44 protein-coding genes (2 of these 44 cut by a window edge) are annotated in these 57,671 nt (G+C 38.3%); 31 read left to right on the top strand and 13 right to left on the bottom strand.

The features are described from left to right. From JM81_RS09850 to pckA, 3 genes are all read left to right on the top strand, one after another. Nucleotides 1–362, top strand: partial view of an SLC13 family permease gene (locus JM81_RS09850; RefSeq protein WP_144802877.1) — the 3' portion only. It extends 1,111 nt beyond the left edge of the window; only the last 362 of its 1,473 coding nucleotides appear in the window; its start codon lies beyond the left edge, outside the window; its stop codon occupies nucleotides 360–362. Further along, the gene (locus tag JM81_RS09845; protein ID WP_144802874.1) at nucleotides 359–1,510 is read left to right on the top strand and encodes a glycerate kinase; all 1,152 of its coding nucleotides are present in this window, start codon (nucleotides 359–361) and stop codon (nucleotides 1,508–1,510) included. Before JM81_RS09850 ends, JM81_RS09845 begins: the two co-directional genes overlap by 4 nt. A gap of 233 nt (nucleotides 1,511–1,743) precedes the next feature. After that, complete coding sequence (pckA, locus tag JM81_RS09840) at nucleotides 1,744–3,360, top strand: phosphoenolpyruvate carboxykinase (ATP) (protein ID WP_144802871.1); 1,617 nt, start codon at nucleotides 1,744–1,746, stop codon at nucleotides 3,358–3,360. A gap of 51 nt (nucleotides 3,361–3,411) precedes the next feature. Here pckA and JM81_RS09835 read toward each other — a convergent pair whose 3' ends face one another. The 3 genes from JM81_RS09835 to JM81_RS09825 are packed head-to-tail and all read right to left on the bottom strand — an operon-like array spanning nucleotide 3,412 to nucleotide 6,364. Continuing rightward, nucleotides 3,412–4,155, bottom strand: a complete 744-nt coding sequence (locus JM81_RS09835) for a uroporphyrinogen-III synthase (protein WP_089260858.1) — start codon at nucleotides 4,153–4,155, stop codon at nucleotides 3,412–3,414. Nucleotides 4,156–4,163: 8 nt separating this feature from the next. Then, nucleotides 4,164–4,817 (bottom strand): DUF4271 domain-containing protein, encoded by a 654-nt coding sequence (locus tag JM81_RS09830; protein ID WP_144802868.1) that lies wholly within the window; start codon nucleotides 4,815–4,817, stop codon nucleotides 4,164–4,166. Continuing rightward, on the bottom strand, nucleotides 4,817–6,364 hold the full coding sequence (locus JM81_RS09825) for an ArnT family glycosyltransferase (protein WP_261375013.1): 1,548 nt from the start codon (nucleotides 6,362–6,364) through the stop codon (nucleotides 4,817–4,819). The genes JM81_RS09830 and JM81_RS09825 overlap by 1 nt, the downstream gene beginning before the upstream one ends. A gap of 260 nt (nucleotides 6,365–6,624) precedes the next feature. Here JM81_RS09825 and JM81_RS09820 point away from each other — a divergent pair, with 260 nt between their 5' ends. Genes JM81_RS09820 through JM81_RS09810 form a run of 3 tightly spaced genes read left to right on the top strand, consistent with a single transcriptional unit; the run spans nucleotide 6,625 to nucleotide 9,093 of the window. Beyond that, a complete protein-coding gene (locus JM81_RS09820; RefSeq protein ID WP_144802865.1) occupies nucleotides 6,625–7,353 on the top strand; it encodes a polyprenol monophosphomannose synthase in 729 nt (242 codons plus the stop codon). A gap of 1 nt (nucleotide 7,354) precedes the next feature. Then, nucleotides 7,355–8,692 carry a dihydroorotase gene (locus JM81_RS09815; RefSeq protein WP_144802862.1) on the top strand — a complete coding sequence of 446 codons (1,338 nt, stop codon included), beginning with the start codon at nucleotides 7,355–7,357 and terminating at the stop codon, nucleotides 8,690–8,692. After that, entirely contained in the window at nucleotides 8,689–9,093 is a 405-nt protein-coding gene (locus JM81_RS09810; RefSeq protein WP_089260853.1) for a DUF4296 domain-containing protein, read from the top strand. The genes JM81_RS09815 and JM81_RS09810 overlap by 4 nt, the downstream gene beginning before the upstream one ends. Before the next feature lie 3 nt (nucleotides 9,094–9,096). On the opposite strand, the gene JM81_RS09805 is transcribed toward JM81_RS09810, so the two are convergent. After that, entirely contained in the window at nucleotides 9,097–10,107 is a 1,011-nt protein-coding gene (locus JM81_RS09805; protein WP_144802859.1) for an NAD-dependent epimerase/dehydratase family protein, read from the bottom strand. Nucleotides 10,108–10,211: 104 nt separating this feature from the next. Here JM81_RS09805 and tyrS point away from each other — a divergent pair, with 104 nt between their 5' ends. From tyrS to JM81_RS09790, 3 genes are all read left to right on the top strand, one after another. Further along, entirely contained in the window at nucleotides 10,212–11,510 is a 1,299-nt protein-coding gene (gene tyrS, locus JM81_RS09800) for a tyrosine--tRNA ligase (RefSeq protein ID WP_144802856.1), read from the top strand. Between the two features lie 176 nt (nucleotides 11,511–11,686). Beyond that, nucleotides 11,687–12,136, top strand: a complete 450-nt coding sequence (locus tag JM81_RS09795) for a hypothetical protein (protein WP_261375012.1) — start codon at nucleotides 11,687–11,689, stop codon at nucleotides 12,134–12,136. A 69-nt stretch (nucleotides 12,137–12,205) separates the two neighbouring features. Beyond that, the gene (locus JM81_RS09790) at nucleotides 12,206–12,655 is read left to right on the top strand and encodes a hypothetical protein (RefSeq protein WP_144802849.1); all 450 of its coding nucleotides are present in this window, start codon (nucleotides 12,206–12,208) and stop codon (nucleotides 12,653–12,655) included. Here the strand turns inward: JM81_RS09790 and JM81_RS09785 are convergent. From JM81_RS09785 to JM81_RS09765, 5 genes are all read right to left on the bottom strand, one after another. Next, on the bottom strand, nucleotides 12,652–13,629 hold the full coding sequence (locus tag JM81_RS09785; protein ID WP_144802846.1) for an acyl transferase: 978 nt from the start codon (nucleotides 13,627–13,629) through the stop codon (nucleotides 12,652–12,654). The two genes, JM81_RS09790 and JM81_RS09785, sit on opposite strands and share 4 nt — an antisense overlap. Nucleotides 13,630–13,705: 76 nt before the next feature. Then, nucleotides 13,706–14,029 carry a T9SS type A sorting domain-containing protein gene (locus tag JM81_RS09780; RefSeq protein WP_089260847.1) on the bottom strand — a complete coding sequence of 108 codons (324 nt, stop codon included), beginning with the start codon at nucleotides 14,027–14,029 and terminating at the stop codon, nucleotides 13,706–13,708. 183 nt (nucleotides 14,030–14,212) lie between these two features. Beyond that, entirely contained in the window at nucleotides 14,213–14,521 is a 309-nt protein-coding gene (locus tag JM81_RS09775; protein WP_089261254.1) for a T9SS type A sorting domain-containing protein, read from the bottom strand. Between the two features lie 146 nt (nucleotides 14,522–14,667). Further along, a complete protein-coding gene (locus JM81_RS09770) occupies nucleotides 14,668–16,722 on the bottom strand; it encodes a hypothetical protein (RefSeq protein ID WP_261375011.1) in 2,055 nt (684 codons plus the stop codon). Between the two features lie 41 nt (nucleotides 16,723–16,763). Next, nucleotides 16,764–19,589: a TonB-dependent receptor gene (locus JM81_RS09765; protein ID WP_144802844.1), complete on the bottom strand. Its 2,826-nt coding sequence runs from the start codon at nucleotides 19,587–19,589 to the stop codon at nucleotides 16,764–16,766. A gap of 184 nt (nucleotides 19,590–19,773) precedes the next feature. Here JM81_RS09765 and JM81_RS09760 point away from each other — a divergent pair, with 184 nt between their 5' ends. The 5 genes from JM81_RS09760 to JM81_RS09740 are packed head-to-tail and all read left to right on the top strand — an operon-like array spanning nucleotide 19,774 to nucleotide 23,242. Next, complete coding sequence (locus JM81_RS09760) at nucleotides 19,774–20,460, top strand: response regulator transcription factor (protein ID WP_089260845.1); 687 nt, start codon at nucleotides 19,774–19,776, stop codon at nucleotides 20,458–20,460. Further along, a complete protein-coding gene (locus JM81_RS09755) occupies nucleotides 20,461–21,531 on the top strand; it encodes a sensor histidine kinase (RefSeq protein ID WP_261375010.1) in 1,071 nt (356 codons plus the stop codon). A gap of 52 nt (nucleotides 21,532–21,583) precedes the next feature. Continuing rightward, on the top strand, nucleotides 21,584–22,252 hold the full coding sequence (gene trmB, locus JM81_RS09750) for a tRNA (guanosine(46)-N7)-methyltransferase TrmB (protein WP_089260844.1): 669 nt from the start codon (nucleotides 21,584–21,586) through the stop codon (nucleotides 22,250–22,252). A gap of 4 nt (nucleotides 22,253–22,256) precedes the next feature. Continuing rightward, the gene (locus JM81_RS09745; RefSeq protein WP_089260843.1) at nucleotides 22,257–22,883 is read left to right on the top strand and encodes a LysE family transporter; all 627 of its coding nucleotides are present in this window, start codon (nucleotides 22,257–22,259) and stop codon (nucleotides 22,881–22,883) included. A 14-nt stretch (nucleotides 22,884–22,897) separates the two neighbouring features. After that, nucleotides 22,898–23,242 carry an MGMT family protein gene (locus JM81_RS09740; protein ID WP_144802841.1) on the top strand — a complete coding sequence of 115 codons (345 nt, stop codon included), beginning with the start codon at nucleotides 22,898–22,900 and terminating at the stop codon, nucleotides 23,240–23,242. A gap of 2 nt (nucleotides 23,243–23,244) precedes the next feature. Here JM81_RS09740 and JM81_RS09735 read toward each other — a convergent pair whose 3' ends face one another. Both JM81_RS09735 and JM81_RS09730 read right to left on the bottom strand, forming a co-directional pair. After that, nucleotides 23,245–24,591 carry a sensor histidine kinase gene (locus JM81_RS09735; protein ID WP_144802838.1) on the bottom strand — a complete coding sequence of 449 codons (1,347 nt, stop codon included), beginning with the start codon at nucleotides 24,589–24,591 and terminating at the stop codon, nucleotides 23,245–23,247. Further along, nucleotides 24,591–25,955, bottom strand: a complete 1,365-nt coding sequence (locus JM81_RS09730) for a sigma-54-dependent transcriptional regulator (RefSeq protein ID WP_144802835.1) — start codon at nucleotides 25,953–25,955, stop codon at nucleotides 24,591–24,593. Before JM81_RS09730 ends, JM81_RS09735 begins: the two co-directional genes overlap by 1 nt. 202 nt (nucleotides 25,956–26,157) lie before the next feature. On the opposite strand from JM81_RS09730, the gene JM81_RS09725 reads away from it, so the two are divergent. The 12 genes from JM81_RS09725 to JM81_RS09670 all read left to right on the top strand — a co-directional run bounded on the left by JM81_RS09725 (nucleotide 26,158) and on the right by JM81_RS09670 (nucleotide 50,423). Beyond that, a complete protein-coding gene (locus JM81_RS09725; RefSeq protein ID WP_144802832.1) occupies nucleotides 26,158–27,510 on the top strand; it encodes a TolC family protein in 1,353 nt (450 codons plus the stop codon). A 59-nt stretch (nucleotides 27,511–27,569) separates the two neighbouring features. Beyond that, nucleotides 27,570–28,820, top strand: a complete 1,251-nt coding sequence (locus JM81_RS09720; RefSeq protein ID WP_144802829.1) for an efflux RND transporter periplasmic adaptor subunit — start codon at nucleotides 27,570–27,572, stop codon at nucleotides 28,818–28,820. 56 nt (nucleotides 28,821–28,876) lie between these two features. Further along, nucleotides 28,877–29,572, top strand: a complete 696-nt coding sequence (locus JM81_RS09715; protein ID WP_089260837.1) for an ABC transporter ATP-binding protein — start codon at nucleotides 28,877–28,879, stop codon at nucleotides 29,570–29,572. A 150-nt stretch (nucleotides 29,573–29,722) separates the two neighbouring features. Further along, nucleotides 29,723–32,140: an ABC transporter permease gene (locus JM81_RS09710; RefSeq protein ID WP_144802827.1), complete on the top strand. Its 2,418-nt coding sequence runs from the start codon at nucleotides 29,723–29,725 to the stop codon at nucleotides 32,138–32,140. 104 nt (nucleotides 32,141–32,244) lie between these two features. Beyond that, on the top strand, nucleotides 32,245–34,644 hold the full coding sequence (locus JM81_RS09705) for an ABC transporter permease (protein ID WP_144802824.1): 2,400 nt from the start codon (nucleotides 32,245–32,247) through the stop codon (nucleotides 34,642–34,644). 153 nt (nucleotides 34,645–34,797) lie between these two features. Further along, nucleotides 34,798–37,230 (top strand): ABC transporter permease, encoded by a 2,433-nt coding sequence (locus tag JM81_RS09700; RefSeq protein WP_144802821.1) that lies wholly within the window; start codon nucleotides 34,798–34,800, stop codon nucleotides 37,228–37,230. 36 nt (nucleotides 37,231–37,266) lie between these two features. Then, nucleotides 37,267–39,696 (top strand): ABC transporter permease, encoded by a 2,430-nt coding sequence (locus JM81_RS09695; RefSeq protein WP_144802818.1) that lies wholly within the window; start codon nucleotides 37,267–37,269, stop codon nucleotides 39,694–39,696. Between the two features lie 254 nt (nucleotides 39,697–39,950). Continuing rightward, nucleotides 39,951–42,350 carry an ABC transporter permease gene (locus JM81_RS09690; protein ID WP_144802815.1) on the top strand — a complete coding sequence of 800 codons (2,400 nt, stop codon included), beginning with the start codon at nucleotides 39,951–39,953 and terminating at the stop codon, nucleotides 42,348–42,350. A 42-nt stretch (nucleotides 42,351–42,392) separates the two neighbouring features. Next, complete coding sequence (locus tag JM81_RS09685; protein WP_144802812.1) at nucleotides 42,393–44,783, top strand: ABC transporter permease; 2,391 nt, start codon at nucleotides 42,393–42,395, stop codon at nucleotides 44,781–44,783. A 34-nt stretch (nucleotides 44,784–44,817) separates the two neighbouring features. After that, nucleotides 44,818–47,226, top strand: a complete 2,409-nt coding sequence (locus JM81_RS09680) for an ABC transporter permease (RefSeq protein ID WP_144802809.1) — start codon at nucleotides 44,818–44,820, stop codon at nucleotides 47,224–47,226. Nucleotides 47,227–47,289: 63 nt separating this feature from the next. Further along, entirely contained in the window at nucleotides 47,290–49,689 is a 2,400-nt protein-coding gene (locus JM81_RS09675) for an ABC transporter permease (RefSeq protein ID WP_261375161.1), read from the top strand. 68 nt (nucleotides 49,690–49,757) lie between these two features. Beyond that, nucleotides 49,758–50,423, top strand: coding sequence for an ABC transporter ATP-binding protein (locus JM81_RS09670; protein ID WP_144802803.1), 666 nt, complete (start codon nucleotides 49,758–49,760; stop codon nucleotides 50,421–50,423). 210 nt (nucleotides 50,424–50,633) lie between these two features. Here JM81_RS09670 and JM81_RS09665 read toward each other — a convergent pair whose 3' ends face one another. Next, nucleotides 50,634–52,292, bottom strand: a complete 1,659-nt coding sequence (locus JM81_RS09665; RefSeq protein WP_144802800.1) for an amidase — start codon at nucleotides 52,290–52,292, stop codon at nucleotides 50,634–50,636. Between the two features lie 228 nt (nucleotides 52,293–52,520). Here JM81_RS09665 and JM81_RS09660 point away from each other — a divergent pair, with 228 nt between their 5' ends. From JM81_RS09660 to JM81_RS09640, 5 genes are all read left to right on the top strand, one after another. Then, the gene (locus JM81_RS09660) at nucleotides 52,521–53,663 is read left to right on the top strand and encodes an Mrp/NBP35 family ATP-binding protein (RefSeq protein WP_144802797.1); all 1,143 of its coding nucleotides are present in this window, start codon (nucleotides 52,521–52,523) and stop codon (nucleotides 53,661–53,663) included. A 5-nt stretch (nucleotides 53,664–53,668) separates the two neighbouring features. Beyond that, on the top strand, nucleotides 53,669–53,908 hold the full coding sequence (locus JM81_RS09655; protein ID WP_089260826.1) for a NifU family protein: 240 nt from the start codon (nucleotides 53,669–53,671) through the stop codon (nucleotides 53,906–53,908). A gap of 69 nt (nucleotides 53,909–53,977) precedes the next feature. Then, a complete protein-coding gene (locus tag JM81_RS09650; protein WP_144802795.1) occupies nucleotides 53,978–55,036 on the top strand; it encodes an NAD(P)/FAD-dependent oxidoreductase in 1,059 nt (352 codons plus the stop codon). A 42-nt stretch (nucleotides 55,037–55,078) separates the two neighbouring features. Beyond that, nucleotides 55,079–55,426: a four helix bundle protein gene (locus JM81_RS09645; protein WP_058104968.1), complete on the top strand. Its 348-nt coding sequence runs from the start codon at nucleotides 55,079–55,081 to the stop codon at nucleotides 55,424–55,426. A 64-nt stretch (nucleotides 55,427–55,490) separates the two neighbouring features. Further along, complete coding sequence (locus tag JM81_RS09640) at nucleotides 55,491–55,823, top strand: 2Fe-2S iron-sulfur cluster-binding protein (RefSeq protein ID WP_144802792.1); 333 nt, start codon at nucleotides 55,491–55,493, stop codon at nucleotides 55,821–55,823. A 240-nt stretch (nucleotides 55,824–56,063) separates the two neighbouring features. Here the strand turns inward: JM81_RS09640 and JM81_RS09635 are convergent, their stop codons facing one another. Next, on the bottom strand, nucleotides 56,064–57,671 hold the 3' portion of the coding sequence (locus JM81_RS09635) for an ABC transporter ATP-binding protein (protein ID WP_089260823.1). The gene runs 132 nt beyond the window's last position; 1,608 of the gene's 1,740 nt are visible here — the last part of the coding sequence; its start codon lies beyond the right edge, outside the window — the gene reads right to left on this strand; the stop codon is at nucleotides 56,064–56,066.

Raw genomic sequence — 57,671 nt, 5'->3', positions numbered from 1 at the left:
TATTGATTGTGGTGCTCATTACCGCGGTAAATTTTTTAACCGAAATCACATCAAATTTGGCAACTACCGCTATGCTCTTACCTGTTTTGGCACCAATGGCCTTATCAATAGATGTGCATCCATTTATCCTTATGGTAGGTGCTGCGGTAGCCGCTTCCTGTGCCTTTATGTTACCGGTAGCCACGCCACCAAATGCTGTAGTTTTTGGATCGGGATATTTAAGAATTCCTGATATGGTCAGCAAAGGATTTTTTATGAATATCATATCAATCATTATATTAACCTTTTTCGTATATTTTATACTCCCAGAATTATGGGACATTTCCATAGATAGTTTCCCCCTAAAAAATATTACTAAATGAAACTACTACTCATACCAGATAAGTTTAAAGGCTCCTTAACCAGTGAAGAAGTTTCAAAAGCCTTTATAGATGGAGTGCAAAAAGCAGGGGTGGATTTTACCTATAAATTCATAAAGGCATCTGATGGTGGCGATGGTTTTATGGATGCCGTAGCCAGTTATAAGCCCTGTATTTCCGTTGAGGTTGTCACTGAAAATCCCTTAGGAAAACCATTACGCTCCCATTACCTGTACAATAAAAAGGATAATGCTGCATATATTGAGCTGGCCAATGCTTCTGGGATGGAACTATTAAAGCCCGAAGAAAGAAATCCTATGTTGACCAGTACGTACGGTACCGGGCTACAGATAAAGGATGCCGTACAAAAAGGAATTAAGAATATATACATAGGCCTAGGGGGCAGTGCTACCAATGATGGGGGTATGGGAATTGCCCGTGCATTGGGTTATGTGTTCCTGGATGCCAAAGGGAAAAAATTGCCGGCCATTGGCAATAGTTTAGAGCAGATTAGAAGTATAGATGACAGTTGGGTGGGTAATGATTTAAAAGAGGTATCCTTTTATGCTGTCAATGATGTTAGCAATCCGTTATTTGGCATTAAGGGTGCAGCTTATGTATATGCAGGCCAAAAGGGGGCTACTTATGAAATTATAAAAGTACTTGACCAAGGATTGGAAAATTTAGATCGGGTAGTGGCGGAAACGTACGGCCTTTTAAATGCCCATTTGCCAGGATCAGGTGCAGCAGGTGGAGCTGCATATGGTCTAAAAACCTTTCTTGGCGCAAATTTCTTAAGTGGTATTGATTTTATCCTTGGTCTGTCTGGAGTAGAAAAGTTGTTGGCGGCCAAGGCCTTTGATTTTATTGTTACTGGCGAGGGTAAAATAGATGATCAGACAATGAACGGTAAATTACTTCAGGGTGTAATGAGGATTGGTGAAAAATACAATACTAGGGTAATAGCAATTTGTGGTAAGTTGGATATTTCCAAAAACCAATTAATGGACCATGGTATTTATGATGTATTTGAAATTCAAAACCCATCTAAGGATCTTGCGTATAATTTGCAAAATGCAAAGGAATTATTATCACAAAAAGCGAAAGAATTCTTTCTGTTAAGACAGGAAAATAGCCCTTTAAAAAAGTGATAAAAATTGCTTATTTCTTAAAATTTTTAATCAAAATCACTAATTATTTATTCAAAATCAATATTTGATTCATATAATGCAATATTTTGAATAAATGATCTGTGAATATTTTTCCTTTTCTTCCAATCTTTCATAGAATTCGTATTTCGACGAGTATAAAGGCTAATTAAGCTCTGAATTTCAAGGGTTCATGTTTAAATTTTTTAGTTTTACGTGAACTAATTCTTTAAAACATGAAAAGCTCAGCAACAAATGCGAATACCATTTCTTTAAAACAATATGGGATTTTACACGCCAATTTTCATTATCAAGAAGAGCCGGAACAACTTCAAAAGGCAACCATAGATAAAAATATGGGTGTTGAAACCAGTAATGGAACATTAGCGGTAAATACTGGAGAGTTTACGGGCAGGTCTCCCATGGACCGGTTCATCGTAAAAGATAATATTACGAAAGATAAGGTATGGTGGGGACCGGTTAATATTCCGTTTGAGAGTGAAAAATTTGATGCTTTATATGCTAAAGTCATTGATTACTTAAACGAAAAAGAGCTTTTTGTGCGTGACAGTTATGCGTGTGCAGATCAAGATTACAGGCTAAATATTAGGGTAATCAATGAATACCCTTGGTCCAATATGTTTGCATATAATATGTTTTTGAGACCAACTGCCTCTGAACTAGATGATTTTACACCGGAATGGACGGTTATAAATGCTCCGGGGTTTATGGCAGATGAAGCAGCAGATGGAACTAGACAACATAACTTCGCTATTTTAAATTTTACTAGAAAAATCGCCTTGATAGGTGGGACAGGTTATACGGGTGAAATTAAGAAAGGAATTTTCTCGGCATTGAATTTTATTCTTCCCGTTTATAAGGAAACGTTGCCCATGCACTGTTCAGCGAATGTGGGCAAGGAGGGTGATACCGCTATATTTTTTGGATTATCGGGTACTGGAAAAACAACTTTGTCAACCGATCCAAACAGAAAATTAATTGGTGATGATGAACATGGATGGACCAGCAGAAATACCGTATTCAATTTTGAAGGAGGGTGTTATGCAAAGGTCATCAACCTTTCCCAAGAACAGGAGCCTGAAATTTTTGGGGCAATTAAACCAGGTGCTATACTTGAGAACGTGGTTTTGGATGAAAAGGGCAATGTAGATTTTACCGATACATCCATAACCCAGAACACCAGGGTCAGTTATCCTATTCACCATATTGATAATATACAGTTGCCTTCTATTGGTAAAAACGTCAAAAATATATTCTTTTTAACAGCGGATGCTTTTGGGGTATTGCCTCCTATATCAAAACTTACCCCCAGCCAAGCTGCATACCATTTTATTTCTGGTTATACGGCCAAGGTTGCAGGTACTGAGGCCGGTGTGGTAGAGCCGGTACCTTCTTTTTCTGCCTGTTTTGGTGCACCTTTTATGCCGTTGCACCCCACTAAGTATGCAGAAATGTTAAGTAAGAAAATGAAAGAATCAGGTGTGGACGTTTGGTTGGTCAATACGGGGTGGACAGGAGGCCCTTACGGGGTTGGTACCCGAATGAAGTTAAAATATACGCGAGCAATGATTACGGCGGCGCTAAATGGTGAGCTTGGTCTTTACTCGTATGATAAATATCACATACACTCCGTGTTTGGTGTTGCGCAACCTAGGGAATGTCCTGGTGTGCCTACTTCAGTTTTAAGTCCTAGGGCAACTTGGAACAATGATGAAAAATATTACACTACAGCATTTAAGCTTACCAATGCTTTTAGGGAAAACTTTAAAAAATATGAAAGTTATGCCAGTGAGGAGATACGGCGTGGAGGTCCACAACGATATGCTTTCTAAAATAAAAAGCCTTGCTAATGCAAGGCTTTTTTTCTGAATTCGATGGGAATTTTATTTATTTACGCTGGTAATATATTTCTGTAATGCCATTGTCATGGACGGTGTCTCAGGCGTTGGTGCCTTTATATCAATACGTAAACCTGCACCTGTAGCGGCCTCTACTGTAGAATTACCAAATACGGCGATTCTAGTATCCTTTTGGTCAAAATCAGGGAAGTTTTGAAGTAAGGATTCTATACCGGACGGACTAAAGAAAACCAGAATATCATAATAAACGTTTCTTAGATCAGAAAGGTCGCTTATGACCGTTTTATAAAAAATAGCTCTTTTCCAATGTATACCTAATGATTCTAGAGTTTCCGGTACTTCTGGCTTTAGGGCATCAGAAGAGGGCAGAAGGAATTTTTCATCCTTATACTTTTTGATCAAGGGTACAAGATCTGTAAATAAACGCTTGCCTACGTAAATCTTTCGCTTTCTGTAAACTACATATTTCTGTAAATAATAGGCGACAGCTTCGGACTGGCAGAAATACTTCATGGAATCCGGAACCTTAAAACGCATTTCATCGGCAATTCTAAAAAAATGATCTACCGCATTTCTGCTGGTCAGTATCATTGCGGTAAAATCGTTTAAATCTATCTTTTGTTGACGCACATTTTTTGCATCTACCGCTTCTACATGGATGAATGGCCTAAAATCTACCTTTACTTTCTCCTTTTCAATAAGTTTGGAATAGGGAGAATTATCCATTTTCGGCTCTGGTTGAGAGACTAAAATCGTTTTTACTTTCATACGGTGCACTATTTAAGAAAGCTTCCCATTATAACTAAGGGTGCAATTTCGAGTGCGCAAAGGTACAAAATAAAATAGAAGAAATAGGAGCTAATAAAATTTTGATAATTCCTGAGTACTGTCAACCAGCCTATTATATTGATTGCTATAAATAAAACTGAGCCAATTATAATGATGATTTTATGATCTATTGCAACGTAGGTCAAAAATATATTGGCGATACATAGCACAATGCCGGAATAATTTAAGTATGTCAATTTCTTGAATATCAATTCATTGAATGTTTTGTAGGAATTGAACACAAAGCCATTGGCCAATTGTACTACAGTCTTTAAGGTGATGAACAAAAAAACAACGACCAACAGAATGGGAAATAAGAATGGGTTTTTTACGACCCCGGTATTTAAAAATTCGCGCCAAATAAAATAAATAAAAAGCGTAGTATTAATAATTTGAAAGAGACTTATTAGGATATGAAACCAATTGAACAGTTTTTCTTTCTTGGTGTATATGGTAATATACTTGTTGTTGAACGGCAGGATAATAAAATTGACAAAGCGTGTATAATCAAAACTTTTTGCGATCAGAACGCAGATAAAACTAGTGAACAACGTAATTGTAATCCAATCTGTCTGTAAAATTGTTCTGTTGATCGGTTCCATTAGTTTATGGGGATAGGTTTTCCGTTCAATCCAAATAGTAGATTGTTTTCTGAAATGACGACCCTAAAATAACCAATGTTTTCATTTTTGGTTGTAGGCAGGCTAAATTTAAATTTTGTAGTGTCCTTTGCTTGCAATTGTGTGGTATTTGGGGTATTGGCAGTGGGTGTAATACCCAATGTCTGTATAGGGGTTTTATACGCATCCATATAAGTTATGCCAAACTTTAAATCTTGCAATGAAATGTTTTGTTCATAGGGATTGTAAACAGATAGTTCAATTGATTTTTCTGTAGTAAGTGTTAACTCTTGTTCTTCAACAATACACTCCACTTTTCTAAAAGACTGAAAATTAGGAATAAATATTCCTTTATAAAGTCTGCCATCTTCTCTTTGGTAGGAAAATGAAAAGTCATTTAGGTATTTGGATATATAGGCCACATCTTTTCCCCGTACGTTTTCTTCAGAATTGTCTATACTAAACTGATTTTTTCGGTACATATAGTTATTTAGTGAAAATGTGGGGCTACCATTGGTATAGAAGGAATACATGGGGGCATTTCGATAAGAATTTTCAAAGACCACGGGCCTGTTGCCTGCTTCCTTCTTAATGGCGGCAGCCCATTCGATGTTGCCATGACTTTCGTAATAAAAGTTAAATAAAAGAGGTTGATGTACAAGTCCTATTCTTAAATAGGCAATTAAGATAACATTGATTAATCCCAATCGAAATATCCATGTCAATGCCTGTTTGTTGTTCAACATATAATTAAACGCTATAACAACCATGGGAATGCAGATAATTATAATCCATTGGGTCTGTATTCTTCTGTTGAAGCTAGAGATAAAAAAGAACAGAATAACCCCATAAGTAAGATATATCAATGCCTTGTTGAACAAATTGGTGTTTTTGGTCTTTAAAAGGGCCTTATAGATAAAGGGAAAGGTAAGGCCGAAAATGGCCACCAGGTTTACAAAAAAGCCCAATGTGTATTTCTCAAAGCTATACGCTCCGTTGGGCCTTTCGTACAAATGATATTTTATGGAAACAAAATCATTGTCGTACAACCAATAAAAATGGGGTGCATAACAACATAAAGCAATAAGGACCGCCAGCCAAGCATAGGGTTTGGCAACTAGTTTTATATTGGAAAGCAATACAAAAAAAATGACCAGTACGGCGTGGTACTTACTGTACATCAGTGCTGCCATAAATATGCCCAATAGTATGGCTAAGGGTAAGCTCTCATTTTTAATAAAATGCTTGTACGTCAATAAAAAACAACTGGTAAAAAAAAGTAGCGGAGTATCCGGCAAGGTAAAAAATCCGTAGGCGTTGAGCAGTGTCATGGAAAAGACCAAAACAAAGAAATGAACAATGTATTGGTTTTTTTTTGGGTTGTCTATCATTAACCATAGCAAAATAATGTTCAGTGCCGATAATAGGCAACTAACCAGCCTAACACCCAGTTCCCCATCAAAGAAATAACTACTTATTTTAATCATTAATGCCACCATTGGTGGGTGGTCAAAATATCCCCAAGCCATATTTTGGCTATAATACCAATAGTAGGCTTCGTCAAATATAAGCTGCGTAAAATTGGATTGTATAAGATTGAGTACAAATAGGACAGCGAGAAAAAAATAGAAATGCTTTGGAATTTTTGTTAACATTCGCATAGGATACTTGTGCGTAAAATTACAAATTTAAGGTCATGTGCCCGGTCTAAAAAAATCATAAAGGTAGTATTGCCCGTTTTAATACGACTATTAAAACCTTACTTTTGTGAAAATATATTGCGCAACATATGGCTAAAAGTCTTGTAATTATACCCACCTATAATGAAATTGAAAATGTTGAGGCCATCATTAGGGCGGTATTTGATTTGCAAAAAGATTTTCATGTGTTGATCGTTGATGATAATTCTCCCGATCAGACGGGAAAACGCGTTAAAGAGCTACAAGCAGAATTCTTGGGCAATCTATTTCTGGAAACTAGGTTAGAAAAATCAGGGTTGGGTACGGCATATATCCACGGTTTTAAATGGGCAATAAACAAGGGATATGATTACATATTTGAAATGGATGCCGATTTTTCCCATACCCCTTCAGATTTGATCAGGTTGCAAAGGGCATGTATGAACGGGGCGGATGTTGCTGTGGGTTCAAGGTATAAAAAAGGGGTCAACGTTGTAGATTGGCCACTGTATAGGGTGCTGCTCTCTTACGGGGCGTCCTTTTACGTTAAATTGATCACCGGTATGCGGGTGCATGATCCCACGGCCGGTTTTGTATGTTATAAACGAGAGGTCTTGGAGGCTATAGATTTGGATTCTGTCCGTTTTGTTGGGTATGCCTTTCAAATAGAAATGAAATTCAGGGCCTACTTAAAAAAATTCAAGATAGAAGAAGTTTCCATAATTTTTAGAGATCGAGTTTTGGGCAAGTCCAAAATGAGCTCATCGATAATTAGTGAAGCTATTTGGGGGGTGTTTGTGATGAAAATGAGAAGTCTTTTTCTTAAAAATAAATTTTAATATGGGTAAAATACTTTTAAAAAATGGCATTACGGTAAATGAGGGTATCATTGCCGAAAATGACATTCTGATCGAAAATGACATTATCATAAAAATTGCAAAAGATATTACCGATGCCAACGCAGAGGTGGTCAATGTACAGGGGTTGCATATTTTACCTGGTGTCATAGATGATCAGGTGCATTTTAGGGAGCCGGGTTTAACCCATAAGGGAACAATTGCTACAGAGAGTAGAGCGGCACTGGCAGGTGGTATCACTACTTATATGGAGCAGCCCAACACTACGCCACAGACCACCACCATAGAAAAGCTTGAGGAAAAATTTCAAATTGCGGCGAACTCATCTTTTGCCAATTATTCATTTTTATTTGGTGGTACAAATGATAATCTAGAGGAGTTAAAACGATTGGATAAAAATGCCTGTTCCGGAATTAAATTGTTTTTGGGGTCCTCTACAGGTAATATGTTGGTAGATGATGAAAAGGTAATAGAAAATATTTTCCGTAATACGGAAATGGTTATTTCTGCACATTGTGAGGATGAAACTACTATTAAAGAAAATCTGGCCAAGTACAACGCAGAATTTGGGGATGATATCCCAATGAAATACCATCCTATTATTAGAAGTGAGGAAGCCTGTTACCTATCATCGTCCAGGGCCATTGCCTTGGCAAAGAAAACTGGAGCACGCTTACATGTTTTCCACTTATCCACCGGTAAGGAAACTGAGTTGTTCCGAAATGATATTCCGTTAGAGGAAAAGAAGATTACTGCAGAGGTATGCATTCATCATTTGTGGTTTTCTAATGAAGATTATCATGAAAAAGGGTCATTGATCAAATGGAACCCGGCAGTGAAAACGGCCAATGATCGTAATTTGTTATGGAAAGCACTTTTAGACGATAGATTGGATGTCATTGCTACCGATCATGCACCTCATTTATTGGAGGAAAAGGACAATGTGTATACCAAGGCACCTTCTGGCGGTCCTTTGGTACAACATGCCTTGCCCGCAATGCTGGAGAAGGTTTCGCAAGGTGTTATTTCATTAGAAAAAGTTGTACAGAAAATGTGCCATAATCCAGCAATATTGTTCCAGATAAAAAAGCGTGGTTATATCCGTGAAGGGTATTACGCAGATTTGGTGGTTGCAAATTTAAATGACACCTGGAAGGTGACCAAGGATAATATAGCCTACAAATGTCAATGGTCTCCGTTTGAAGGGGTTGAGTTTTCATCAAAAGTGGTCCATACTTTTATTAACGGCCATTTAGGATATAGCAACGGAAAGTTTTCAGAAATGAGGAATGCCAAAAGATTAACCTATAATAGGCCATGAAAAAATACCTAGGAATAGTTTTATTGATGCTGGTTTTTGTATCCTGTGCCGAAAGTTTAATAGAAAAGCCAGATAATTTAATACCTAAGGAAAAAATGGTATTGATCCTTAAGGACATGGCTATAGTAAATGCGGCAAAGGGAACCAATTTAGGTAAGTTAAAGGATAATGGAATTGAACCTACGGAGTTTATTTTTGAAAAGTATGAAATAGATAGCGCACAATTTGTGGATAGTGACCGTTATTACGCTTCGTTACCGTTGGTTTATGAATCGCTCTATAAACAGGTAGAGACTAGTTTGGAACAACAACGAGAACAGGTGGAAACCGCAAAAAAAGTAAAGGACAGTTTAAATTTGTTGAAAAACGCACCTAAAAAGAAGGAAGCTGTTGATAAGTAGAACTTATTCTGCATGTTCCTTCATGAAAATTCTGGAGGAAAATGTAATTGAATTTTCCAAGGGTTCAAATGTATAATCCAACGTTTTAATAATTTTAGAACTATCAAAAGTGGTAGGGTGCAAAAGTCCGTGTATAGTGCTGTGGGTTATGGTTCTAGGCTTTCCTGTTAGTAAATGTCTTAAACGGTCCAGATATTTACCTATTTGAAGTTGCCAAGGCTGCAATTTCTTATAAGGAGCCTTTTTGTTCATTGCTCTTGAAATCATTTCCAATACTTCCTTATAAGTGTTATTGGAAGCTACTACAATATATCGCTCGCCGTGAATATCTGTATTCATTAGCTGCACCATAATAGCGGTCACATCTGCAACCGCAACAAATCCTGAACCACCTGGTGGATAATATGAATAATTTTTATGGGCGGTTTTAAAAAACGAACCACTACCATTTTCCCAATAGCCAGGTCCAAGGATAACACCGGGATTTATGATTACAACTTGTATTTGTTCCTGAGCACCGCGCCACACTTCCATTTCCGCCAAATGTTTGGTAATGGCGTAAGGGTTGGCAAATTGTCGGTTAAATTCCGTTTCTTCATCTGCTGCCAAGCTGGTGGGGGTCCTTCCTATAGTTCCAATAGTACTTACATAACAAAGTTTTTGTACGTTTTTGGCAATGCACATGTTAACGATATTGGCAGTACCTTCTCTATTGACACGGTCCAATATGTTAAAATCGGAAGGACTAAAGGAAATTAATGCCGCACAGTGATATACATGGGAAACGTTTTGGAACGCGTCATCTAGGGAAGGTATATCCAAAATATCCCCTTGTACCCAATCTATTTTGTCATACAGGGCCGTAACGTTGGTGGTGTAGTAAGAAAAGGTCTTTTTGACCTGTTCCAGTTTTTCCACTGATCTATAAATTGCACGTACAGGTACATTTTGCATAGCCAATTTCAATAGCAAATGCGATCCAACAAGACCTGTGCCTCCCGTTACTAAAACCATATTTCAAAGTTAGGGAATACAAGCCGATAAATTCATGCTTTGTTCTACTGTGTACTGGCAAGAATTCCATTTATATTTGCATTTCAATTAAAATTTAGAATACGATGACAACAAATTTTGTCAAGGAGTTACAATGGCGTGGAATGTTGCATGATGCAATGCCGGGAACAGAAGAACATCTTATGGAAGGAATGCAGGCTGCATACGTTGGTATTGATCCAACCGCAGATTCGTTGCATATTGGTCATTTGGTCGGTGTCATGATGTTGCGCCACTTTCAATTGGCGGGCCACAAGCCCTATGCATTGATAGGAGGTGCCACAGGAATGATCGGTGATCCATCGGGAAAATCTGCCGAGCGTAATTTGCTTGATGAAAAAACTTTGCGTCATAACGAAAATGCGCTTAAGGAACAATTGTCCCGCTTTTTGGATTTTTCGGTAGATGGAGATAATGCGGCGGTCTTGGTCAACAATTACGACTGGATGAAGAATTTTTCTTTTTTAGAGTTCATAAGGGATGTAGGCAAGCATATTACCGTTAACTACATGATGTCCAAGGATTCGGTTAAAAAAAGGTTGTCCGCGGAAGCCAAGGAGGGCATGTCCTTTACGGAATTTACCTACCAATTGGTACAAGGTTATGATTTTCTTCACCTATATCGTGAGCATAACTGTAGCCTTCAAATGGGTGGTAGTGATCAATGGGGCAATATAACCACGGGAACGGAACTGATTAGAAGAATAGCCGGTGGAAAGGGCTATGCGCTTACATGTCCGCTGATCACCAAAGCAGATGGCACAAAATTCGGTAAGACAGAAGGGGGAAATATTTGGTTGGATGCAGAGCGTACTTCACCGTATAAATTTTATCAATATTGGTTGAATACCTCAGATACCGATGCGGAAAAATATATAAAGATTTTTACCTTCCTGGGCCAACAGGAAATTGAAACATTGATAGAGAAACATCAAGAATCCCCCCATTTACGATTACTGCAGAAACGTTTGGCAGATGAGGTCACCGTTATGGTTCATTCACAGGACGATTTGGACAATGCCGTTCGCGCCAGTGAAATATTGTTTGGAAAATCTACTGGGTCCGATTTAAAAGGCTTGAACGAAAAAACGTTTTTGGAAATTTTTGAAGGGGTCCCCCAAGCGGAACTTTCAAAATCCGAGCTGACTGATGGTTTGGATATGATCGGTGCCTTGTCCGCAAAAACCAGTTTCTTGGGATCCAACGGGGAAGCAAGGAGAGAACTGAAACAAAATTCCATTTCGGTAAATAAAGAGAAAGTAAAGGAAGATTATCTCATTACGCCCAATGACTTGATCAATAATAAGTTTGTACTCTTGCAAAGAGGTAAAAAAAATTATTTTGTACTGGTATTCAATGATTAGCAAATAGTTCTTTTTTATATCGTATATGTATCCCCTTAATTTTTAAAATAATTAAGGGGATACTTCGTTATAAAGGATAAAACCCCTGAACTATGATCAAAAAATATATCTCAATTATATGTCTACTCGCTCTTTTTTCTTCTTGTGATAAACTAGACGAATTAACAAAATTTGATATGGAATATAGCCAACGTGCTACCATACCATCTTCTGCGGGTATAGATTTACCTTTTGATGTATTTACTCCGGAGACCGAAACAAACTCAGAATCTAAATTTGCGGTAAACGATACCAGAAAAGACCTTATTGAGGAAATCGTATTGACAGAATTGGAAATGGTCATTCTTTCTCCCGATGATTCTGATTTTAGTTTTTTAAATTCCATTGAGGTATTCATTTCTGCAGAAGGCTTGGAAGAAATACAAATTGCTTATTTGAACGAAGTTCCGGAAAACGCAGGTAATACCATTAGCTTATTGACTTCTGATGCCGATTTAAAGGAATACATAAAAAAAGACGAGTTTTCCTTACGTCTTAATACGGTTACAGATGAATTAATGAGTTCCGATCACGAGCTGGAAATCAATTCTACCTTTTTTGTGGATGCTAAGATTTTAGGATTATAATTTATTGGCGAATTTTACGCAACGTTTTTGTTTTAAGGCATCTACTTAATAGGTTGAAACTGTCATCATATGGGAAAATTTGCTGCTTTTACATTAGTATTATTACTATTGATTTCATGTTCCAGTGAGGATGACTTTGGGTTGGAATCAACACAATTTGTTTTCTCTGAGCAAAAATGGGAGCTGGTCAAAATGACGGAAAGTTGGGCAAATACTGAAACTACTGGTAGTGATATGGCTTGGCAAGAGTACTATATATTTACCCCAGAAGGTACTTTTTTGAAATCGCGTACGGTTGATGAAGTCAATACTATAGCCGAGGGAACTTTTGAGGTTATGGAGTTTGAAGATGATGATGCACATTATTTGGAACTTACCTTTACTACAGGAAATGTTCTTGCGGCAAATTGTACAGGTGATGATAAGGAACTGTTAATGTATAGAACTTCTAGCATGATTTCCAGTTTATGGATGGCTTGTGATGGTCCAGGTCTGGATTATGTGCTGAGTAAGAATTAAAGCACCATTAAGTTGCAGCCTCTTATATCAGAGTTGTCAAATCTGCCAATTACTTCAAAAGAGCCATCATTGTTGACTTTTCCAAGGTCTTGGGTAGCAATAAAGGAACAAGAATTTATGTTGGCCAGGTCAATAATATTGATGCCTCCGTTTTTTCCTATTTTTTGATAGCTTAACGGATCTTCAGTATCACGAATCAGTACCTGCATCCAAGGAGGGCAATGGAATATACCTTCACCTTTGGAATACGCCTGTGACAATAACTCCGTCATGCCATATTCGGAATGAATTTCAGATACTCCAAAACCACCTTTTAATAGATGATGCAACTCTTGGCGAACAAGCTCCTTACGTCTGCCTTTCATACCACCGGTTTCCATAATAATGGTATTTTGGAGGGATAACTGATATTTTTCGGTAAACTCCAAAAGAGCAAAAGAAACACCAATGATAAGTAGCTTGGTATTGGTTCTTTGCAGTTCTAAAATCAACTGGTGCAAACGATCATATTCATTTAGGAAAAAACCACTTTTTGAGTGTTGGGATTTTGTGATCAGGTCCTCAACCATATAAATTAGCGAAGAGCCTGTGCGCTCTAAATACGATGGCAAGAGAGCCAGTACACAATAGTCCTCAATAGCGCCGTAAAAATGCGTAAAAGCCCTTAAATAACTATGTTCATATACTTGTAGGTCGGTAACAAAATGTTTGCTTGTTTGGCTGCCCGTTGTACCGCTACTGGTAAAAATAATTTCTTCGTGGCCGGTAGAACTTACTACTTTTTTAGAATTGAAAAATTCTATGGGTAAAAACGGAATCTGTTCCAATTTCGTCACGGTACCTGTATCAACGCCCAAATGATTGCAAAAGGAACGGTATATAACGTTATTGTGGTATTGAAATGAAAATATGCGCAGGGCGTGGGCTAAAAAATCCTCGCGGTTGCGTATAGTAAATATAGAATTTTGCTCCATGGAATATATCCGCTTAAAGCAAAGGTACTGAACCAATTTATTTTATTGGTTCGTTGGGGGCATATTGTAAGGGGCGTTATTTAACGATCAACTTTCGGGTAATGGTTTTTTCGTCCTCGGTAACCTGAACAACATAGACACCGGCAGAAAGTCTGGAAATGTTCAAGGCCTTGGTGTGCAATCTATCCGTAAGCACCAATTCACCGAAAACGTCATAGATTTTCACTTCCTTTAAATTGTTTTTTTCTGTAGTTACGTAGACCACATCTGCTATTACAGGATTTGGATAGAGTTTAAATCCAGCAATTTCGTCATTGTGTAATTGATTTATATCAATGGTTTCTTGGGCGTAAACACCAAAGGAAAGTACCATAAGTAGCAAAAAGTAGATTTTCTTCATTTTAATTGATTTGGGATCAACAATATAAAGGTACTTATATGCTAAACTATGGGTTTGAAAATGTTGTGAAAGCTAAGATTATGTAGGTCAATTAGATACGGAATGTTCTTTATCGGAATTTTATGTATTTAATCGATTGTAGTAATTGGGGTATGGCTTAATAAATAGAGATAGATTACCTATTTATTTTACGATCAGTTTTCTAGTGGCCATTTTATCTTTTTCAAAAACACGCAACACATATACACCGGCATCAAGGTCGGAAAGATTAAGTTCTTTTCCCAATATGGTTGTTTTTAACAATACCGTTCCAAAAACATCGTAGATAAAAATTTCCTTGGGAGCATTTAGGTCGGTTGAAATAAAAACTTTACCTGTAGTAACCGGATTTGGGTACATGCTAAAACCATCAATATCCCCATTGCTTTGGGTACTTTGCCCATAGCTGAAGGATACAAATAGGAAAAAGATAACGAGGTAAAGATGCTTCATACGCATTTACATACAAAATGTATACCACAAATATAGGAATATTGATTCCTGAATGTCAAGGGACTAGCACGTTTCTTTTAAATTTTTCGATGAAATGCAAAAAAGCCCGCAATTTGCGGGCTTATTATTAAAAAATATGCGATAATTTAGTTTCCAGTTGCCCAAGCGAAAATAGCCACATCAACAGCAGTACCGTTAAAAACATCATCATCTACGGTAGTAAGAGCTGTACCGTCTACGATGACATTCTCTAATGGTCCGTTGTCTTTCATGTCAACATTGGTATCATAACCAGAAAGACTAACGTTTGTTAGCGTAGCTCCAGAAGTAGCTTTGAATTGTAAAGCTGTACCACCAACTGTAGAAACAGCAGTGAAATCTATTAACTTAGGATTTCCGTTTGCTTTATCGGCTTCAACAGCAGTAGAGAAACCTTCTTGATTATGCAAAACGTAAGCCGTAGTTACAGATCCGTTCCAACCTTCTGTCCAGTCAATAGAATCATCTTGGTTGTTTTCGAAGTATAAGTTTGAAGCAGAAACTGTACCGCCAAAGAACTCAACACCATCATCTTCACCATCGATCATTGCTACGTTGTCAATAGTAGTTTCAGAACCTACAGCATAAAGAGTAAGACCGTTATACTGAGACTCGGCATTAATCTGGGCACCTGCATTTTTTATGATCAAGTAGCTTATAGAACCTGAGTTGTCTGTATCATTAGTGCCACCGTATTTGAAATCGCCTACTTCAGCAGTAGCATCAATACCTTCTGTAGTGGTTGCATCTCCTAAAATCACCAATCCGCCCCAATCGCCAGGATTGTCGTTCGTAGAGGTCATTACAACAGGATCGGTTTCTGTTCCTTCTATTACAATTTTACCTCCTCTTTGAACAACGATGTAAGTTTCGGTTTCATCACCTGACTCCACTTGAGCACTAATGGTGGTACCTGCAGGAATAGTAAGTGTAGCACCATCTTCAACGCTATAGTTTTTAGACAATAAGTAGTTGATGTTGGCATCTAAGGTAAGGTCACTGGTCAAGTTCCCTGTTAAAATACTGCTTCCAACAGTGGTATCTGTATTTACCCAATCAAAAATAGCGATATCTACAGTTGCATTGGCATTATAGCTGTTTTCTGGGTCGCCAGCTACACCATCTATGATTACGTTGGCCAAAGGACCATTGTCCTTCATGTCTATTGAAGTAGCATAACCACTTAAAGAAAGTCCGGTAATTGTAGCCCCGGAAGTTGCTTTAAATTGTAAAGCGGTACCACCTACCGTTGAAACTGCCGTAAAGTTTATTAGCTTAGGATTTCCGTTTGCTTTATCGGCTTCAACTGCAGTTGAAAAACCTTCTTTTGTATGCAGTACATACGCATTGGTAACGGTTCCATTCCAACCTTCTGTCCAATCGATAGAATCGTCTTGGTTGTTTTCAAAATATAAGTTGGTAGCAGAAACTGTTCCGCCAAAAAACTCAACACCATCATCGTCCCCATCGATCATAGCTACGTTATCTATAGTAGTTTCAGAACCTACTGCGTAGAGTGTAAGTCCGTTGTACTGCGATTCCGCATTAATTTGCGCACCGGCATGTTTTATGATCAAATAGCTAATGGATCCGGAATTATCGGCATCGTTAGACCCCCCGTATTTAAAGTTGCCAACTTCTGCTGTTGCGTCAACACCTTCAGTAGTAGTAGCGTCTCCTAATAAGACCAAACCACCCCATTGACCGGCTTCTCCACCTGTAGATTGCATAATCACGGGAGCCGCGGCAGTACCTTGGATATCTATTTCCCCACCTCTTTGAACAACGATATACGTTTCGGTTTCATCACCGGACTCCACCGTTGCATTGATTACCGTACCTGCAGGGATAATTAATTTACCACCGGCTTCAATACTGTAGTTTTTCTCTAAAGTGTAGGTTTTAGAGGCATCCAGCGTTCTTTCTTCGGATAATTGTCCGGTTAAAGTAGTGCTTTCTTCTGGGTTGGTATCTTCGCAAGCGGTACAAGAACCACCACAGTCAACCCCTGTTTCATCACCGTTTTTTATACCATCGGTACAAGTTGGTGTTACGGCATCTGGACCATCGTCCGGATCGTTGTCATCATTGCTACAGCTCACAAATGTCATTGCTGCCATTAGGACAAAAACTTTTACAAAATTTCTCGTTTTCAATTTCATAATAAAAATCGTTAAGGTTACTAATTATTAATTGGTTTGCATTAAAACTTGTAATTAAGACCTAGGCTAATGCCCATGCCGGTTGAGTATGAACTTACAGTTTGTTCCTGCTCTATTTCTGTAACAGGATTGCGAACGAGTTGAGTTTGTTTTATTTCTGGATTCAATAAATTATTTCCTAAAAGGCTTACTTTAAGATGCTCGCCAAATTCTTTGCTGATTTGTGCATTTAGTACTACAAATCCCTTTTCTACAATAGCGTCATCATAGAATATGTCTCTATTGGTTTGATCCGTTGGTACGCCTAAAGAATAAATTTTATCTGATGCATAATTGGCGTTCAAGGATATGGCAAAAGGATTGTCACCTGCCGTATCATAATTTAGGCTGGTGTTAAAAATCCAGTCAGAGGCCCCTTGTAAATCGGTCTCGGTAATTCCTTTGTATTGGAAGCTTCTTAGTAGACCGCCTTGCTCATTATATATTTCCTTTAGATCTTGTTGGTGCCACATACGGGTTACGTTAAGAACCATGTTCAGATTATAACCAGATGCATCGCCATCATCGTTAAAGGTCGGTTTTACAAGGTCTAATTTGGTCTCTGCTTCCAGACCCAATATCTCTGCTTTTTCACCAGAATTGAAATATGAGAAAATACCGGCGGAACCTCTTTCCCTAACCCTGTTGATAGGATCCGAGATATCTTTATAGAAAGCGGCTACTGAAATTAATTCTCCCGCAGATGGGAAATATTCCCATTTTAAATCTAGGTTGATATCCTTGGAAGCGATCAAATCTGGATTACCGCGTGTAATCTGCCCTGTTGGGGAAACATAACTGAAAGGTGCGATCTCCTTGAATTCTGGAAGGGTAATAGTACGGCTAACCGCCAAACGCAATGCATGAAGGTCATTGATCGTATATTTTACATTTAAGCTAGGGTAAAAATTGCTGTAATCTTGATTACTTTCACCTGTTCTTGGAGATAGGTTACCTATGTCATAGGTTACTTCTATTTCATCTCTCTGGTATCTTAATCCTGCATCAAAATTCCATTGGTCCAGGCCTACGTTAAAGGAGAAGAACGCCGCTTTTGAATCTAGGGTTCCTAAATAAATATCCTTTCTTTCACCATTTGCATTGGAACCTAAAAGATTAATTTCCAAAAGTCCGGCATCAAAATATGATTGGCGAAAAATTGCACCTAAATTGTCAATAGAGGTAGGGTTGACCGCATTGGTATTTATTTCTTCTACCCCAACAAACTCAGAGCTGAAATCACGCTCCTTGTTCCTGTAGGAAACTCCAAAGTTGAGTTTAAAGTTTCTATTTTCCTCATCAATAACCTTAAGTTCATCCTTTAAGTAGGCACTGAATTCGTTGTCCTTTATTTTCTGGTTTGATTTTCGTTGTTGAAAACCGCCATTTCTACCAAGTTGCACCAATGTGCCATCTGGGTCAAAATTGACTTCGTTCCTAATTCTGTTTGGTTCATCCGCATTTAGAAGGTTATACCCACCTGCCCATTGCAAAGTATTTTTTTCACCAATTTGGTGTCTACCTATTAACTGGGTGATCAACAATCTTGTCTGCTTTGTATTTTGGTCCCTGATAAATTGGAACAAACCTTCACTTGGACTGGTTTCCTCAAAAATAGTGGCTTCCCCGTTGCGCCCGCCTTCAAAAACATTTTCGTCTAGCTTGTTTACAAAAAATGTACTAGATTTTATCTTGTTCTTGGCATTGGCCAAGTACGTTATGTCCAATAGGCCACTATTAACAATTTTCTTTTGATACGTAGTTGCATCGGTAATGGTATCATCTATAAAGTTGGAACGAAATTGTCTAAATAAACCTTCCCTATGTTCAAAAGATCGTGAATGGGAAGCGGTAAAGAAAACAGAAAGTTGTTCCGCTATCTTTTTACCTGCGGTTATGGACATGGAATAATCCATTGGGTTTTCCTGCTGCAAAGTATTCCAGCCTTGATTTGTGATTAACTGTTGGGTGGTAAGGCTTTGGTCATAAAATCCAAATGTGGTATTTTTTGAATTTTGCGAGATTTTGAAATTATCGAATACACCGCTTTTGGCCACATTTGAATTTACACCGCCGGATACTCCTACGGCCAATTCGCTTGACCCGGCCAATTCCCTAGAGGTAATATTGATGTTACCTGAAGCTTGGTCTGCGGACCCGTCTACCCCGTATGTTTTACTGATGCTCACATTCTGGAGCACACGCGTAGGAAATAAGGATAGGTTTATGTTCTTTTTGTCGATGTCGTCAGATGGTACGGGCAAACCATTTAAGGTAGAGGACAGATATCTATCGCCCAAACCTCTTACGAAAACATCCCCGGTAGCTTCACTACTGGTAACTCCAGAGATTTTAGTAGTTGCCGTTGCGGCATCGGAAACTCCAATTTTCGCAAGTTCTACGGCGCCAATACTTTCCTTTATCTCAACGGCTCTCTTCTGATCCAATAACAAAGCGGTTTCAGAGTCCTTTCTTGCCACGGTCGTAACGGTTACTTCGTCAAGGGAAACTCCTTGAGATGCACTTAAGGGTACATCTATAGTGGTAACTTTACCCGCAATTACCTCAACATTGGGTATTTCTACCGTTTCATATCCTAAATAGCTATAGGAAATTGTGTATATACCAGGCTCAACACCGGATATTTCATATAATCCATCAAAATCAGAGGTTGTACCTTTTGTAGTGCCTTTGATCAAAACATTGGCAAATGCCAAGGGTTCGTCATTAACTTCTTTGTCCGTTAATGTACCAACAATGCTTCCGGTATCCTGTGCAGTCACATTTACCAGCGTAAATAGGAATGTAAAAATTAATAATTTGTTCATCAGTTATTTCTATTCTTTAATCAGCGGCAAAGGACGTCAGTAGTTGTAAAGGTCGGGTTACCCCCATGTTAAACCTTTATTTTTTTAGTGTTACCTAAATGTTACTACATTAAATCAATGTTAAGAGACGTTTCTGTAATAGTATTATCTTTACTTTTGAGCGAATCAATCCAATTAGAAAACCATGAAAAAGAAGGATATTAGGATACTTTTAGTTGATGATGAGCCGGATATTCTTGAAATCGTAGCTTATAATCTTTCTGCCGAGGGGTATGATGTATATACTGCCAAAAACGGGGCGGACGGAGTATCCAAGGCAAAGAAAAAATTACCACACTTGATCATTTTAGATGTAATGATGCCAGAGATGGATGGTATTGAAGCTTGTGAAATTTTAAGAAAGACACCTGGTATGGAAAATACCATCATAACCTTTTTGACCGCAAGGGGAGAGGATTATTCCCAAGTGGCCGGTTTTGATGCTGGTGCAGATGATTATATTACCAAGCCCATAAAACCAAAAGTATTGGTAAGTAAGGTCAATGCACTTTTAAGACGTCTTAAGAACGAGGAAAACGCCCAAGAGGATATTGTTAAGGTAGGTGATATCGTTATCAATAGGGAAGAGTATAAGATCATAAAGAAAGGAGTTGAGATTATTCTGCCCAGAAAGGAATTTGAACTCCTTGCATTGTTGACCTCCAAGCCCAGTAAAGTATTTAAAAGAGATGTAATTCTGGACAAGGTTTGGGGTAATGAGGTGGTCGTAGGAGGCCGTACCATAGACGTCCATATTAGAAAACTTAGGGAAAAAATTGGTGAAGACCATTTTAAGACGGTAAAAGGGGTAGGATATAAGTTTGTACTATAAATGGCAGCGCCGGTACGTTCCAAAAAATCATATCGATTTGCATTTCGCTCATCTGTTTATATCGCTTTGATCAGTACAATGGTCATGGCCTTTTTGCTGTGGTCGTTCAATGAGTTGAACTGGGTAGTGGTTATAGTTACCGCGCTTACACTTTTTGTGACCTCCTTCGTGACCCTACAGATAAGAATAGATAAGTTTATTTACAAAAAGATCAAAAAGATCTATGATGATGTGGAGTTGTTGGAGTCTTCCACTTTGCCCTCATATCCGGTAACCACGGATATGCGCACATTGACCGCGGAAATTGAAAAATTTGCCAAGGACAAGAAAATAGAAATCGATACTTTAAAAATACGGGAAGAGTACCGTAAGGATTTTTTGGGCAACGTATCCCATGAGCTCAAGACGCCGCTGTTTACCGTACAAGGATATTTGGAAACGTTATTGGATGGTGCGATCGATGATAAAAACGTCAGAAAAAAATATATTTATAGGGCGAACAAGGCGGTTGATAGATTGATCTATATTGTTAAAGACCTGGACCTTATTACCAAATTGGAAGTTGGGGACCTTAGGTTGGAAAAACAATCATTCAATATCATAGAGTTGATACAGAGCGTTTTTGACCTGTTGGAAATGAAGGCCGATAAGAAAAATATAACCCTCACCTTTGATATTCCTTACCCGAAGACCATTATGGTTTATGCTGATAAAGAAAAAATACAGCAGGTATTGACCAATCTTTTGGTCAATTCCATTAAATACGGAAATGAAAAAGGTACCACGGAAATTAGCGTTGAAAATCTAGTGAAGAATAAAGTAATTGTAAGGGTCACGGACAATGGTGAGGGAATACCGGCAGTACATATTCCAAGGCTTTTTGAACGTTTTTATAGGGTAGACCAAAGTGGTAGTAGGCGTGAGGGTGGTTCTGGTCTGGGCCTTGCCATTGTAAAACATGTCATTGAGGCACACGGGGAGAAAATTTTCGTGGAAAGTGCAGTTGAGGTAGGTTCTGAGTTTTCCTTTACCCTAGAGAAAAGTTCTTCCCAAATAGAGGATAATCAGTAAGCGCTAAGCTTCTGTTTTTTCTTAGCTTTGCCCTTGTATTGATAAGAAAATTGTGGGAAGCAAAAATAAATTAAAGAGATTTCAGGAAAACGAAACGTTTTCAAACGTTATTCAGCCAACTAGGGAAGAGGTTGTGGGCGGATTTTCGCTTAAAGGAAAATGGCAGGCACACTTTAAAAATGATAATCCCATAGTTTTGGAACTGGGCTGTGGAAAAGGGGAATATACCATTGGTCTGGCTAAGAAATTTCCGGATAGGAATTTTATAGGAATTGATATTAAGGGCGCCCGTTTTTGGAAAGGTGCCAAGATGGCCATTGAGCAAAACTTGTCCAATGTTGCTTTTGTACGTACCCAAATAGAATTGATCGACCATATTTTTGGGGCCCAGGAAGTTACCGAGATATGGATTACCTTTCCCGATCCACAGATTAAATATAAGCGCACTAAACATCGTATGACCAATAAGGCGTTTTTGGAACGGTATAGGCAAATTTTAAAGTCCAACGGTACTGTTAATCTTAAGACCGATAGTGAATTTATGCACGGTTATACCTTAGGACTGCTACATGGACTAGGATTGGAAGTCCTGTATGCCAACCATGATGTGTATAAGAATGAAGGAAGCCCCAAAGAGGTTTTGGAAATACAGACTTTCTATGAAAATCAGTATCTTGAAAAGGGAAAACCTATTACCTTTATTAGGTTCAAGGTAAACTGATCAAATGCAACAATTGCCAACCTTATTTGTATTTACCTTCGCAGCCGCTTTTTTAGCATCGTTGCCACCGGGGCTGCTTAATTTAAATGCAGCCAAGACCAGTGTTGAAAAAGGAAAGGCAAACGGATTGATTTTTGCTTTGGGCGTGGCCATTGCGGTTATGCTGCAAACCTATATTGCGGTGCGTATAGCAAAACTGATTTCCCGAAACCAACATGTGGTGGAATTATTGTTGCAAACAGCGCTTTTGGTATTTTTTATATTGGCCATTTTCTTTTTTATAAAAGGAAGAAAACAAGTGAATAGGCCATTTATCATTACCGATGCCAAAAAGCGTAACAGTTTCTCTAAAGGAATTTTTCTGGCCCTTATCAATCTTTTGGCAATTCCTTATTATAGTGGGTTGAATACCGTTTTTCATTCCCAAGGTTTTATGACCTATATGATTATGGACGAGGTCCTGTTCATTCTTGCGGCGGGTAGCGGAACGTTTTGGGCCATGTACTTGTACGTCATCTACTTTAAAAAATGGGAGCATAAAACAACCGCCTTTACCAAGAACAGTAATTACATTTTAAGTGGATTAATGGTACTATTGTTCATTATTACTTGCTTAAGATTGTTTAACTAAACCTTTGTCATCCTATGAAACCTGAAAATGAAAACTTTTTTGAAAGGGTGTACCAAGTGGTTAGGTTAATACCAGAGGGTCGCGTGACCTCCTATGGTGCAGTGGCAAAATATTTGGGTGCGGCGCGTAGTGCAAGAATGGTAGGTTGGGCAATGAACGCATCTCATAACATGGAAGATATTCCTGCCCATAGGGTGGTCAATAAAGCAGGATTGTTAACGGGCAAACATCATTTTGATGGTACAAACCTCATGCAACAATTGTTAGAGGTAGAAGGTGTTCAAATTAAAGATTTGCAAATAGTGAATTTAGATAAACATTTCTGGGACCCGTACATAGAATTACGTGCAGAGCTATAGTCTTATTGAAACGTTAAGGTAAATGTCGTTGTTTCATTGGATGCAACACGTATAGAGCCACCGTGCATGCGCATGATTTGCTTGCTAAGGCTTAGTCCTATTCCGGTTCCGTTGCTTTTTGTGGTAAAAAAAGGAACAAATACTTCATCTAACATTTCAGGAGAAATTCCTGGTCCGTTATCGGTTACGGTAATAAATTGTTTGCCGTTTACATCCTCTCCTGCCTTAATCGTGATTACCCCATTTTCATGACCTATTAAAGCCTGTTGTGCGTTTTTGCCCAGGTTTAAAAGAATTTGGGTCAGTTGTTTTTCATCAATATAAAGTTCCAGATTTTCCGGGTGCGCAGATACCTCTAAAACAATGTCATGGCCATTGGTATATTCTTGGAGCAACATTCTAACTTTTTCTAGGAGTTTAGAGGCGGGTATAAGTTCCCGATCAGGTTCCGGTACACTCAAGAAGGTTCTATAGGATTGTACAAAACTCATAAGGTCATTACCTTGTTCCTTAATGACTTCCAGACCTTTGGCCGAATTTTTTATCTGTAGTTCCCCAAATTCTTCTGGGGTAGAAAGTTGATTTCCTTTTTTAAAATATTTTAATATTGATTCTGAAATAGAGGTTATAGGGGTAATGGTATTCATGATTTCATGTGTTAATACCCTAATTAGTTTAACCCAGGAATCTGTTTCCTTATCATCCAGTTCTTTTTGAATATCATGGACAATGACCAATAATAGTTGTTTGTTCTCTATGGATATTGGGGTGCATTTTAAGGTCAATTCTTTTTTGCCCCGTTCATTGCCTAGTGCATAGATGGTACTTTCAAAAGGTTTCAAGTTTTCAAACAATCCGTATAGGTTGGGGTCTATTTGTTTTAATTGCTTAACATGGTTAAGGGGTCTGTAGTTGAGCAGGTTTTGTACTGTTGGGTTGGCATATAAAATGTGGCCCTTGTCGTTTATGGTAAATATTCCAATATCGGCCTGTTTTAAAATTTCCTCGTAATACTGTTCTTGGGCTTGCTTTTTAAGATGAATTTCTTGAATCATATTGTTCAACATATTCAAACTATGGTTCAGCTCTTCTATTGATTTTACACTAAGTTTTTCTGGAAAACGTAAGGTGAAATCCTCATTCTTGATCGCATCGAAAAAGTAGGCAATTTTTCGGTTGGTCTGGTTTACATAGTGTACAAGTCCGTAAGCTTGTGCAATAAATACAAACCCGAACAATATGGAAAGTAGATAGTGTTCCTTAAAGGATAGGAAAGCGATCAACAAAGCGCAGGCTGCTATGAGAAAAATTCTTAGAACAAGTTGATAGTAAATACTTTTGCTGACCATTATTTACTGAATTTTTTAAGTTTGTTATATAAGGTCTGTCTAGATATACCTAGTTGATCTGCTGCAGCACTATAGTTTCCGTCATGATCGTCCAACGCTTTGTTAATCATGACCAATTCCATTTCTTCAAGAGTTTTAGGTCCGTTTTCAACGGTCATGTTCGTCTTTGTTTCCAAAAGAAAATCGGTCGGTTTCAAGACATTTCCTTCAGATAAAATAACCGCACGTTCCATAGTATGTAACAACTCCCTTACGTTCCCCGGCCAGGCATAATTTTTTAATTTTTCTTGGGCAGACTGGTTGATTTTTAAACTTGGTTTTCCATATTTATGGGCGAATTTTTTAAGAAAGAAATCAGATAGGACCAGCACATCATTGTCGCGTTCCCTTAATGCAGGTACTTGAACCTGTATGGTATTAATCCTATACAAAAGGTCTTCGCGAAATAAGCCATCGGCTACCATTTGATCAAGGTTACAATTGGTTGCACAAATTAATCTAATATCTACCGGTATGGGTTTGTTTGATCCCACACGTACCACTACCCGGTTCTGAATTACGGACAATAATTTGGCCTGCATCTGTAGGGAAAGATTACCTATTTCATCAAGGAACAAGGTGCCGCCATTGGCAGCTTCAAACTTACCTGCACGGTCATCTTTGGCATCGGTAAAAGAACCTTTTACGTGGCCAAAAAGTTCGCTCTCAAATAAATTTTCGGAAATAGAACCCATATCCACAGAAATAAAAACCTCATTGTTTCGTGCAGATGACTTATGAAGTTCCCTTGCAATCAATTCCTTTCCCGTTCCGTTTTCTCCGGTCACTAATATATTGACGTCGGTTTTGGCAACTTTCTGCACAAGGCTCATTACACTATTAAGTGCTTTTGAATTACCAATGATGTAATTGGAATTCTGATTGATAACCTGTTTTAGGTTACTCTCTTTCTGTTTTAAGTGTTGTACTTCTTTCTGTGATTTTCTAAGTTCATAGGCAGATTTGACCGTTGTAAGCAGGCGTTCATTATTCCATGGTTTCAGCACAAAATCCGTTGCTCCTTCTTTTAGGGCTTCAACAGCCAATTCTACCGCTCCATAGGCAGTCATCATAATCACCGAGATATGGGGAGCCTTCTTTTTTATTTCGCGCAACCAGTATAGACCCTCGTTTCCTGTATTTACCCCGGCAGAAAAATTCATATCCAATAATATGATATCTATTTCCTTAAGGTTGGGAAAAGATGAAAGTAAATTTGGGTTAGAAATGGTTTGTACACTTTTATATTCAAACTGTAGCAAAATCTCAAGAGCGCTGAGCACGCTTTTGGTATCATCTATTACAAGAATCTTTGCATCGATCATGGTTACATTCTTTTTAACTCATTTAAATCTACACATAGAAGTTTGTATTTTCATATCACTGTAAAAAATTTTGACAATATCTGTACAACATTTTTACACTGATAAATTAATAGTAAATTTAATTATGATGTAAATAACTGTAAATCAATAATTTAAAATTATGGCACGCATATAGTATAGAGAATGGCATACCAATAGAGAAATGATCAAAAGATTTAAAATAACGACACTTTTGCTGCTGACCATTTGGGCATCTGTATTTGCCCAAGAAAGTTGGACATTAGATGAATGTGTTTCATATGCCTTAGCGCATAATTTACAGTTGAATGATTTTAAGTATACCAATCAATCTAATAAAGAAACCTATAGACAATCGGTTCGTAACTTGTTGCCTTCGGTAAATGCATCATCTAGTTATCTTGTTAATTATGGTAGGGCAGAAGATCCCAATACGGGAACATTTGTAAATCAGGATTTCTACTCTAATAATTATTCGTTGGAGTCCTCCATTGATTTGTTTCGGGGATTTCAAAAAATAAATGCCATTAAAGCATCTAAATTATTGTTCAAGGCAACCAAAGAAGATGTGCTGCAACAAAAATATTTACTGGCATTTAGGGTAATGCAAGCCTTTTATGATATTCAGTTTTTTGAAGGATTGGTAGAAATCTCAAAAGAACAATTAACGGTATCGCAAACCAATTACAGTTTGGTAGAAAAGCAGGTAGAATTAGGTTTAAAAGCCGGTGCCGATCTTTATGAGGCAGAGTCGTTACTATTGACCGATAAATTGAACGTAACACAAAGTGCCAATCAATTGGCGACGGCAAAATTAACCTTGATTCAAGAAATGAACTTGGAGAACACCTCTGAAATTGAAATAACAAAAGAACTGCCGCAAGTAGTGGCAGATGCAGCTTTTAACGAAATAACATCTGATTCTGTTTACAACGAAGCTCGCGAGTTTTTACCATTGATAAAAGCACAGGAATTAAGAGCCAAGGCAGCAAAAAAGCAAGTTGCGGTCTCCAGGGGAAGATTGTACCCGTCACTTTCTTTCTTTGCAGGTATTGGTACTGGGTATTTTGAAACTACAAGAGATACATTGGGGAATACCTTGCCTTTTAGGCAGCAATTTAGAGACAATACCTCGCAATATTTAGGGGTAAACTTAAGTGTGCCCATTAGTAACGGTTGGTCTGCACGATCACAGGTGAAGCAATCTAAAATAGAAAAGCTTCGTGCAGAGAATAATTTAAAGACACAAGAGCAAGAGCTGTTTCAAACCATTCAGCAATTAGTGCAAGATTATAATTCATTAGTAGTAGAATTGGTGCAGAGCAACCAAAAAATGGAGGCGCAGAATTTAGCCTTTACCATTGCTCAAAAAAGATATGAAAAAGGACTGATAAATGCTCTAGAGCTTTTTACCGCCAAAAATTTATATGCGAGTGCACAAAATGAGAATTTACAGGTGAAACTACGTTCAGAGATCAATAAAAGCACATTGGACTTTTACCGAGGACTACCAGTATTTAATATCGAAGCCAACTAAATTTTTATTTGGAACGAACAAACGAATAACGAAGAACGAAGAACGAACAAACGATTACCATGGATATAAAATTAGAAAAGAAAAAAGGATTGAAGCCAAAACACTACGGTTACATTGCATTGGGGCTATTACTTCTATTTGTAGGCTATCAATTGTTATTTGCCAGTTCGGTATCCACATTTAGAACCGAGAAAGATAAACTATCGGTGGCTGAGGTGTCTGCAGGAAAGTTCGATGATTATATTACCATTAACGGTAACGTTGCGCCTATTGCAACTATTTATATGGATGCCTATGAAGGTGGTCGTGTAAGCGAAAAGTTAATAGAAGAAGGTGCTATGGTCAAAAAAGGCGATATCATCTTAAAGCTGGAAAACATGAATCTGTACGAACAGATTTTGGCGAGTGAAAGTAACCTGGCATTAAAGCAAAACGATCTGCGTTCCACAAAATTGAATTTCGATTCTAGACAGGTAGAAGGTAGAAAGTCATTGGCAACGGCAAGTACAGATCTGCAGCGGTTAAAGAGAAATTACGAACAGAACAAAGCGTTGTTCGATGAGGAATTAATATCTAGGGAAGCCTATCAACTATCAAAAGAAAATTATGAACTGTCTCAAAAGCAGTATGAAATTGTAAAGCTACAGACAGAGCAAGATGATGAATTAAGGGAAACTTCATTAAGAGGTCTGGATACAGATTTGGCACGTATGCAAAAAACATTGGGTATGGTGTACCAAAGGCTGGATCATTTAAATGTACGGGCTCCTGCAGATGGTCAATTAGGGTTTTTAGATGCCGAAATTGGTCAGAGTATTGCTCAAGGGCAACGCATAGGGCAAATCAATGTATTAACAGATTATAAAATAGAGGCAGATATAGACGAGCATTATATTGATCGTGTAAAAAGAGACCTTACTGCGGTTTTAGAGCGTAATGGCGCAGAATTTCCGTTGCGTTTACGTAAAGTATATCCAGAGGTTAGAAACGGTAGGTTCAAGGTAGATTTGGTATTTACGGATAATAAGCCAGAGACCATACGTTCAGGACAGAGTTACAATATTAAATTACAATTGGGTGAATCTAACGATGCGCTGTTATTACCAAAAGGAAGCTTTTTTCAGAGTACCGGCGGGCAATGGATATTTGTAGTAAATCCAGATGGGGGAGAAGCCATTAAAAGAAATATTAGAATAGGGAAACAGAATTCTAGATACTATGAAGTATTGGAAGGCTTGGAACCAGGGGAAAAAGTAATAACTAGTAACTACGATAATTTCGGGGAAGCGGAAAGAATCGTCTTAAAATAAAAACTGTCACATCAGAGAATTTTCGATGTCATTATAACAATCAAAAAGAAGGAAAAATGATAACCATTACAAACCTAAAAAAGAGTTTTAGAACAGAAGAAGTAGAAACCTTGGCGTTGAACAATGTCAACCTAAAAGTAGAGGACGGGGAGTTCGTCGCAATTATGGGTCCGTCCGGTTGTGGCAAGTCTACTTTGTTGAATATTATTGGTATGCTGGATAACCCAACGGAGGGTAGCTACAATTTTGCCGGCAATGAAGTTGGTGGTTTAAAGGAAAGTCAACGTACCCAACTGCGTAAGGGTAATTTAGGTTTTGTCTTTCAAAGCTTTAATTTGATAGATGAGCTTACCGTTTTTGAAAACGTAGAGCTACCATTGATCTATTTGAAAATGGGAAAGGCAGAACGTAAGGAGAAAGTAATGAAAGTGTTGGAGCGTATGAAAATAGCGCATAGGGAAAAACATTTTCCTCAGCAATTATCAGGTGGTCAGCAGCAACGTGTGGCCATATCTCGGGCGGTGGTTACCAATCCGAAATTGATACTTGCCGATGAGCCAACGGGGAACTTGGATTCTAAAAACGGAATTGAAGTAATGAACTTGTTGACAGAATTAAACCAAGAAGGAACCACAATAGTAATGGTAACACACTCGGACAGAGACTCACATTACGCGCATAGAGTTGTAAATCTATTCGACGGTCAAATCGTAACTGAAAGTCAGAATAGGGCTATAGGTGCCATGATGTAAGGGAGTTTATTTATCAATCAATCATTTTGTCCGTCATTGAACAATGTTCAGGTGGGGACAGGCAATAAGTAATCAACCAAATCAAACCAACCAAACTTATCCCTTAATCACGGATAATAATTAAATCATCGATCAATAAAAACGAGAGCCATGTTCAGAAACCATCTTAAAATAGCCTGGAGAAGTATTAAGAAGGATACGCTATTTGCCACCATTAAAATTGGTGGCTTTTCTGTTGGTATAGCGGCCTGTCTTTTAATAGCCTTATACATTCACAATGAAGTGGGTTATGATCAGCACTATACCAAAAAAAATCAGTTATATAGAGTAGTGTTAGAAGGCATGTACAAAGGTGAAGTCATGAAAAGCACTCACTTTCAATTACCCTTTTCAGAAGCCTTGCAAAATGATTTTCCAGAAATAAAAAAGGCAGGGAAAATAAATACAATTGAAATTTTTGGTGCAGGTAAACGCGGTATTCGCTTAGCTGGGGCAGCTCAAAATAACTTGGAAACCGGCTTTATGCTTGCGGATCAAGAAGCATTTGAACTTTTGGAAGTGAAGTTGCAACAAGGTAATCCTAAAACCGCATTGGCAAATCCAAAAAGTATTGTCATATCGGAAACCAAAGCGGCAAAGTATTTTAATGGGGATAAAATTTTGGGCGAAACCATCATTTTAGATAATGATGAGAGTACTCCGTATACGGTAACCGGGGTCATGGAAGATGCTCCAAAAAACTCACATCTGGCCTATGATTTTCTTCTACCTATAGAAGATACCAATGCAAACTGGACCAACCAGAATTATTTTACCTATGTGTTGGTAGATGACCATACGAACGTGCAGGAATTGGAGCAAAAAATGGTTTCTATTGTTGAAGACTATATTATACCTGCACAGCGCGAACGAGGGCGTGCTCCAGACTTTATTGAGGTGCTTAGAACCATGAAGTACAAACTACAGCCCATAACCGATATTCATCTGTATTCAGACACTAAAATGGCAGATGGTCTAAAGCATGGCGATATACGTTTTGTTTGGCTTTTTGCCGCTGTTGCCGGTTTTGTGTTATTATTGGCGGTAATCAACTTTATTAATCTTTCTACCGCAAAGTCAGCCAATAGGGCTAAAGAAGTTGGCTTAAGAAAAACCATTGGTGCTTATAAAAGCAATTTGATAACGCAATTCTTGACCGAATCTATGGTGTTTAGTTTTGTGTCTTTTCTATTGGGCGTGCTATTGACTTGGGCATTACTTCCAACATTTAACAACATGGCATCAAAAGCGATAGAAATGCCTTGGTCTGCTTGGTGGTTTGTTCCGGTAATAGTAGTTGCTGCTCTTTTGGTAGGAGCTTTGGCGGGCTTATATCCGGCATTTTATTTATCGGCATTTAAACCGGTAAATGTTTTAAAGGGAAGTCTTAGTATTGGCAGTAAAAGTGGCAAATTAAGGAGCGGACTCGTTGTCTTTCAATTTACTACATCGGTAGTGCTGATCATTGCCACCTTGATTATTTACAAACAAATGGACTTTATTCTTCAAAAAGAATTGGGGTATGATAAGGAACAGGTTGTTGTTCTAGAAGGTACCGGAATCTTAGGGGAAAGTGCTGAAAATTTTAAAGAACAACTACTTCAATTGCCACAAGTGAAATCGGCTACCATTTCTAATTATTTGCCGGTAGATGGTGGTAGTAGAAACGGTAATACATTTAGAAGGGAAGATGAAGGAAATGAAGGTAGAGGTATACCTGCCCAAATCTGGAGAGTAGATTATGATTACATTAAAACGCTTGGTATTACGGTTAAAACAGGAAGAGATTTTTCTAAGCAATTTGCGTCTGATGCTTTGAACTCAATTATTATAAATGCAAATATGCAACGTGAATTGGGCTTAGAAAATGCAATTGGCAAAGAAATAAACAATAACGGTCAACAGTTTAAGGTCATAGGTGTAATAGATGATTTTCATTTTAAGTCCTTAAAAGAAGATATTTCTTCGCTATCGCTCGTAATCGGTAAAGATTTAGGGTCTATATCGCTAAAGTTGGAAAAAGGAAATGTGAATGAAGCCTTGGCTTCAATTACTTCGGTTTGGGATAAAAATGTGCCCAGTCAGTCCATTAATTATAGTTTTTTAGATCAAGAGTTCAGCCATATGCACGATGATGTGAAACGCATGGGTAAAATATTCAACAGCTTTGCCTTATTCGCCATTTTAGTTGCTTGTTTAGGTTTGTTTGCACTATCTGCCTTTATGGTAGAACAACGTAAAAAAGAAATCAGCATCCGTTTGGTTTTAGGGGCTCCGTTTAAAAGCATCTATAAATTGCTTACCGTAGATTTTATGAAACTGATTATAATTTCTATCGCCATTGCCGTACCTGTAGGGTGGTATTTAATGAGCCGTTGGTTAGAAGATTTCGCCTATCACATCACTATTGGTTGGGGAATATTCTTTACCGCAGGATTCATTGCACTGACCATAGCTATTTTGACCATAAGCTATCAATCTATTGGTGCCGCATTGATTCAGCCATTAAAAAGCTTAAGGAAAGAATAATTGTCCCATATACAGCCCTTCCCGAAGAGAAGGGAGTAAATAATAATCTCCAATCCGTTACCCCTCCTTTGAAGGGGCTAGGGGGAGGACTAAAAACGAGAGTCATGTTCAAAAACTATTTAAAAATCGCTTGGAGAAACCTAACTAAGAATAAAGGCTATTCAATTATTAATATTGGCGGACTAGCAATTGGCATGGCTTGTTTTTTAATGATCTTAATGTTCATTAACAATGAGCTTTCCTATGATAAGTATCATACAAAAGGCGATCAAATTTATAGAGTGGTACACCATATGGGATCGAGCGATGTAAAAGACAAGTGGATTTGGGGAAATGCACCTATAGGACCGGCTCTAAAAGAAGATTTTTCTGAGGTAATTGAAAAAGTACAGTTTTCGGGTAGGTCGGATGTTTTGTTGGAATACAACTCTAATTCTTTTCAAGAGAGTGATTGCTTCTATGTGGATGCTTCGGTCTTTAGTGTTTTTACTTGGCCATTACTTTCGGGAAATCCTAGAACAGCTCTAGAAGCACCATATTCTGTGGTGTTGACAGAAAGTACGGCAAATAAGTATTTTGGTGATGAAGATCCAATGGGTAAGGTGATGGAAGGTGTTGGCGGCAGAGCCAATGATGGGCAATATACCGTAACCGGTGTCATGAAAGATGTGCCCAAAAACTCGCATTTTAATTTTGATGTTTTACTCTCTATGAGTTCGTTTTATCAAACAAGACCAAATATTTTTGAGTCTTGGGGATATGTGGATTTTTATACGTATTTCTTGGTAAACGATAATTTTAATGTTGAAGATTTTCAATCAAAAATGCCTGTGTTTTTAGATAAACATAGGTCAGAGGAAGAAAAGGAATATTACTATAATGTAGCATTTGAACCGTTAAAGGACGCCTATTTGAATTCAGATGCTGTTCGCCAACCTGGTATAGTTGGCAGCCTGCCCAATATCTATATTTTTGGTGTTATAGGCTTATTTATACTTGTCATTGCCAGCATCAATTTTATGAATTTGGCGACTGCAAGGTCTATGGAACGCGCCAGAGAAGTAGGAGTTAGAAAAGTTATTGGTGCCGATAAGAAAGGATTGGTCTATCAATTTTTGGGTGAATCCTTAGTAATGGTTTTGATATCTGCTTCCATAGGGTTATTACTTGTTTTTGTGTGCATGCCGTGGTTATCGAATATTACAGGTAAGCAGTTTATAATAGGTGATATCTTTAGCTCTTATATGTTGCCATTATATTTTGGTACGGCAATTATTACCGGTTTATTTGCGGGAAGCTACCCTGCATTTATTTTGTCGGGATTCAAACCCGCCAGTGTTTTAAAAGGACTGATAAGTTCCTCTCCGCAAGGGGTGAACTTACGTAAAGGTTTGGTAATTTTTCAATTCAGTTTATCTATTGCATTGATAGCAAGTACGGTTATCGTTTATTTTCAACTAAGTTTTATGTTGAACAAAAATCTTGGGTTTGACAATGAGCAACAATTGGTCATCGATTATAATTGGGACGGTGAAGTTTTGGATAAGATAGAAACCGTAAAAAATGAACTTAAAAATTTGCCAGAAGTAACATCTGTAGCTAGTTCACGCACAGTGCCAGGAGGTCATTTTCCGGCTGCCGGAACAGAGATAGAAACATTTGAAGGCAATATGGAACATTTTGAGCCATTTTTGTATGAAATAGATTTTGATTTTATACCACATTATAATATTGAAGTAGTAGCAGGCAGAGCGTACTCAAGGGAATTTGTTTCAGATTCGTTAAGTGCTATGGTCGTAAATGAAGCTGCAGTAAAATCATTTGGTTATGCAGACCCTTCTGAAATTATTGGTAAAAAATTTCAGCAATGGGGTCGTGAAGGAACCATTGTAGGGGTCGTTAAAGATTTTAATTACATATCCCTACATCAAGAAGTAGCTCCGCTATCCATGCGTTACTCTCAATATGGAAGGTATATTTCCTTAAAGGTAAAGACAGATGATATGCAGCGGTCAATAGCCAATATTGAGGAAAAATGGGCAACTTTAGCACCACACAGACCATTCTTGTACAGCTTTTTAGATGATAGTTTTAATGAACAGTACCAAGCGGATTTTAGATTTAAAAAGCTGTTTACCCTATTTTCTTTTTTAGCCATATTCATAGCATGTTTGGGCTTATTTGGCTTGGCAACGTATAGTGCCATGTTGCGAACCAAAGAAATAGGGATACGAAAAGTATTGGGAGCAGAAGTTTCTAGTATTGTCACATTATTGTCAAAAGACTTTATAAAGTTGGTCATCATTGCAATTGTAATTGCAACGCCATTTGCATGGTACGCTATGGATAATTGGTTGAATGTTTATGCTTACAAGGTCGAAATCAACTGGTGGGTGTTTGCCTTGGCAGGTATTATGGCGGTAGCCGTTGCTATTTTAACAGTAAGCTATCATGCCATTAAATCAGCACGGGCGAATCCTATCAAAAGTTTACGTACGGAATAAAACTTTACTGTACATTATTTAGACACATTTTGTCCAAATATTTGACACTTAGTATTTATATTTAAACATAAATGACTGATAATCAATAGTTTGAATTAATGGCATGAAATTAGAATTTGATGAGTTTTAATCAAGCACCAAAAAACGAGAACCATGTTTAAGAACTATCTAAAAATTGCCTGGAGGAGTTTAAAGAAGCAAGCCTTTTTCACTTTTCTAAATACATTCGGACTAGCCATAGGTATGGCAGGGGCATTGATTATATCGCTATATATCTACGACGAACTTAGCTACGATAAAATGTTTGCCGATGCAGATAGGATTTATCGTATAGATTCTGATATCAAATTTGGTGGAGCGGAAATTAAGGCTGGGGAAGCTGCCGCACCAATGGCGGAAACTTTAAAAAGGGACTATCCGCAGGTAGATGCTTCAGTGCGCTTTAGAACTATAGGTAGTGCTTATGTTAAGAAAGTTGGAGGAAATAAAAGTGCCAAAGAAAACTATATTACCTATGCCGATTCCACTGTTTTTGAATTCTTTGGGATAGACTTACTTGCGGGTAATGCAAAAACAGCATTAACGGGTACCAACTCGTTAGTATTGACCAAAACCGCAGCCGAAAAACATTTTGGTGCTACAGATGTCATTGGTCAGAATTTATTATTGGATAATACAGATACGTATACGGTAACCGGTGTCATTGAAGATATGCCCAAAAATTCCTATTTCAATGATTATAGTGTGTTTTTAGCAATGGCGGGCAACGTAGCATCTAGAGAAGACAATTGGGGCGGAAATAATTATTTTACGTTTATAAAACTACTACCGGGAGCATCGGTAGAAGATTTTCAAGGACCCTTGCAAGACATGTTAGAGCGCTACATGTTACCATGGGCACAAAAATATTTTCCAGGTATGACGGCAGAGTCGTTTGCGGCATCTGGTAATTATATTCGATACCACACCATGCCCTTGACCGATATTCATTTGCATTCAGATAAAAGCTCGGAAATGAGTGCAACGAGCAGTATTCAGAATATCTACATTCTTTCTTTTATAGGGCTGTTTTTGATCATTTTGGCAAGTGTTAATTTTATGAATTTGTCTACGGCTCATTCGTTAAAGAGAGCCAAAGAAGTAGGGGTGCGAAAAACCTTGGGCTCAAATAAACTGAATTTGGTCTTTCAATTTTTAACCGAATCAGGATTAATTGCATTTGTGTCCTTATTAGTGGCACTTTTGATGACCCTGGTAGCATTGCCCTTTTTCAATAGCTTTACGGGTAAATCAATTGCAATACCGTTTACGCAGCCCTTATTCTGGCTGGCATTAATAGGGGCAACTATGTTACTTGGGCTGTTGTCAGGAAGTTATCCTGCATTTTTTATGTCGAGGTTTACACCCGTTAAAACGTTAAAAGGTAATAGTACTGAAAGTGTGGGCAATGGTAGGGTACGTAATGCCTTGGTAATTTTTCAATTTTCAATTTCGGTATTTCTTATTATCAGCACCTTGGTAGTATTTCAGCAATTGAATTACATACAGAATAAAGATTTGGGCTTCACCAAGGACCAAGTATTGCTAATAAACGAAATGGGTGCATTAGGGTCCAAAACCAAGACTTTTAAAGAACAGATTGCGAATATGGGTTTTGTAGAGAGTGCTACGTTAAGCAATTATTATCCAACGCCATCTTGGCGGTCAGATACTTCGTTCTTTGAAGAAGGTTCTAGAGATCAAGAAAGTGCCATTCAAATGCAAGAGTGGGATGTAGATACAGACTATCTAAAAACTATGGAAATGGAACTGGTTGCCGGTCGTGATTTTAACCCGACGTATGCATCGGATTCTACAGCCATAATAATCAATGAATCTACGCTGCCTATTTTAAATGTAACGGCAGAAGAAGCATTAGGCTTACGTATATCAGAAGAAATAGAACAAGAAAACCCTACCTACTATACCATAATTGGAGTGGTTAAAGACTTTCATTATAGAACGCTGCGTACAAATATTAGTGCCTTGGGTATGCATTTAAATTCAAATGCCCAAAACATGGCGGTAAGAATGAGTGGAGGAAATTATGCAGATAATATTAAAGCCATTGAAAATACGTGGAACACCATGGCACCAGGTCAACCTTTCGATTTCCGGTTTATGGATGAGGCCTTTAATACCACTTATGAAGCAGAACAAAAACTGAGTCAGATATTTTTCATTTTTACTATTCTATCCATTTTCATTGCTTGTTTGGGATTATTTGGATTAGCTGCCTTTAATGCTGAGAAGCGCACTAAAGAAATTGGCGTTAGAAAAGTATTGGGGGCTACTGTAAGTCAGATTTCATATCGGCTTACGGTAGATTTCCTAAAATTGGTAGGCGTAGCCATATTGATTTCTTTGCCCATAGGCTGGTTTGTCATGAATAAATGGCTTGAAGATTTCTCATACAGAATTGAGATTGGTGTTGGGGTATTCCTGTTGGCAGCTGTGCTTGCCATTATCGTAGCAATACTAACGGTAAGCTACCAAAGTATAAAAGCGGCAATCGTTAATCCCGTGAAGAGTTTACGGTCAGAGTAAGCAAAGCATCAAACTTCATCAATCAAAAAGAACATCATGTTAAAGAATTATATCAAAATAGCTTGGCGTAATTTAATAAAGAACAAGCAGCAAACTATTATAAACTTTTTGGGTCTTACGCTTGGTACCGTAAGCTGTTTAGTAATATTGTTATATGTATTTGCGCAGTTGGGTTATGATCAGCACCATAACCAGGCGTCATCAATTTATAGGGTGGAGACAATTATAGATCGTGATGGTCAAGAATCTTTTGATTCCGCCACCTCGTCGCCACCAATAGCATTTGCATTAAAAGAAGATTTTGCCGAGGTAGAAGAAGCAACCAGAGTTGTATTGACCGATGCATTTTACAGTCCACTAATAAGAGCGACAAATAGCAAAGATGCTTACTATGAACCAAGGGTCTATTTAGCAGATTCAACTTTTTTCAAAGTATTCAATTTTAAAATACTTGAAGGTGATGAAAAAACGGCTTTAGATGAACCCAATACCGTAATGCTGTCATCATATTTGTCCGATAAGTTATTCGGCAAAACCAGTCCTTTGGACAAAACTGTGGTTTGGGGCAGTGGAGAAAGTGCATTAACCCTTACCGTAAAAGGAGTTTATGATGAAAAGGCTTATAAAACGCATTTTAATCCTAGTTACATTGTAAGCATGAGTACCCCGGGAATGGGAACCTTTGTGCAGAACTTCCAGAGCTTTGCAACCAATAATTTTGCGTATAGTTATGTAAAATTGACTTCAAATGGTAGTGGTTTAGGTCTACAACGAAAATTGCCCCAGTTTATGGAAGATAGAGGAGCACAAGATTTAAAAGATGCCGGTATGAGCAGTAAGACGCTAGAGCTTACAAAAGTTACTGATATTCACTTATACTCCAACGGTAGAAAAAATCAGCTGGATCGCGTATCTAATAGTACCTACCTTTATTTTTTACTGAGTTTGGCATTTTTTATACAATTGGTGGCATGTATTAATTTTATAAATCTAAGTACGGCTAGGGCAAGTAAAAGGGCGCGTGAAATTGGGGTTAGAAAGGTAGTTGGTGCAGGTAAAAATGCATTAATGCGGCAATTTTTGGGCGAGTCGTTGTTACTGTCCATATTCGCCATGTTGATCAGTATACCTATAGTTATATTGCTTTTGCCATTTGTAAATGAAGTTACACAAGAATCATTGACCTATACAAGCTTATATCAATGGCAGATTGTGGTATTATTATTGGCTATAGGGGTAGTTACAGGGTTGGCTTCCGGTGTTTATCCGGCTATTGTCCTATCTTCTATAAAGCCGGTAAGAGCGTTAAAGAGTTCGGCTATTTTGCAATCTGGTAGTGGTACGTTTAGAAAAGCTTTGGTGGTATTTCAATTTGTAATTTCTATATGTTTAATAAGCACGGTAATTATTATAGGTCAACAATTTAAATATGCCCAAACCAAAGACTTAGGGTATAAAAAAGATAATCTTCTAGCATTGCGGGTAGGGACCGAAGAATCATCTAATAAGATTGAATCTTTAAAAGCATCATTTTTAAAAGTACCGGGCGTATTGCAAGTGTCAAGTGGAAATTATTCGCCATCGGAAATTATATTAGCAGATAACGGATTTTACTTGCCTGGCGGAAATAAGGAAAATAAAACAGTGGTAAAACGTAATGGTGTTAGCGATGGCTATTTTAACACCATGGGTATAGAATTGTTGAAAGGTAGGGATTTTAATACTGCCGATACCGTAGACCAAATCATAGTGAACGAGGCTACGCTAAAAGCTTTTAATATTGATATTGAAAACGCGTTAAGTGCCACCTTGATGCAAAGTTATGGCGATGAAATTGAAGAATTACGAATTATAGGTGTGGTAAAAAATTATCATTTTGCTTCCTTAAAAGAAGAGATTCAGCCTCTGTTCTTGCATAAGGAAATGGAACCTAATTGGCTGTTTATTAAGGCAAACACCGATAACTATGGTCAGTTGCTACAAGGTTTGGAACAACAATGGAAATCTACCTTAAGTAATATTCCTTTTGATTATCGATTTGTAGATAAAGAAGTAGAAAAGTTATACGAAGAAGAAAAGCGTTTAGGGTTTATCTCTGTAGGATTTACCATTTTGGCAATATTCATAAGCTGTTTGGGCTTATTTGGACTTATCTCATATGTAGCAGAGCAAAAGAAAAAAGAAATAGGTGTACGCAAAGTGCTGGGCGCAAGTGTACAGTCTGTAGTTAAATTACTAACGAAGGACTTTATTAAACTGGTACTCATTGCTTTTGTACTGGCATCACCAATAGCCTATTACTTTGCTTCTAGATGGTTAGAAGGTTTTACGTATCGTATTGAAATTAAGTGGTGGGTCTTTTTAGCAAGTGGTGTACTTGTTATGGTGATTACATTTTTGACCGTGGGACTGCAATCATTAAAATCTGCAGCAGCAAACCCGGTAAAAAGTTTACGATCGGAGTAGTACATGAAAATAACATACTAAATCTCGTTTTCCATTGATTAGAATGGTGTAACATTCTCATTTTTAAGCAGTCTTTGTAAATATATTGTACAACTGTTGTCAAATTATTTTACATATAAATTTATGTGTTTTATTGTAAGCAATTGATAAACAATGTATTAGTAGTGTGGCACGAATTTAGGTTTAAATTTATGGTCATCAATCAACAATCACTGTTTAGAACCAAATAAGCATCAATCAAAAAACGAACAATCATGTTTAAAAACTATCTAAAAATAGCCTGGCGAAATCTTCTTAAGAACAAAGGATATACCATTATCAATGTTGGAGGTCTAGCCCTAGGGATGGCAGTAACATTAATCATTGGGCTATGGATTCAAGATGAACTTACCTATAACGACTATTTTAAAAATAAAGATCGTATTGCCCAAGTTTTTCAATCGCAAACCTTTAATGGTGAAACAAGTACCGGCCCTGCCATTCCAAGACCTTTGGAGAAAGCCTTAAAAGATGGTTATGGCGATAGTTTTAAACACGTGATCATGTGTTCTTGGACCAATGACCATTACTTAAAATATGATGAAAAGAACATATCCAGACCGGGTAATTATATGCAGCCAAATGGACCGGAACTTTTTGGCCTAGAAATTATAAAAGGCGAAAAGGATGGGTTACGCGAAATCAATTCTATTATGTTATCCGCATCCACCGCAGGTGCCTTGTTCGGTAATGAAGATCCAATAGGTAAAACGGTCACGGTAAGCAATGAGCACAAGTTGAATGTCAGCGCGGTATATAAGGATATACCGGTCAATAACTCCTTTAACGACACCGATTATATTATTCCTTGGGAGAAGTATTTAGCAGTAAACGAATGGATTCGTAATGCAGAGGATTCTTGGGGAAACAACTCCTTTCAATTGTTTGTACAGTTAGCGGATAATACTACAATGGAGCAAGTATCCAACTCCATTAAAATGGTGAAACAGGACCTTAATGAAAATTCTAGGGAATTTGATGCTCGGATTTTTTTGTTTCCTATGAAGGATTGGTACTTGAGAAGTAATTTTGAAAATGGTGAACAAGTAGGTGGTCGTATAAAATATGTATGGCTATTTGGTATCATTGGTGCTTTTGTATTGTTATTGGCGTGTATCAATTTTATGAATTTGAGTACGGCTCGTTCAGAGAAAAGGGGCAAGGAAGTAGGTATACGTAAATCTATTGGATCACAGAGAGGACAATTGATCTATCAATTCTTGAGTGAATCCTTTATTGTGGTTTTGTTTGCTTTTGTCGTGGCCTTGTTAATGGTACTGTTATCCTTGAACGGTTTTAACGAACTCTCCAGAAAGGAGATTTCCTTTCCTTGGGGAAATATTAAGTTTTGGGGGGCATCTTTGATATTTATATTGTTCACGGCAATAGTGGCTGGGAGTTATCCGGCCTTGTATCTTTCTTCCTTTAGGCCCGTAGATGTGCTTAAGGGCACTTTTAAAACGGGTAAATATGCAGGTTTGCCCAGAAAGATACTGGTCGTGTTGCAATTTACGGTCTCCGTTGCATTTATTATAGGTACCGTTATTGTTATGCAACAGATAAATTTTGCAAAGGACCGTCCTGTTGGGTATGATAAGGAAGGGTTAATACAGATACCCACTTTTAGTCAGGACTTTAATGGAAAATATGATTTAATGCGGGCGGAATTCATTGGCTCAGGTGCTGTGGTGGAAATGTCAACATCTAGTAGCCCAACCACCAGAATATGGTCCAATAGAAGTGGTTTTATTTGGGAGGGGAAACCAGAAGGTTTTCAAGAAGATTTGGCATGGACCGAGGTTTCTCCGGAATATGCAAAATCCCTTAATATGAAAATTGTAGAAGGAAGGGATTTTTCAAGGGATTTTGCAACGGATTCCTTGGGCGTTCTTATCAATGAAACGGCCAAAAAATATTTGGGAATGGAAAATCCTGTAGGGCAGTTGTTACGAGACGATGATGATGAAGATCCAAATCCACCATTAAAAATAATAGGGGTGGTTCAGGATATGATTACGCAATCTCCTTATGAACCGGTAAAGCAAGGAATGTACGTATATGACCGGTTCAATAATGCAAGTTATTATAACCTGAGATTAAATCCAGATAAAAGTGCATCACAAAATATTGCAACGATAGAACGAGTGTTTAAGGAGCATTTTCCTGACATTCCTTTTGAATATGATTTTGTTGATAGTGAATATGGCGAAAAATTTGCATCCGAGGAACGCATAGGAACCCTGTCCGGAGTATTTACGGCACTTGCCATTTTAATTAGTTGCTTGGGGCTATTTGGATTGACATCATTTGTGGCGGAACAACGTAAAAAGGAAATAGGTGTACGTAAAGTATTGGGCGCTTCTATTTTTAATGTATGGAACATGCTTTCCAAGGACTTTTTAAAATTGGTGGTCATCTCTTGTTTTATTGCAGTACCTATAGCTTATTTCATTATGAACGGTTGGTTGCAGGAATATCCGTATCGGGTAATTCTTAAATGGTGGATTTTTGCCTTGGCCATGATGGGAGCTATGTTGGTAACCATTGCTACCGTAAGTTTTCAGGCAATCAAGGCAGCAAGGGCAAACCCTGTAAAAAGTTTGCGGACGGAATAAGGGAAAGGTCACAACGTATCAATCAAACCAAAAAAATAAATCATGTTCAATAACAACTTAAAAATAGCTTGGAGAAGTCTAAGGACAAATAGATTGTTCTCAGGAATAAATATTTTAGGGCTTTCCCTTGGCTTGGCCATTACCATTGTCCTATTCTTATTTATAAGTTATGAACGGAGTTTTGATACAGAATATGAGCAAAAGAAAGATATTTTTAGGGTTTTGGTCCATACCGATGAAAGTTATGATAAGCAAGTACTATGCACGGCACCCGCAGCAGTAGCTCCAGCGCTTAAGACTGATATACCAACCGTAAAAAAGGCGGCCCGCATCTTAAGACATGGTTTTGGCGAAACAGCTTTTGTTAAGGTTGGCAACACCAATTTTTTAGAAAAAGAACTTTACTGGTGCGACCCGGAACTGTTTGAGATTTTTAATATACAGATCGTAGAGGGCAAATCATACAAGGCTTTGGAAAGACCCAATACGGTAGCCTTGTCCCAGAGTACGGCAAAAAAATATTTTGGCGGTGAAAACCCTATTGGGAAAACTATTTTAGTGGACAATGAAGATCATTTAGAGGTTATAGGTGTTTTTAAGGATTTTGCGTCCAACAGTTCGATCTCATATAATGCCATAGGTTCATTTAGTTCCACTTTTGCGTATAAGGAGCCAAGTTGGGGAAATTCCAGTTTTGAGACCTATGTCCAGTTAGAACCTAATGCATCTGTTGCTACCACAGAGATGCAAATGCAAACGGTTTTGGATAAAAATGTAGATAAGGCAGGGCAATGGTTCTCGTTTTCATTGCAGCCTTTGGAAAAAGTACATTTATTTTCTGCAGGGTATGTCAATTCCTATTCAAACAATATTGGGGACATTGCTGAAATACGCAACTTGACATTTCTTGCACTATTGATTTTATTGATCGCTTGTGTCAACTACATGAACTTGATGACGGCAAAATCGCAAAAGCGTACCAAAGATGTTGGTATAAATAAAACTTTAGGGGCATCCTCAAAAAGTTTGGTTGTGCGTTTTTATGCGGAAACAGGCTTGGTAACATTTATTTCTCTGCTTATTGGTATAGGTATTTCGGCTTTATTGATTCCGGCATTTAATGCTATATCAGGTCAGGAATTGCAAATTTCATTGTTGTTACGCGTAGAAATGTTATTAGGATTGGCTTTGTTCTGGTTAATTACCAGCTTGGTTGCCGGTTCCTATCCTGCTTTTTATCTTTCCAGGTCCTCACCAAAAGCTGTTTTAAATACAGGTACCAACAGTGGTAAAGGGGTTATAACTTTAAGGAAAGGATTGGTGGTTCTGCAATTTGCGGCATCGGTGGTTTTAATAGTTGCCGTAACGGTTATTTACCAGCAATTACAATTTATGCAGCAACAGAAACTGGGTTATGAACCTGAAAATACAATTGCTGTAACCACGGGAGGAATACGTGGAGCAGCTATTAAACAAACATTGGTAGAGGAGTTTAAATCACTAAGTTCGGTATCTGATGTAGCCATGGCCCAAGGTTTTCCGGGCATTTCCGTTAGCGGTCGTACGTTGTTCAAAAATGAGAACGATGAAAGTGGTCTCCAATTAAGTACTAATCATTCAGACGCCGAGGTTATTGAGCTATTAAAATTAAAACTGTTGGCAGGTAAAACATTGCCATTGGTAAAACAGGAAGGAGATACGCTTATAGAAGTTGTTCTGAACAAAAAGGCCATAGACTATTTGGGGTATACACCGGAAGAAGCAATAGGTAAAAATGTTTTGATAGGAGGTTTTGGTAATAAAGCTAGAATAACCGGAATAGTGGATGACTTTAATTACGAATCTCTTCATAGGCCAATAGGGGCCTATGCGTTTCATAATTATAGAAGTGAGGCTAAATCCTTTGTTCTTATGCGGGTTAAAAGTGCAGACCTAACGGAAACATTGAACCAATTGAAATCAACCTTTGAATCCATTATTTCAGATGCCGCCTTTGAATATGTCTTTTTGGACAAAAATATGGAACGCCTTTATGCACAAGAACGTAAAACAGCGTTCATGGGGCTTATATTTTGCGTATTGGCAATTTTTGTAGCCTGTTTGGGTCTTTTTGGCTTGGCCGCTTATACGGCAGAACAACGTAAAAAGGAAATTGGTGTCAGGAAGGTATTGGGCGCTTCTGTATTAGGTATTGCGCAAATGTTGTCCAAGGATTTCCTAAAATTGGTTTTGGTTGCTGTTACCATAGCGTTCCCAATGGCATATTGGCTAATGACCAAATGGCTGCAAGATTTTGCATATAGGGTTGACTTGGGTTGGACCGTGTTTGCATTAGCAGGAATACTGGCCCTTTTTATAGCGCTGTTTACGGTAAGTTTTCAGGCCATAAGTGCGGCTTTGGCAAACCCTGTAAAAAGTTTACGGACGGAGTGATAGATACGTCATCAATCAATCAAAAACGAGAATCATGTTTAAAAATTATTTAAAAGTAGCTTGGCGAAATTTAGTAAAGGACAAAACAAATACCGGCTTAAATGTAACGGGATTGTCGGTAGCTTTTGCCGTTGCAATATTGTTGGCTATGGCCGCTGTTTTTCAACTTTCCTATGATGGTTTTCATACCAATGGAGATGCTATTTACAAAGTTGTACGTACGGAACAAACACCCAAAGGACCTAAGGTGGGTGCCGTTCAACCAGCACCTTTAGCCCCTGCATTATATTCAGAAGTTCCAGGGGTAAAGCGTTTTGCCCGCTGTGTTGAGGACGGCACGCTTGCCCTTTATAAGGGAAAAGAGGTAAGTATGGATGTTATTTGGGTAGACCAGGAATTCTTTTCCATGTTCAGCTTCCCTGTTCGTAATGGCAATGGCAAGAATCCTTTAGAAAATTTAAATTCTGTTGTAATGACCAAAGATGGGGCAGATAAATTATTTGGGTCAACAGAGGTTATAGGTAAAACAGTTAATCTTTTGGTCAATGGGGAAGAAAAACCGTTCACGGTAAGTGCTATCGCGGATAATATTCTTCCACAGAGCAATTTAGATTTTCAAATAGCTGCTAGATTTGAAAGTCATAATGAATATGGGGCAAGTAAAGAAGCATGGGATAGACAATATCATGCGGTATATGTAGAACTTGAGGAAGGTTTGGCGGCATCGGACTTTGAAAAAAGCAGTGAGGCATTTATTGATCTTCATTATGGGGAAGGAATAGAACGGTTAAAAAGAGACGGTGCCACGGCAGATGAAAATGGCCGTTTTATAAATCTTAAACTAGTACCACTTAAAGATGTGCATTTTGCAAGTTTTAAAAACGGATTTGTTGAGGTGAGTAGAAGTGGGCCGTACCTCATCTTTGGTATTGCCTTGTTAATAGTGTTCATTGCCTGTATAAATTATATAAATATGAGTATTGCCAAAACGGCAAAGCGCTTAAAGGAAATAGGTATGCGTAAAACCTTAGGGGCACAAAGGCAGCAACTATTTTTTCAATTTTGGAGTGAAAGTTTGTTTGTCTTTTTACTATCCATAACTATAGGTGTAGTATTGAGTGCCGTGTTTTTAAGTGATTTTAAATCAATATTCAATACACAGATTTCTTCAGAACTACTTATGTCACCTGTGTTTTTAATAGGACTTTTACTTACGGTTTTTGCTATTACCATGTTGGTAGGTGGTTATCCGGCCCTATTGATGAGTCGTTTGGGAACCATACAGTCTTTAAAAGGAAAGTTGGAATCTTCCGGTAATAATAAGGTGAGGAACGTACTTATGGTATTTCAATTTGGCATAGCTATACTTATGATTATTGGGACATTGGTGTTATGGGGTCAAATTGATTATATGCGAAATAAGGATTTAGGGTTTGATAAGGAACAGGTGGTCTCCTTTCCAATAAACGGCAAGCGTAATAGTCATGATTTGGTAGAATTGTTACGTGATGAGTTGAACGGTAATCCGGATATAGTTTCGGTAAGCGGTTCTGACAGTAATTTGGGACTTGGAAAAGATGGTAGTAGGTCTTCTAGTGGTATCGGTTTTGAATATAAAGGCCGTATAGTAATGACGAATTTTTTGGTGGTGGACAATGAATATGTTCAGACCTTAGGATTAAACTTGGTAGCCGGAAGAAATTTTGAGAGTGCCGGTGATAGCTTGGGGGTGGTGATCAATGAGGCAATGGCCAAAGAATTGGGTGAGCAAGATCCGTTAGTTTCACAATTAGAGATTGATGATGGTGTATTCTATCCCGTTTACGGGGTTGTTAAAGATTACAACTTCAGGGATTTAGATCAGGAAATTGCACCCATGACTTTTTTTATGAGCAGGCAACAAAACCTTACCTATGGCTTTGTAAAAGTATCACCGGCAAATATGGCCAATTCTTTTGCAGCCATAGAAAATGCTTGGAAAAAACTGGAGCCTAATGCAGAATTCTTAGGGTCTTTTTTAGATGAAAATATAGATAGGACTTTTAGAAGGGAAAAGACAACGGCTAAAATGATAACAAGTGGTTCTATACTTGCAATTATATTAAGTTGTATGGGGCTATTTGCAATGTCTTTGTTAATCGTTTCACAGCGCACCAAGGAAATAGGCATTAGAAAAGTTGTAGGGGCAAGTGTTTCTTCAATTACCTATATATTGACCAAGGATTTTTTAAAATTGGTATTGATTGCCTTTGTAATTGCTTCACCAATTGCATGGTGGGCCATGCGTTCATGGTTACAGAACTATGCCTACAAAATTAATTTAAGTATATGGTATTTTGTAGCAGCTGGGGCTTTAGCTTTGGTAATAGCCTTTCTTACCATAGGTACACGTACGGTTAGGGCAGCTAGGGCCAACCCGGTGAAAAGTTTACGAACGGAATAAATTTAAACCAATATGCTACGTAATTATTTAAAAATCGCATTTCGTAATGTTTGGAAAAATAAAGTGTTTTCCTTGATAAACATTTTAGGGCTTTCTATTGGTCTTAGCGCTGCTTTTGTAATTGGGGCAATGGTATTTTATGATCTTACTTTTGATAAGTTTCATCCAGATGGGGATAAAATATATAGGGTTACTACGTCCTTTAAAAGTCCGGATGGAGATTTTTACAATGCAGGCGTAACCGTGCCATTGGCGCAAGCGTTGGTGGACCTTAAAATGAACGAGTTGAATGCTGTTGCCCCAATATTCACAGCATTCCCGTTACATGTACAAAATAAGGTGACGGGTCACTTGTTCAAAGATCCTGAATTTGTGGCCTATGCCTCCCCCTCTTATTTTGAGGTGTTTGATTATCAATGGTTGGTGGGTAATAGCGATAATGCTTTAACGGAGCCAAATAGGGTAGTTTTGAGCCGGCAACGGGCAAAAAAATACTTTCCCGATCAGGAACTGCAAAATATTATAGGAAATTCCGTAGTCTATAATGATACTATTTTGGCAACAGTATCGGGCATTGTGGAAAATTTTAAAGGAAGAACGGATATTGTTTTTGAAGAATTCATCTCTTTAAAAACCGCTGCTACCCAAGATATGACCAATGCCGTGAACGAAGCAAATTGGAACAATACCAACTCGGCCTCTCAATTGTTCGTGAAATTATCCCAAGGGGCAGACCCTGTAAAGGTTCAAGAAATCCTTTCACGTATAGCAAAAGAGCATGATGAACCGGAAATGGTGGCCATAGGCAGAACCAGTGCGTACCATTTGCAACCATTGGCGGATATTCACTTAAATCCAAATTATCATACATTTGATTTTGATGATAGTCGCACTTCGTTATCGGCATTAAAAAGTTTATTGACATTGGCGGTGATTCTTGTCCTTTTGGGATGTATAAACTTTATCAACTTAAATACGGCCCAAGCCATACAACGAGCAAAGGAAATAGGAATCAGAAAAACCTTGGGAAGTTCAAGGAAGCAGTTGGTACTCCAATTCTTGGGAGAAACGTTCATTTTGAGTTTGGCCGCTGCAACACTTTCTTTTTTCCTGTCAAAGTGGCTGCTTGCCCAATTTTCGGATTTCATACCTAAGGGACTCACTTTTGAACTTTTCTATAATCCTTGGATAATTATGGGTATAATCCTCATGTTGTTCTTGGTAACGGTCTTATCGGGTTTTTATCCTGCTATTGTTATGTCCAAGTACAAACCGGTTTCTGTGTTGAAACAGCGGGTCCTGCCCAGTTCGGATAAGGGTTCGTTACGAAAATATTTAACCGTATTTCAATTTGTTATTGCACAGGTATTTATCATTGCTACATTAATGGTGGGTAAGCAATTGAACTATATCATGAAAAAGGATATGGGCTTTAAAACAGAGGCTATTGCGTATTTCCGAACACCATGGCGAGATACCTCTGCCGTAAAACGAACAAGGTTCGTTCGCCAGATGGAGGAATTGCCGGGAGTTGATCAGGTGGTACTTTCTGGAAATCCGCCGGCATCATTTTCTACAATGAGCATGGGTGTTAAGTTCGTTGAAGGGGATAAGGAAGTAAACTCTAATTTACAATTGATGTACGGTAATGCCCGCTATTTTCAACTTTATGATTTAAAGTTGGTGGCCGGTAGAATGCCATTGAACGATTCCATTCGGGAATTTGTGGTCAACAGATCGTATTTAAAAGTGTTGGGAATAACGGAACCAGAAGATATTGTGGGTAAAAATCTAAAGGTGGATGATGAAAACTTGCCCATTGTTGGAGTAATGGATGATTTTAACCAACATTCCTTAAAATATGGTGTGGCCCCAATGGCGTTCACAGGAGGTTCCTACAGGGGTAGGTGGACACAGTTCAAAACCATTCATTTTAAATTGAATAGTAAAAACACGGGTGATTGGCCTGCTACTTTTTCTAAAATTGAAACGATTTGGAACAAGCTGTACCCGTCATCTGATTTTGAATACACATTTATGGATGATACCGTAAAACGTTTTTACGGAAGTGAGCAAAAAACCTCAATCTTGTTACAATGGGCTACCGGTCTTGCAATTCTGATCAGCTGTTTAGGGCTGTTTGGTCTGGTCATACACACCACGGAACGTAGAACCAAGGAAATAGGAATACGTAAGGTACTTGGTGCCAATTTAATACAGCTTAATTTCTTACTGTCAAAAGACTTTTTAAAACTGGTTTTAATAGCATTTGTCATTGCGGCACCCCTTGCATGGTACGGATTATATATCTGGCTTCAGGAATTTGCCAATAAGACAGAAATCAGTTGGTGGATTTTTGCCATCAGCGGATTGGCAATGGTATTGGTCTCATTGATGATTATGATGGTAAAAACGGTAAATTCCGCTAATATAAATCCTGTTAAAAGTTTAAGAGCGGAATAATAAATATGATTTTAACCATCAATCACTTATACACTATATCACTAATCAACTAATTCACTATATATAAGATGTTATTACAATTAAGAAATATTTTTAAATGGGTTCAACAAGGTGGGCAACGTGTATTCTTGCTTAAGGATATAAACTTAGAGGTTGCAGAAGGGGAGTTCATTTCTATTATGGGGCCATCAGGTTCAGGTAAATCTACATTACTTAACGTAATTGGTATGTTAGATACTTTTGACGAAGGAGAGTATGATTTTTTAAGCGAATCCGTGCATACCCTAAAAGAAAAATATCGTTCAAATCTTTATAAGGAATATATAGGTTTTGTGTTTCAATCTTACCATTTATTGGACGACCTAACGGTAGAGGAAAATTTGGAAATGCCCTTGCTGTATAAAAAAGTAAAGGGTTCTGAACGTAAGGCATTGGTTGCGGATATGTTGGATAGATTTAATATTGTGGGCAAGAAAGATTTGTTTCCGACCCAGCTTAGTGGAGGGCAACAACAATTGGTAGGTATAGCCCGTGCATTGATCGGCAATCCAAAATTGATATTGGCCGACGAGCCTACCGGAAATTTAAACTCGCAACAAAGTGAGGAAATTATGGAGCTGTTCAAAAAACTGAACAAGGAAGATGGTGTAACCATTATTCAAGTAACCCATTCAGAAAAAAATGCCGGCTTTGGTTCAAGAATTATCAACCTTTTGGACGGTAGAAAGATTTAACTGTGTTGAAAATTGGATTTTCACGGAATGTCATTTTGATCGTAGTTGAGAACCTTAGGGTAAGACAGTTATTTTCGAATATCAGTTAGTATATCCATTTGCAATTTTTTAATTGAATAATGAGGTTATTATAATCCATTTAAAAACAAATAGTTCTGGACTTAACTTGGAATTTCAATCATCTAACAACCAACAACCAACAACCAACAACTAATCTGTATACCCTTCCGGGTGCATTTTATCGAACGTAGTTTGGTCTTGGAATGCTTTGGCAAGTAAGAGTATACTTGCTTCGTCATATAGGTTGCCCACCAAGGTAATACTAGTTGGGTGTTTCTCCTTGTCCAGTCCTGTTGGTATGGCTATGGCAGGATGGCCGGTAAGGTTGGTAATGATCAATTGTCTATTGCCAAATGACGGCGAGATAAGTACATCGAAGTTTTTCATGATTGTCTGCATTTTCTCTATCAATATCTGTCTATGCCTATTGGCCTGTAAATATTCTACCGCTGGTATAAAACGCGCCTGGCGTAAAGAATTGGCCCTTGAGCGTTGATCTTGTTCCACCATTTTGTCCACATTTTTAGAACGGACCAAGTCGTCAAAAAATGCACCGGCTTCTGCTCTTAGGATAACATCAAAGCTAGAGTAGGGTATATCCTTTGGCAATTCCACTTCATGTAGGTCTATTCCCATCTCTATAAAGGTCTTAATGGCTTTTTCTACATTGGCCTTGCTAAGCGAGGAATCTTTTTCTATATCTTTCTTTAGATAGGCAACTTTAAGATCCCTATAATTTCGTGTAGGGTCAAATCCGTCAGGAAAATCCATGGTCATAGCGTCCAGGGAATCCTTGCCGGTTATTACACTATACACAATGGCACAGTCTTCTGCACTTCTGGCCATAGGTCCCACTTTGTCCATTGACCAGCTTAAGCTCATTACGCCATGCCTACTTACCCTACCGTACGTGGGGCGTAAACCTGTTATTCCGTTTCGGGTACTGGGTGAGGTTATGGAGCCCAATGTTTCCGTTCCCAATGCAAAAGGAACCAATCCGGCCGAAGTTGCTGAGCCGGAACCTGCAGAGGAGCCAGAGGCCCCTTGATCCGTATCCCATGGGTTTTTGGTCTTGCCATTGAACCATACATCACCACGAGCCAAGGAGCCGGAGACCAATTTTGCTGCCAAAACCCCACCCGCAGCCTGTAATTTCTTGACCACCGTGGCCGTCATATTAATTTCCTGGTCTCTGTACGGCGCGGCGCCCCAAGTGGTTCTATAACCCTCTACTGCCATCAAGTCCTTTACTCCATAGGGAATACCGTGTAAGATACCCCTGTAAAGGCCTGCGGCAAGCTCTTCATCTAGTAGTTTCGCCTGTTTTAGTGCCATTTCTTCGGTAATGGTTATGGTGCATTGAAGTATGGGGTTGTATTTTTTTAATCGGTCAATAAAGAACTGCGTAAGTTTTACGGAACTTATTTTTTTGTTTTTAATAAGGGATGCTAGTTCTGGAATGGTAAAAAAGGCCAGATCGGCTTCTTTTGCAGGAAGAGCAACATCTGCAGGAATTTCCCAATCAGGAAAACCTTTGTGTGCACGCGGAATAAAATTCAAGGGTAGCGGGTTAAACTGTACGGCAGGAATGGTGTTGGCATTCAAAGTGTATTTTCTTAAACTGTCAAACCCTTCTTTATTTCGCTGTAGGTAGGGGTAAAGGGTATCTATATATTTTTTGTCAAAATTGAGCCCTACAAGTTTTTGGGAGCGTTGAACATCTTTTTTTGAAAATTGATTTTTGGTGCTTGAACAGGCTAAAATAAAGCAGAGTGTTATAAATGTAAAAAGTGATCTTATGCGTATCATGGTTGGGGCGTACTATTATTTAAATTGTGCTGGAATTCTAAGGTACAGATTTTGCTAGGTTCCGCTTATTGAAAAAGCCAGAATTCCGTAAGAATTTAACTTATGGCAATAACAGATTCTATTTATAATGGCATCTTCATTTTCAATACGCTAACTTCATAATCTAACATCTAAGGATTATCTTTGTAGCCTGTTTGCAAACGGGCAGGTCAAGAATGAATTTATATAATGAAGATAGAGAAAAAAGATGTCCTTAAAGCTTTAGAGCATATTACAGTGCCTGGTGAAGGTCAGAATATGGTAGAGAGCGGTTCGGTAACCAATGTTCAAATTTTTGGTGATGAGGTTGAGGTAGATATAACGATTAAGAACCCAAGTTTACAGGCGCGAAAGAAAACGGAGGTCGAGATTCTAAAGGTTATACATAGGGAAGTCTATGAAAAAGCTAAGATCAAGATCAATGTAAAGGTGGAAGCCCCGGCGGCAAAGCCCAATAAGGTCAATGAAATAAAGGGGAAACCAATTCCAGGTATTACCAATATAATTGCTGTTGCCTCCGGTAAAGGGGGAGTGGGCAAGTCTACCGTAACCGCTAATTTGGCGGTAACCCTTGCAAAAATGGGATTTAAGGTTGGCCTATTGGATGCTGATATTTATGGACCCTCCATGCCCATTATGTTTGATGTTGCCAATGAAAAACCATTGGCGGTAAATGTAGCGGGTAAATCTAAAATGAAACCTGTAGAAAACTATGGGGTTAAATTGTTATCGATAGGGTTTTTTACCCAAAGAGATCAAGCGGTAATTTGGAGAGGGCCAATGGCCAGTAAGGCTTTGAACCAAATGATTTTTGATGCACATTGGGGCGAATTGGATTTTATGCTGATCGATCTTCCACCGGGTACGGGAGATATTCATTTAAGTATAATGCAGTCGCTACCGGTTACGGGAGCCGTTGTAGTTAGTACCCCACAGGAAGTGGCCCTTGCGGATGCAAGAAAGGGGGTGGCTATGTTCCAACAAGAGTCCATTAATGTTCCGGTATTGGGAATTATTGAGAATATGGCCTATTTTACACCTGCGGAATTACCGGAGAATAAATACTATATTTTCGGTAAGGAAGGTGCCAAGCATCTATCAGAAGATTTAAACGTACCTTTCTTGGGAGAAATACCTTTGGTGCAAAGTATACGTGAAGCGGGTGATGTAGGAAGACCGGCCGCTTTACAGACGCAAACACCTGTAGAATCTGCATTTGAGGAAATTACCAAGCAGGTAGTACAGGAAGTTGTAGGTAGAAATAAGACTTTACCACCTACGGAAGCAATAAAGATTATAACAATGGCAGGTTGTGCTGCAGTTAAGAAATAGTAGATATGACGTTTGAAGAACTAACATTGAATGTTGAAAAAGCATTGGCTGAAATTAGACCTTTTTTACAGAGTGATGGGGGTGACATAAGCCTAATCTCTGTTGAGGAAGAGTCGGTAACCGTAAGGTTAGAAGGCGCTTGTGTTGGTTGCAGCGTCAATCAAATGACCCTTAAAAGCGGTGTGGAAATGACCATTAAGAAATATGCGCCACAAATACAGAACGTAATTAATATAGGTGGTTAAATCCTGATGAAAATCATAATTTATGAATCAATGGATTTATAATTTTGAAAGGCGTAAACGATTTCTTCAATGATTAAGACCGATATATTGATAATTGGCGCAGGACCTACGGGTCTTTTTGCCGTTTTTGAAGCAGGACTATTAAAATTAAAATGTCATCTGATCGATGCCTTGCCACAGGCAGGTGGTCAATGTGCTGAAATCTACCCCAAAAAGCCCATATATGATATTCCTGGATTTCCAGAGATCTTGGCCGGGGATTTAGTAAATAACTTAATGGAACAGATAAAATCCTTTCAGCCCGGATTTACGTTGGGTGAAAGAGCGGAAACCATTAAGAAATTAGACGACGGTACTTTTGTGGTCACCACAAATAAGGAAACGGAACACCATGCCCCTATTGTGGCAATCGCCGGTGGGTTGGGCAGTTTTGAGCCTAGAAAACCCCTGTTGGATAACCTGTCCAAATATGAGGACAACGGTGTTGCTTACATGATCAAGGACCCTGAAGTGTACCGTAATAAAAGGGTGGTCATTGCCGGGGGTGGCGATTCTGCACTGGATTGGAGTATTTTTTTGGCAGATATGGCCTCTGAGGTAACCTTGATACATAGAAGAAATGAATTTAGGGGAGTACTGGATTCTGTTGAAAAAGTTCAGGAACTAAAAAACCAAGGAAAATTAAATTTAATTACACCAGCGGAAATCATAGATTTAAATGGGGAAAATGAGTTAGAATCCATACTGGTCAGAAAAATTTCCGAAGCAAAGGAAGAAATGCTTTTGGAGGTTGATTATTTTATACCCTTGTTTGGACTATCCCCAAAACTGGGACCTATTGGCGACTGGGGACTAGAAATAGAAAAGAATGCAATTAAGGTAGATACATTTGATTATCAGACCAATATTCCCGGTATTTATGCCATTGGTGATGTAAATACATATCCTGGAAAATTAAAACTCATTCTTTGCGGTTTTCATGAGGCTACACTAATGTGCCAAAGTGCTTTCCAGAAAATTCATCCAGATAAAAAGTACGTTATGAAATATACCACGGTAGGTGGCGTAAGCGGTTTTGACGGAACTAAAAAAGAAGCGCCTAAAGCGGTGGTGAAAAAGATTGAGTAAAGTTGTGAATTGGTGTGTTGGTGAAATAGTGAATTAGTAAAGATGACTATACAACGATTTGAAGACCTAAAGGTTTGGCAGAAATCTCAAGATTTAGCGGTTCTTATCTATAAACAATTTAGGGATTTAAAAGATTTTGGTTTTCGGGATCAGATTACTAGAGCTTCAGTATCTATTTCTAATAACATAGCAGAAGGTTTTGAAAGAAGTTCTAATGCGGATTTTAAACGCTTTTTATATTTTTCTTTAGCTTCCAACAGTGAACTAAGATCCATGCTTTATCTTGCGCAAAGATTAGCGTATGTAGAAAAAGAAATGGCACTAGAATTGATAAATGAAACTAATCAAGTATCAAAAATGTTATATGCCTTTATTAAATCAATGAAGTAATATTTTTCACTAACCCACTAACCCACTAACCCACTAACCCACTAACCCACTAACCCACTGATTTATGACCGATATAAAAATTACAATAATAGACCGCGACGGAGTAACCCATGAAATAGATGCTCCTACGGATATGAATATGAACCTTATGGAAGTGGTACGTTCGTATGAACTGGCACCAGAAGGAACCATAGGTATTTGTGGAGGTATGGCAATGTGTGCATCTTGTCAGTGTTATGTGGAATCTGACCACGAATTGCCGGAAATGAGCGATGACGAAGAAGCTATGTTGTCAGAAGCTTTTAATGTTAAGGAAAATTCGCGTTTAGGTTGTCAATTGCATATTTCTGAAGAAATGGACGGACTCAAAGTAGAGCTAGCTCCAGAGGATGTATAACTGTTTCTTATCAACAAAACAATACAATGGTTTTTCAGAACTATAGTCATTTCGCGTGATTGTAGTTTACAGTAAAGCATACATATAAAAGTGTATCGAGAATATCTGAGATATAAATGAGTGTTCTCGATACAAATCTTCTTATACTTGGACAATTCACTCGAATTGACATATTTTTATTTTCCAACAACCAACAACCAACAACCAACAACCAACAACCAACAACCAACAACAACAATCTTATATCCTTGCCTGATAGGTGAACAAGTTATGGTATCTGCCTTCTTTGGCAATCAGTTCTTCATGGGTGCCCTGTTCTGCAATACGTCCGTTTTCAATGACCAAAATTTGATTGGCCTTTCTAATGGTGCTCAAGCGGTGGGCTATGACAAAGGTTGTTCTTCCCTTGGTAAGTTCGGCCAAACTTTTTTGTATTAATGATTCACTTTCGGTATCCAGATTTGAGGTTGCCTCGTCCAAAATCAAGATTCTTGGGTTGGCCAGTACGGCCCTTGCAATGGCTATGCGTTGCCGTTGCCCACCAGATAGTTTTACACCACGCTCTCCTATTACGGTATCCAAACCATCCTCAAAGCGATCTGTAAATTCATTAACATAAGCCGCTTTGATTGCATCCTGTAATTCTTGCTCAGAAGCATCGGGTCTTGGAAAAAGAATGTTTTCCTTAATACTTCCTTCAAATAAAAAATCATCCTGCAGAACCACTCCCAAGTATTTTCTAAAACTTGTCAGGTCCACTTTGGCCATATCGACCCCATCAATGGTAATCTCTCCTGAGTCTGGATTTAAAAAACTGGCGGCCAAGCCAGCAATAGTAGATTTTCCAGACCCTGAACTACCCACCAAGGCAATGACGTCACCAGATTTCGCTTCAAAACTTATGTTGTGCAAAACCTCCTTGTCCTCCTCGTATGCAAAGGACACATCATTGAAAACCATGTCTCCTTTTATATTGCTCAGGTTGATCGTACGGTTCTTTTCATCAGATTCAGATACTTTGTTCATCAATTCTTCGGTACGGTCCAATCCGGCCAAGGCTTCGGTCAATTGACTCCCAATATTGCTCATTTGAACAATAGGGGCCACCATGAGCGCAAGTAAAAATGTAAATTCAAAATACTCGCCGGTGGTCAATTCTCCTTGCATCATCTTATACCCTCCAAACCCCATCATAATGCCCGTAGTAGCAAGGCCTAGTAAAAATGTGGATGAACTGGTCATAATTGCGGTCGCGGTCAAACTTTTCTTCACATTTTGATACAAACGGTCAACACCTTCCTCAAAAACCTTACTCTCTTGTTCTTCAGCATTAAAACCTTTAATGACACGTATACCTCCAAGAGTTTCGGTCAACCTACCCTTTACTTCCGCATTAATTTTTCCACGTTCCCTAAAAACAGGTCGTATAATTTTAAATGCTTTTAGCGCTATAAGGGCAAAAAGAATAAGTGGTATAAAGGTCAGCAAGGTCATGGTTGGGCTAATTCTCAATAATAAAATGAGTGAAACCACCGCCGTAATGGTACCTCCTACCAATTGTACGAGTCCGGTACCGATCAAATTACGTACACCTTCCACATCGCTCATTATCCTGGATACCAACGCACCTGATTTTGTATTGTCAAAAAAACGTATGGGCAAGGAAAGAACTTGTTTTTGAACCTGTGCTCGTAGTTCGGAAATCATATATTGGGCCTGTATACTAAGAACTTTGGTCAATAAAAAGGACATGACTGCCTGAACCAAAAAGGATAGGATAACCACGGCCACCAAAACTTTTAACAGATCATAATCTTTATTGGGAACAATATCATCCAGAAAATAACG

This window comes from Maribacter sp. MAR_2009_72, assembly GCF_007827235.1.
Taxonomy (GTDB): domain Bacteria; phylum Bacteroidota; class Bacteroidia; order Flavobacteriales; family Flavobacteriaceae; genus Maribacter; species Maribacter sedimenticola.
This window is presented reverse-complemented; position numbering and strand designations above follow the sequence as displayed.

What these genes read in the sequence shown, in the direction of transcription:
- JM81_RS09845 (WP_144802874.1), top strand. Translation starts at nt 359, where the DNA reads ATGAAACTACTACTCATACCAGATAAGTTTAAAGGCTCCTTAACCAGT.
- pckA (WP_144802871.1), top strand. Translation starts at nt 1,744, where the DNA reads ATGAAAAGCTCAGCAACAAATGCGAATACCATTTCTTTAAAACAATAT.
- JM81_RS09835 (WP_089260858.1), bottom strand. Translation starts at nt 4,155, where the DNA reads ATGAAAGTAAAAACGATTTTAGTCTCTCAACCAGAGCCGAAAATGGAT.
- JM81_RS09830 (WP_144802868.1), bottom strand. Translation starts at nt 4,817, where the DNA reads ATGGAACCGATCAACAGAACAATTTTACAGACAGATTGGATTACAATT.
- JM81_RS09825 (WP_261375013.1), bottom strand. Translation starts at nt 6,364, where the DNA reads ATGGCTTGGGGATATTTTGACCACCCACCAATGGTGGCATTAATGATT.
- JM81_RS09820 (WP_144802865.1), top strand. Translation starts at nt 6,625, where the DNA reads ATGGCTAAAAGTCTTGTAATTATACCCACCTATAATGAAATTGAAAAT.
- JM81_RS09815 (WP_144802862.1), top strand. Translation starts at nt 7,355, where the DNA reads ATGGGTAAAATACTTTTAAAAAATGGCATTACGGTAAATGAGGGTATC.
- JM81_RS09810 (WP_089260853.1), top strand. Translation starts at nt 8,689, where the DNA reads ATGAAAAAATACCTAGGAATAGTTTTATTGATGCTGGTTTTTGTATCC.
- JM81_RS09805 (WP_144802859.1), bottom strand. Translation starts at nt 10,107, where the DNA reads ATGGTTTTAGTAACGGGAGGCACAGGTCTTGTTGGATCGCATTTGCTA.
- tyrS (WP_144802856.1), top strand. Translation starts at nt 10,212, where the DNA reads ATGACAACAAATTTTGTCAAGGAGTTACAATGGCGTGGAATGTTGCAT.
- JM81_RS09795 (WP_261375012.1), top strand. Translation starts at nt 11,687, where the DNA reads ATGGAATATAGCCAACGTGCTACCATACCATCTTCTGCGGGTATAGAT.
- JM81_RS09790 (WP_144802849.1), top strand. Translation starts at nt 12,206, where the DNA reads ATGGGAAAATTTGCTGCTTTTACATTAGTATTATTACTATTGATTTCA.
- JM81_RS09785 (WP_144802846.1), bottom strand. Translation starts at nt 13,629, where the DNA reads ATGGAGCAAAATTCTATATTTACTATACGCAACCGCGAGGATTTTTTA.
- JM81_RS09780 (WP_089260847.1), bottom strand. Translation starts at nt 14,029, where the DNA reads ATGAAGAAAATCTACTTTTTGCTACTTATGGTACTTTCCTTTGGTGTT.
- JM81_RS09775 (WP_089261254.1), bottom strand. Translation starts at nt 14,521, where the DNA reads ATGAAGCATCTTTACCTCGTTATCTTTTTCCTATTTGTATCCTTCAGC.
- JM81_RS09770 (WP_261375011.1), bottom strand. Translation starts at nt 16,722, where the DNA reads ATGAAATTGAAAACGAGAAATTTTGTAAAAGTTTTTGTCCTAATGGCA.
- JM81_RS09765 (WP_144802844.1), bottom strand. Translation starts at nt 19,589, where the DNA reads ATGAACAAATTATTAATTTTTACATTCCTATTTACGCTGGTAAATGTG.
- JM81_RS09760 (WP_089260845.1), top strand. Translation starts at nt 19,774, where the DNA reads ATGAAAAAGAAGGATATTAGGATACTTTTAGTTGATGATGAGCCGGAT.
- JM81_RS09755 (WP_261375010.1), top strand. Translation starts at nt 20,461, where the DNA reads ATGGCAGCGCCGGTACGTTCCAAAAAATCATATCGATTTGCATTTCGC.
- JM81_RS09745 (WP_089260843.1), top strand. Translation starts at nt 22,257, where the DNA reads ATGCAACAATTGCCAACCTTATTTGTATTTACCTTCGCAGCCGCTTTT.
- JM81_RS09740 (WP_144802841.1), top strand. Translation starts at nt 22,898, where the DNA reads ATGAAACCTGAAAATGAAAACTTTTTTGAAAGGGTGTACCAAGTGGTT.
- JM81_RS09735 (WP_144802838.1), bottom strand. Translation starts at nt 24,591, where the DNA reads ATGGTCAGCAAAAGTATTTACTATCAACTTGTTCTAAGAATTTTTCTC.
- JM81_RS09730 (WP_144802835.1), bottom strand. Translation starts at nt 25,955, where the DNA reads ATGATCGATGCAAAGATTCTTGTAATAGATGATACCAAAAGCGTGCTC.
- JM81_RS09725 (WP_144802832.1), top strand. Translation starts at nt 26,158, where the DNA reads ATGATCAAAAGATTTAAAATAACGACACTTTTGCTGCTGACCATTTGG.
- JM81_RS09720 (WP_144802829.1), top strand. Translation starts at nt 27,570, where the DNA reads ATGGATATAAAATTAGAAAAGAAAAAAGGATTGAAGCCAAAACACTAC.
- JM81_RS09715 (WP_089260837.1), top strand. Translation starts at nt 28,877, where the DNA reads ATGATAACCATTACAAACCTAAAAAAGAGTTTTAGAACAGAAGAAGTA.
- JM81_RS09710 (WP_144802827.1), top strand. Translation starts at nt 29,723, where the DNA reads ATGTTCAGAAACCATCTTAAAATAGCCTGGAGAAGTATTAAGAAGGAT.
- JM81_RS09705 (WP_144802824.1), top strand. Translation starts at nt 32,245, where the DNA reads ATGTTCAAAAACTATTTAAAAATCGCTTGGAGAAACCTAACTAAGAAT.
- JM81_RS09700 (WP_144802821.1), top strand. Translation starts at nt 34,798, where the DNA reads ATGTTTAAGAACTATCTAAAAATTGCCTGGAGGAGTTTAAAGAAGCAA.
- JM81_RS09695 (WP_144802818.1), top strand. Translation starts at nt 37,267, where the DNA reads ATGTTAAAGAATTATATCAAAATAGCTTGGCGTAATTTAATAAAGAAC.
- JM81_RS09690 (WP_144802815.1), top strand. Translation starts at nt 39,951, where the DNA reads ATGTTTAAAAACTATCTAAAAATAGCCTGGCGAAATCTTCTTAAGAAC.
- JM81_RS09685 (WP_144802812.1), top strand. Translation starts at nt 42,393, where the DNA reads ATGTTCAATAACAACTTAAAAATAGCTTGGAGAAGTCTAAGGACAAAT.
- JM81_RS09680 (WP_144802809.1), top strand. Translation starts at nt 44,818, where the DNA reads ATGTTTAAAAATTATTTAAAAGTAGCTTGGCGAAATTTAGTAAAGGAC.
- JM81_RS09670 (WP_144802803.1), top strand. Translation starts at nt 49,758, where the DNA reads ATGTTATTACAATTAAGAAATATTTTTAAATGGGTTCAACAAGGTGGG.
- JM81_RS09665 (WP_144802800.1), bottom strand. Translation starts at nt 52,292, where the DNA reads ATGATACGCATAAGATCACTTTTTACATTTATAACACTCTGCTTTATT.
- JM81_RS09660 (WP_144802797.1), top strand. Translation starts at nt 52,521, where the DNA reads ATGAAGATAGAGAAAAAAGATGTCCTTAAAGCTTTAGAGCATATTACA.
- JM81_RS09655 (WP_089260826.1), top strand. Translation starts at nt 53,669, where the DNA reads ATGACGTTTGAAGAACTAACATTGAATGTTGAAAAAGCATTGGCTGAA.
- JM81_RS09650 (WP_144802795.1), top strand. Translation starts at nt 53,978, where the DNA reads ATGATTAAGACCGATATATTGATAATTGGCGCAGGACCTACGGGTCTT.
- JM81_RS09645 (WP_058104968.1), top strand. Translation starts at nt 55,079, where the DNA reads ATGACTATACAACGATTTGAAGACCTAAAGGTTTGGCAGAAATCTCAA.
- JM81_RS09640 (WP_144802792.1), top strand. Translation starts at nt 55,491, where the DNA reads ATGACCGATATAAAAATTACAATAATAGACCGCGACGGAGTAACCCAT.